The sequence below is a fragment of the Faecalibacterium sp. An121 genome (assembly GCF_002160915.1).
GTDB lineage: Bacteria > Bacillota > Clostridia > Oscillospirales > Ruminococcaceae > Faecalibacterium > Faecalibacterium avium.
This window is the reverse complement of sequence record NZ_NFLM01000020.1, coordinates 1-45,991: the sequence shown is the minus strand read 5'-3', so window position 1 is coordinate 45,991 and position 45,991 is coordinate 1. Positions and strand designations below refer to the sequence as shown.

The 45,991-nt window shown below is 63.9% G+C and carries 48 protein-coding genes; 30 read left to right on the top strand and 18 right to left on the bottom strand.

What is annotated here, in order from left to right; translation table 11 throughout:
• Nucleotides 1-227: 227 nt before the first annotated feature.
• The gene (locus B5E66_RS10455) at nt 228-4,196 is read right to left on the bottom strand and encodes an efflux RND transporter permease subunit (RefSeq protein ID WP_087232591.1); all 3,969 of its coding nucleotides are present in this window, start codon (nt 4,194-4,196) and stop codon (nt 228-230) included.
• 593 nt (nt 4,197-4,789) lie between these two features.
• Here B5E66_RS10455 and B5E66_RS10450 point away from each other — a divergent pair.
• The 6 genes from B5E66_RS10450 (at nt 4,790) to B5E66_RS10425 (ending at nt 9,184) form a co-directional block, all read left to right on the top strand.
• Nucleotides 4,790-5,701 (top strand): PSP1 domain-containing protein, encoded by a 912-nt coding sequence (locus B5E66_RS10450; RefSeq protein ID WP_087232588.1) that lies wholly within the window; start codon nt 4,790-4,792, stop codon nt 5,699-5,701.
• Nucleotides 5,702-6,031: 330 nt separating this feature from the next.
• Nucleotides 6,032-6,202: a DUF362 domain-containing protein gene (locus B5E66_RS10445; RefSeq protein WP_087232585.1), complete on the top strand. Its 171-nt coding sequence runs from the start codon at nt 6,032-6,034 to the stop codon at nt 6,200-6,202.
• A 150-nt stretch (nt 6,203-6,352) separates the two neighbouring features.
• Nucleotides 6,353-7,048 carry a tRNA1(Val) (adenine(37)-N6)-methyltransferase gene (locus tag B5E66_RS10440; protein ID WP_087232582.1) on the top strand — a complete coding sequence of 232 codons (696 nt, stop codon included), beginning with the start codon at nt 6,353-6,355 and terminating at the stop codon, nt 7,046-7,048.
• Between the two features lie 13 nt (nt 7,049-7,061).
• Nucleotides 7,062-7,919 (top strand): 16S rRNA (cytidine(1402)-2'-O)-methyltransferase, encoded by an 858-nt coding sequence (gene rsmI / locus B5E66_RS10435; RefSeq protein WP_087232579.1) that lies wholly within the window; start codon nt 7,062-7,064, stop codon nt 7,917-7,919.
• Between the two features lie 15 nt (nt 7,920-7,934).
• Complete coding sequence (locus B5E66_RS10430; RefSeq protein WP_087232576.1) at nt 7,935-8,423, top strand: metallophosphoesterase family protein; 489 nt, start codon at nt 7,935-7,937, stop codon at nt 8,421-8,423.
• Nucleotides 8,420-9,184: a biotin--[acetyl-CoA-carboxylase] ligase gene (locus B5E66_RS10425; protein WP_087232573.1), complete on the top strand. Its 765-nt coding sequence runs from the start codon at nt 8,420-8,422 to the stop codon at nt 9,182-9,184. Before B5E66_RS10430 ends, B5E66_RS10425 begins: the two co-directional genes overlap by 4 nt.
• Before the next feature lie 114 nt (nt 9,185-9,298).
• On the opposite strand, the gene B5E66_RS10420 is transcribed toward B5E66_RS10425, so the two are convergent.
• Complete coding sequence (locus B5E66_RS10420; protein ID WP_087232570.1) at nt 9,299-10,594, bottom strand: D-alanyl-D-alanine carboxypeptidase family protein; 1,296 nt, start codon at nt 10,592-10,594, stop codon at nt 9,299-9,301.
• A gap of 113 nt (nt 10,595-10,707) precedes the next feature.
• Here B5E66_RS10420 and B5E66_RS10415 point away from each other — a divergent pair, with 113 nt between their 5' ends.
• Nucleotides 10,708-11,244: a gamma carbonic anhydrase family protein gene (locus B5E66_RS10415; protein ID WP_087232567.1), complete on the top strand. Its 537-nt coding sequence runs from the start codon at nt 10,708-10,710 to the stop codon at nt 11,242-11,244.
• 230 nt (nt 11,245-11,474) lie between these two features.
• Here the strand turns inward: B5E66_RS10415 and B5E66_RS10410 are convergent, their stop codons facing one another.
• On the bottom strand, nt 11,475-12,431 hold the full coding sequence (locus tag B5E66_RS10410) for a hypothetical protein (RefSeq protein ID WP_087232564.1): 957 nt from the start codon (nt 12,429-12,431) through the stop codon (nt 11,475-11,477).
• Nucleotides 12,432-12,444: 13 nt separating this feature from the next.
• A complete protein-coding gene (locus B5E66_RS10405; RefSeq protein WP_087232561.1) occupies nt 12,445-13,083 on the bottom strand; it encodes a rhomboid family intramembrane serine protease in 639 nt (212 codons plus the stop codon).
• Nucleotides 13,084-13,693: 610 nt separating this feature from the next.
• Between B5E66_RS10405 and B5E66_RS10400 the strand changes: the two genes are divergently transcribed.
• From B5E66_RS10400 to B5E66_RS10375, 6 genes are all read left to right on the top strand, one after another.
• Entirely contained in the window at nt 13,694-14,446 is a 753-nt protein-coding gene (locus tag B5E66_RS10400) for an ABC transporter ATP-binding protein (protein ID WP_087232558.1), read from the top strand.
• Nucleotides 14,446-15,366 carry a SufB/SufD family protein gene (locus tag B5E66_RS10395; protein WP_087232555.1) on the top strand — a complete coding sequence of 307 codons (921 nt, stop codon included), beginning with the start codon at nt 14,446-14,448 and terminating at the stop codon, nt 15,364-15,366. Before B5E66_RS10400 ends, B5E66_RS10395 begins: the two co-directional genes overlap by 1 nt.
• 227 nt (nt 15,367-15,593) lie before the next feature.
• The gene (locus tag B5E66_RS10390) at nt 15,594-16,097 is read left to right on the top strand and encodes an N-acetyltransferase (protein ID WP_087232552.1); all 504 of its coding nucleotides are present in this window, start codon (nt 15,594-15,596) and stop codon (nt 16,095-16,097) included.
• A gap of 76 nt (nt 16,098-16,173) precedes the next feature.
• Nucleotides 16,174-17,274 (top strand): dipeptide epimerase, encoded by a 1,101-nt coding sequence (locus tag B5E66_RS10385; protein ID WP_087232549.1) that lies wholly within the window; start codon nt 16,174-16,176, stop codon nt 17,272-17,274.
• A gap of 247 nt (nt 17,275-17,521) precedes the next feature.
• Nucleotides 17,522-18,376 carry a transketolase gene (locus tag B5E66_RS10380; protein ID WP_087232546.1) on the top strand — a complete coding sequence of 285 codons (855 nt, stop codon included), beginning with the start codon at nt 17,522-17,524 and terminating at the stop codon, nt 18,374-18,376.
• Between the two features lie 3 nt (nt 18,377-18,379).
• Nucleotides 18,380-19,324 carry a transketolase family protein gene (locus B5E66_RS10375; protein WP_087232543.1) on the top strand — a complete coding sequence of 315 codons (945 nt, stop codon included), beginning with the start codon at nt 18,380-18,382 and terminating at the stop codon, nt 19,322-19,324.
• Nucleotides 19,325-19,385: 61 nt separating this feature from the next.
• Here B5E66_RS10375 and B5E66_RS10370 read toward each other — a convergent pair whose 3' ends face one another.
• The 6 genes from B5E66_RS10370 to B5E66_RS10345 form a co-directional block, all read right to left on the bottom strand.
• Nucleotides 19,386-19,961, bottom strand: a complete 576-nt coding sequence (locus B5E66_RS10370) for a DJ-1 family glyoxalase III (RefSeq protein WP_087232540.1) — start codon at nt 19,959-19,961, stop codon at nt 19,386-19,388.
• A 19-nt stretch (nt 19,962-19,980) separates the two neighbouring features.
• Nucleotides 19,981-20,286, bottom strand: coding sequence for a YerC/YecD family TrpR-related protein (locus tag B5E66_RS10365; RefSeq protein ID WP_087232537.1), 306 nt, complete (start codon nt 20,284-20,286; stop codon nt 19,981-19,983).
• A gap of 111 nt (nt 20,287-20,397) precedes the next feature.
• The gene (locus tag B5E66_RS10360) at nt 20,398-20,889 is read right to left on the bottom strand and encodes a GNAT family N-acetyltransferase (protein WP_087232534.1); all 492 of its coding nucleotides are present in this window, start codon (nt 20,887-20,889) and stop codon (nt 20,398-20,400) included.
• A gap of 28 nt (nt 20,890-20,917) precedes the next feature.
• Complete coding sequence (locus tag B5E66_RS10355) at nt 20,918-21,598, bottom strand: pentapeptide repeat-containing protein (RefSeq protein ID WP_242958156.1); 681 nt, start codon at nt 21,596-21,598, stop codon at nt 20,918-20,920.
• Nucleotides 21,598-22,119, bottom strand: coding sequence for a nitroreductase family protein (locus tag B5E66_RS10350; RefSeq protein WP_087232531.1), 522 nt, complete (start codon nt 22,117-22,119; stop codon nt 21,598-21,600). Before B5E66_RS10350 ends, B5E66_RS10355 begins: the two co-directional genes overlap by 1 nt.
• 157 nt (nt 22,120-22,276) lie before the next feature.
• On the bottom strand, nt 22,277-23,011 hold the full coding sequence (locus tag B5E66_RS10345; RefSeq protein ID WP_087232528.1) for a UTRA domain-containing protein: 735 nt from the start codon (nt 23,009-23,011) through the stop codon (nt 22,277-22,279).
• Nucleotides 23,012-23,439: 428 nt separating this feature from the next.
• Here B5E66_RS10345 and trxA point away from each other — a divergent pair, with 428 nt between their 5' ends.
• The 6 genes from trxA to dnaJ all read left to right on the top strand — a co-directional run bounded on the left by trxA (nt 23,440) and on the right by dnaJ (nt 29,637).
• The gene (gene trxA, locus B5E66_RS10340; RefSeq protein WP_087232525.1) at nt 23,440-23,751 is read left to right on the top strand and encodes a thioredoxin; all 312 of its coding nucleotides are present in this window, start codon (nt 23,440-23,442) and stop codon (nt 23,749-23,751) included.
• A gap of 139 nt (nt 23,752-23,890) precedes the next feature.
• Nucleotides 23,891-24,433, top strand: a complete 543-nt coding sequence (locus B5E66_RS10335) for a stage V sporulation T C-terminal domain-containing protein (protein ID WP_087232522.1) — start codon at nt 23,891-23,893, stop codon at nt 24,431-24,433.
• Between the two features lie 211 nt (nt 24,434-24,644).
• On the top strand, nt 24,645-25,700 hold the full coding sequence (hrcA, locus tag B5E66_RS10330; protein ID WP_242958155.1) for a heat-inducible transcriptional repressor HrcA: 1,056 nt from the start codon (nt 24,645-24,647) through the stop codon (nt 25,698-25,700).
• 12 nt (nt 25,701-25,712) lie between these two features.
• Complete coding sequence (locus B5E66_RS10325) at nt 25,713-26,363, top strand: nucleotide exchange factor GrpE (protein WP_087232519.1); 651 nt, start codon at nt 25,713-25,715, stop codon at nt 26,361-26,363.
• A gap of 98 nt (nt 26,364-26,461) precedes the next feature.
• Complete coding sequence (dnaK, locus tag B5E66_RS10320; RefSeq protein WP_087232516.1) at nt 26,462-28,294, top strand: molecular chaperone DnaK; 1,833 nt, start codon at nt 26,462-26,464, stop codon at nt 28,292-28,294.
• A 173-nt stretch (nt 28,295-28,467) separates the two neighbouring features.
• Nucleotides 28,468-29,637 (top strand): molecular chaperone DnaJ, encoded by a 1,170-nt coding sequence (dnaJ, locus tag B5E66_RS10315; RefSeq protein ID WP_087232513.1) that lies wholly within the window; start codon nt 28,468-28,470, stop codon nt 29,635-29,637.
• Nucleotides 29,638-29,772: 135 nt separating this feature from the next.
• Here the strand turns inward: dnaJ and B5E66_RS10310 are convergent, their stop codons facing one another.
• The 7 genes from B5E66_RS10310 to B5E66_RS10280 form a co-directional block, all read right to left on the bottom strand.
• Nucleotides 29,773-30,123: a hypothetical protein gene (locus B5E66_RS10310; RefSeq protein WP_143406977.1), complete on the bottom strand. Its 351-nt coding sequence runs from the start codon at nt 30,121-30,123 to the stop codon at nt 29,773-29,775.
• Nucleotides 30,124-30,219: 96 nt separating this feature from the next.
• Nucleotides 30,220-30,570, bottom strand: coding sequence for a hypothetical protein (locus tag B5E66_RS10305; RefSeq protein ID WP_143406976.1), 351 nt, complete (start codon nt 30,568-30,570; stop codon nt 30,220-30,222).
• 106 nt (nt 30,571-30,676) lie between these two features.
• Nucleotides 30,677-31,069 carry a hypothetical protein gene (locus tag B5E66_RS10300; RefSeq protein ID WP_087232503.1) on the bottom strand — a complete coding sequence of 131 codons (393 nt, stop codon included), beginning with the start codon at nt 31,067-31,069 and terminating at the stop codon, nt 30,677-30,679.
• Nucleotides 31,070-31,262: 193 nt separating this feature from the next.
• A complete protein-coding gene (locus B5E66_RS10295; RefSeq protein WP_087232500.1) occupies nt 31,263-32,447 on the bottom strand; it encodes a DHHW family protein in 1,185 nt (394 codons plus the stop codon).
• 12 nt (nt 32,448-32,459) lie between these two features.
• The gene (locus B5E66_RS10290) at nt 32,460-33,878 is read right to left on the bottom strand and encodes an MBOAT family O-acyltransferase (protein ID WP_087232497.1); all 1,419 of its coding nucleotides are present in this window, start codon (nt 33,876-33,878) and stop codon (nt 32,460-32,462) included.
• Nucleotides 33,879-33,950: 72 nt separating this feature from the next.
• A complete protein-coding gene (locus tag B5E66_RS10285; protein ID WP_087232493.1) occupies nt 33,951-34,523 on the bottom strand; it encodes a DUF4358 domain-containing protein in 573 nt (190 codons plus the stop codon).
• Between the two features lie 266 nt (nt 34,524-34,789).
• Nucleotides 34,790-35,722 carry a M15 family metallopeptidase gene (locus B5E66_RS10280; RefSeq protein ID WP_242958154.1) on the bottom strand — a complete coding sequence of 311 codons (933 nt, stop codon included), beginning with the start codon at nt 35,720-35,722 and terminating at the stop codon, nt 34,790-34,792.
• Between the two features lie 111 nt (nt 35,723-35,833).
• On the opposite strand from B5E66_RS10280, the gene B5E66_RS10275 reads away from it, so the two are divergent.
• The 4 genes from B5E66_RS10275 to B5E66_RS10260 all read left to right on the top strand — a co-directional run bounded on the left by B5E66_RS10275 (nt 35,834) and on the right by B5E66_RS10260 (nt 38,133).
• Nucleotides 35,834-36,289, top strand: coding sequence for a SpoVA/SpoVAEb family sporulation membrane protein (locus tag B5E66_RS10275; RefSeq protein ID WP_087232490.1), 456 nt, complete (start codon nt 35,834-35,836; stop codon nt 36,287-36,289).
• A gap of 96 nt (nt 36,290-36,385) precedes the next feature.
• Entirely contained in the window at nt 36,386-37,402 is a 1,017-nt protein-coding gene (locus B5E66_RS10270; protein ID WP_087232487.1) for a stage V sporulation protein AD, read from the top strand.
• A 3-nt stretch (nt 37,403-37,405) separates the two neighbouring features.
• Nucleotides 37,406-37,762 carry a stage V sporulation protein AE gene (spoVAE, locus tag B5E66_RS10265; RefSeq protein ID WP_087232484.1) on the top strand — a complete coding sequence of 119 codons (357 nt, stop codon included), beginning with the start codon at nt 37,406-37,408 and terminating at the stop codon, nt 37,760-37,762.
• Nucleotides 37,763-37,827: 65 nt separating this feature from the next.
• Nucleotides 37,828-38,133 carry a hypothetical protein gene (locus B5E66_RS10260; RefSeq protein ID WP_087232481.1) on the top strand — a complete coding sequence of 102 codons (306 nt, stop codon included), beginning with the start codon at nt 37,828-37,830 and terminating at the stop codon, nt 38,131-38,133.
• A 5-nt stretch (nt 38,134-38,138) separates the two neighbouring features.
• Here the strand turns inward: B5E66_RS10260 and rpsT are convergent, their stop codons facing one another.
• Complete coding sequence (gene rpsT, locus B5E66_RS10255; RefSeq protein WP_087232478.1) at nt 38,139-38,399, bottom strand: 30S ribosomal protein S20; 261 nt, start codon at nt 38,397-38,399, stop codon at nt 38,139-38,141.
• Between the two features lie 156 nt (nt 38,400-38,555).
• On the opposite strand from rpsT, the gene gpr reads away from it, so the two are divergent.
• From gpr to B5E66_RS10220, 7 genes are all read left to right on the top strand, one after another.
• Entirely contained in the window at nt 38,556-39,350 is a 795-nt protein-coding gene (gene gpr, locus B5E66_RS10250) for a GPR endopeptidase (RefSeq protein WP_087232475.1), read from the top strand.
• Nucleotides 39,351-39,407: 57 nt separating this feature from the next.
• Nucleotides 39,408-40,529 carry a stage II sporulation protein P gene (gene spoIIP / locus B5E66_RS10245; protein ID WP_087232472.1) on the top strand — a complete coding sequence of 374 codons (1,122 nt, stop codon included), beginning with the start codon at nt 39,408-39,410 and terminating at the stop codon, nt 40,527-40,529.
• Between the two features lie 347 nt (nt 40,530-40,876).
• Nucleotides 40,877-42,265, top strand: a complete 1,389-nt coding sequence (gene asnS, locus B5E66_RS10240) for an asparagine--tRNA ligase (protein WP_087232469.1) — start codon at nt 40,877-40,879, stop codon at nt 42,263-42,265.
• A gap of 90 nt (nt 42,266-42,355) precedes the next feature.
• Complete coding sequence (locus B5E66_RS10235) at nt 42,356-43,408, top strand: A/G-specific adenine glycosylase (protein ID WP_087232466.1); 1,053 nt, start codon at nt 42,356-42,358, stop codon at nt 43,406-43,408.
• Nucleotides 43,409-43,513: 105 nt separating this feature from the next.
• Nucleotides 43,514-43,864 carry a hypothetical protein gene (locus B5E66_RS13425; RefSeq protein WP_242955992.1) on the top strand — a complete coding sequence of 117 codons (351 nt, stop codon included), beginning with the start codon at nt 43,514-43,516 and terminating at the stop codon, nt 43,862-43,864.
• A 136-nt stretch (nt 43,865-44,000) separates the two neighbouring features.
• Entirely contained in the window at nt 44,001-45,317 is a 1,317-nt protein-coding gene (locus B5E66_RS10225) for a murein hydrolase activator EnvC family protein (protein ID WP_242958153.1), read from the top strand.
• Nucleotides 45,318-45,417: 100 nt separating this feature from the next.
• The gene (locus B5E66_RS10220; protein WP_342395003.1) at nt 45,418-45,789 is read left to right on the top strand and encodes a helix-turn-helix transcriptional regulator; all 372 of its coding nucleotides are present in this window, start codon (nt 45,418-45,420) and stop codon (nt 45,787-45,789) included.
• Nucleotides 45,790-45,991: the final 202 nt, after the last annotated feature.

Here is a 45,991-nt window from a genome sequence, read left to right as displayed (position 1 = left end):
GAATTTTTCCTCCTTATGGTGTATAAAAGATAGAGACCCAAAACAGGTTCAAAGGAAGGTCCTTTCCTTTGTGTGCCTATCATAACATACCCCCCCCCGGTGTCAAGACCCAATTTTCAATTTTTCCATTTTTTCTTTATTTTCTTTAGTTTGGAAGTTCTAACTCCGGAGACGAAACAAAAAGCGCACGCTTTCGCGTGCGCTTTTTGTTTCGTGATGGGTCGCTCTTACTGGCCGTCCTTGGGGGCGGGGCCGTCGGCGGGCAGGGGATCGGCCGGGCCGGGCAGGGCCGTCTGCTGGGCCAGGTACTCGGCTGCGTCATCGGGGACGTCGTCGAGGTCTTCCTCGCTGCCGATATCCACCACATGGGGCATCCGCTTGAAGAAGACATCATACATCATAGGCACGATATACAGCGTCATGAAGGTGGCGTAGGTCAGGCCGCCGATGATGACGATCGCCATGCTGCTCATCAGCTGGCTGGCCATATCGTTGCTGAACAGAACCATCATCATGCCCAGGATGGTGGTCAGGGCAGTCATCAGGATGGGACGCATACGGGTCTTGCCGGTGGCCACCAGGGCGGCGCGGCGGTCCATGCCGCCCAGACGCAGCTGGTTGGTGTAGTCCACGAACAAGATACCGTTGTTGACCACGGTGCCCATCAGGACGATGAAGCCCATCAGGCTCATCATGCTCAGCTGCTCGCCCAGGCCCAGCAGACCGATCATGCCGCCGGTGAAAGCCAGAGGGATGGTGAATAGCACGATGAAGGGGGACAGCAGGCTCTGGAACTGGGCCACCATCACCAGGTAGACCAGGGGCAGAGCCAGGGCCAGCCACTGGATCATCTGGCTCATGATATCGTTGACGGTGCTGGTCTCGCCGCTGAGGGAGACGCTGTAACCCTCGGGCAGGGAGCCGGAAGCGCTCCAGTCATCCAGTTTCTGCTGCAGCTGGCGGGCCTGCACGGTGGTGTTGTAGCCTTCCAGCGTCTCGGCCGACACGGTGATGCAGCGGGTCTGGTCCTGCCGCGTGATGGAGTCGGGGGTGGTGCCGTAGGTGATCTCGGCAAACTCCCGCAGGGTGTGCACCTCCGCCACCTGGCTACCGTCTGCGGCATAGTTGGTGGTGTTGAAGGTCATATCCATCAGGTTTTCCACGGTCAGAGGATCGGTGTCATCCACCACCCGGACCGTCATGCTCTCGCCGTTGATGTTGATGGTGGTGGAATCGGTGGACGTGGTCAGCCGGGCCGCGATCTGCTGGTAAGCCTGGGCCACCGTCAGGCCGGCGGCGCGGGCCTTATCCTTGTCGATATGCAGCTCGATGGTCTGGTCGCCCGCACCCAGGCCGGTGGATGCGTTGGCAAAGCCCTCGGTGCTGTTGACCATCTCCACCACGTCGCCTGCCAGGCTCTCCAGGGTATCGAAATCCTGGCCGTAAATGGTGACCGACAGGCCGCTGCCCAGCAGGCTGGTGATCTCGGAAATACCGTCGATGGTGACGGTGCTGGTGCAGTCGTACTGGGTCATGGCCTCTTCCAGGGCCGCGCCCACACGCTCGGCGTCCGAAGCGCCGGCGCCCTCCACCAGCTTGATGTTGTAGGCATAGGTGCCGTAACCGGTGGTCGTGGTGGACAGCAGGTTGCTGATGGTACTGCCCAGCATACCCACATCCACGCCATAAATGGTGGTGTCGGTGGTGACGCCCACCTCAGCCACCTGATCCAGACCCATGGCGGTCTCCAGGATCTGGCCGGCCATCGCATAGGACTCTTCCCGGGTCATGTCGCTGGGGGTGGTCACGCTCATGCTGATCTCGGTGCTGGAAACATCGGGCAGCATCACCATGCCCATCGAGGCCACACGCCACACGCAGAAGACCAGCAGCACCACGACGGCGCCCATGGGGGCCGCCTTGTGATCCAGGCACCACTCCAGGCTGTGGCCGTATTTCTCCTGGATCTTATCGAACCAGGGCCACTTTTTGACCTGAGCCTCCTTCAGGATGGTGGAGGCGGAAGCGGGCACCACCGTGATGGCCACCAGCAGGGAGGCCATCAGGCAGTAGCCAATGGTCAGGCACATGGGCAGCATCAGTTCGCGGGTGATCTGCTTGGTGAACACCACCGGCAAAAAGACGCACACCGAGGTCAGAGTAGAGGAAACGATGGAGGCGAACACCTGCCGTGTACCCTGCACGGCGGCGCGGGGGGCCGCCACGCCCCGGGCACGCAGGCGGTAGATGTTCTCCATGACGACGATGGAGTTATCCACCAGCATACCGATGCCCAGAGACAGGCCCGCCAGGCTCATGATGTTCAGGTCCAGGCCGGTGAAATACATCAGCACCACCGCAAACAGGACCGACAGGGGGATGCTGATGCCCACCACCAAAGTCGGCTTGACATCCTTGAGGAACAGGGCCAGGATCAGGATGGCCAGGATGGCGCCCTGGGCCATACTGGACAGGATGCTGGAGATCAGGACGGTAATGTAGTTGCCCTGGTTGGACAGGACGCTGAAATTCAGCCCCTCATACCGCTGCTCCATGGCATCGAACGCGGCCAGGCAGGCGTCCGACACGGCGTTGGCGCTGGCCGAAGTGCTCTTGTAAATATTCAGGACCACGGCCTGCTCGCCGTTCAGCCGGGTGAAGGAATCGCCGGCGTTGTCCACCACGGCCACATCGGCCACGTCGCTCAGGTAGACGTCGGTCACGCCCTCGATGTGCAGCAGCAAAGCGCCTTCCAGGTCCGCAACACTGCTGTACTCCTCGCCCACCTTCAGCAGCCAGGAATTGTCGTCGGCGTCGTCCACATAGCCGGCCGGCATCGAGAAGTTCTGGGCGTAGATCAGCTGGCTGAGCAGGTCGATGGTCAGCAGGTTGTTCACATCGGCGTTGGCGAAGGCGCTGGCCTTGGCCTGCTCGAACTCCTGCGCATACTGGTCGTACAGCTTCTGGCCTTCGTCCACCTGGCGCTGGGCCTCGGTGATCTGCAGATAGGCCTCCAGCTGGGTCTGGCTCATCTCGGCGTACACCGTCTCGAACTGGTCCAGCAGCTCGGGCAGACGGTTCAGGCTGTCCAGCACGTCCTGCATGGTGGAGTAGACCACGTTCAGGCTCTCCTGGATCTGCAAGGTATCCAGCAGATCCCCGGCGGTGGAGCCGTCGCTGCCGGTCTGCTGATCCAGCCGCTGCTGCAGCTGCTGCAGGGCAATCGTCAGCTGGTCGGTCAGGTCACGGACCTTGGACACCACGTCGATGAGGTCGTCGATATCCCGCAGGCCGGTGGTGCTGATCTCGTCGATGATCTCGTTCAGGCCGTCCCGGACGGTGACCAGGGCCGCCTGGATCTCAGGCTCGTTGACAAAGGCGATCAGGTTGTCGATGGCGTCCATCAGGGTCTGCACCTTGGCGCGGATCTCCTCGCTGGCCTGCGACACCATGCCGGCCACCCGGTCCATCACCCCTGAGGCGAACACATCGCCGAAGGTATCGATGGCCTGCTGCAGCTGGGCCTTGCCGTCCGCCAGCTGCTGGGCGGCCGCATCCAGCTGCTCCTTGGCCAGGGCCAGCTGGGTATCCACCTGCTCCAGAAGCAGGGTGTTGAGTGCATCGATCTTGCTCTCGTTCAGCTGCACCTGGACATACTCGCTCACCAGGCCGGTGGTCGAGATGCTGGACACGCCTTCCTGGCGCTCCAGCTCGGGGATGATGCTCTCCTGCATGAACTTGGTCAGCTCGAAGATATCCGACCCTTCCCGGCCCACGGCCACCGTCATCAGGCTGCTCATGTCCATGCTCAGCTCCAGGATGGAGGGGGTCAGACAGATGTCCGGCAGGCTGTCGGCGTTTTGGTCCAGGGTGTTGGACACCTTGACCAGGGCGCTGTTCATATCGGTATCCGCCGCAAAGCCCAGCTGCACGATGCTGTAGTTTTCGGCGGAGGTCGAAGTGATGCTGGACACGCCCGCCACGGTGCCCAGGGCGCTCTCCAGCACCTGGGACACTTCCTGCTCCACCTTTTCAGGGCTGGCGCCGGGATAGACCGTCACCACCATCAGGTAGGGGGTGCTGATCTCGGGCAGCAGGTCGGTGCGCAGGTTGGTCACCGATACGAATCCCATCAGGAATACGATCAGGACCGAGACCAGCACGGTGAATGGCTTTTTTACACTGTATTTTTCCATGAGTCTTCCCTTTTTGACTGATGATCCGGCGCCGCGGTACCGCAGCGGCGCCGGACAGACTGGCTGTATGCCGGCAGGCGCGGCCAACGCCTCCGCTCTCGGGATGGATCTGCACAGGATCGGGCCGCGCTCCAAAGGTCCGGGCGCGCCCCGGGTCCTGCATTCCCATACATACGCAAAACGCGCCGCCCGCACAGTTTATTGCAGTCCTGTCTAGATTTCGTTTTTTCGTCATTTTGGACGCGGGCAGTTCTTTTCAATTATACACGAACAGGGCGCACTTGCAAGAGCCAAAATGTGATTTTTTTGAGGGCGTTTCCCAAATTTTCCCCCGTCCCGGCCTTTTGGCCGGATTTACAGATGGAAAACTGCAAAAAAATGTGATATACTGTGAAGATGACGGCCGCACCGGGCCGTCCCATGCAGAAGGAGCCCTGCCGCCGGCGTCCCAAAAGGCGGCGCCTTCTGAAAAACGGGGCCATGCCGGGGGCAAAACCCCGGCCATCCCCGCCCAAAGCCCTGCCCTGCGGCAGGCCCGCGCATCCGGGCAGGGCCGGTTTGACCGTTTGATACAACAGTGAGGTATATATTTTATGAAGCAAGCCATCGCCGTCCGTTTTGATGAGAACGGCAAAGAAGAATATTTCGACCCCGCCGGACTGGAGGTCCACGCCGGGGATTATGTCATGGCCGACACGCCCCGCGGCCCGGTCTGCGGCCAGGCGGTCCGGGAGGCTGCTCCCACGCCCGAATACCAGCTGCCCCGGCCCCTGCGCCCCCTGCTGCGGATGGCCGACAGCGTGGACATCCGCCGGATGCACCAGCGCCAGAACGAGGACAAAAAGGCATGGCGGATCTGCCGGGAGTGCATCGACCGCCACGGCCTGGAAATGAAGCTGGTCAAGGTAGAGTATGCCCCCGATCACTCCAAAGTCACCTTCTATTTCACCGCCGACGGCCGGGTGGACTTCCGCGAACTGGTGAAGGACCTGGCCAGCACCTTCCATATGCGGATCGAGCTGCGGCAGATCGGCGTCCGGGACGAGAGCAAGATGATGGGGGGCCTGGGCCTGTGCGGCCAGACCTTCTGCTGCAGCCGCTTTCTGCGGGACTTCCAGCCGGTATCCATCCGGATGGCCAAAGAACAGGGCCTCTCCCTCAACCCCACCAAGATCAGCGGCTGCTGCGGCCGCCTGATGTGCTGCCTGGGGTATGAGCAGTCGGCCTACGAGTATCTCAACAGCATCATGCCCATGGTGGGCAGCACGGTGCGCACCCCCGACGGCACCGGCCTGGTGGTGGAGACCAACCCCATCTCGGGCTACCTGCGGGTGCGGCTGTCCACCGAATCCATCGCCCCCAAATACTACAAGGCCAGCCAGTGCCAGTATATCTCGGGCGGCAAGCGTGCGCCCCGCCGCCCCGACCCCAGCGACGACTACTCGGGCCTGCAGGACCCCGCCCCCGTGGTGGCGGCAGCCGGGGAAGACGACGTGCGCGGCTGACTTTGCCGGGGGAAAAACGGTTAGCTTAGTATAACACGGTTAGCTTAGTATAACCATGTATCGTGATTTTCCACGAAAAACACGCCGTAAACTCCCCGAAAGTTAGCGGATGCTTTTGTGCATTCAGCCAAAATCGCAGGTTTGGTTGTTGCCGGGGCACGGTTAGTCTTGCCTTTTCGGTTTGTCTTTGCTACAATCGGCACAGGAAAAGACGCCGCAGACGGCGTCTCCTAAGAGAGGCTTGGCTGCGGCCGTGCAGGAGCAGACCTCTGGGGGTGGTTTCCCCGTTTTCCAGTTTTGTTAGGCACGGGTCGAAAGGAGAGTTCTACTATGGCACATAAGGTTAGTGACGCATGCATCGGCTGCGGCGCCTGCGAGGGCGCTTGCCCTGTTGGCGCTGTGAAGGTCGAGGACAACGTGGCCGTCGTTGACGCTGCCGCTTGCATCGACTGCGGCGCTTGCGAGGGCGCTTGCCCCACCGGCGCTATCACCGCTGAGTAAGCGATTTCGCCACAAAGCAGACCAAAGCGGCGGGCCCGAAAGGGTCCGCCGTTTTTGCCTGTTGTCCGCACGGCCCACCGGGCCGCTTTCCTTTCGCAGCCCAGCGCCCCCGCCGGGCGCATCTTTTTTTATAGGGGCCCAGGTTTAGCTATGGAATATTCAACCGAAATTTTGTATAATAGGACCAGCATCTACTGCACCCCGGCCCACTGCTTTGGCACCGACGCGCTGCTGCTGGCCCGCTTTGCCCGGCCCGCCCCGGGACAGCGCGCCGCGGACCTGTGCTCCGGCTGTGGCGTAGTGGCCCTGGAATGGCACGACAAAGGCCACCGCGGCCCCTGTCTGGCCCTGGAGCTCCAGCCCGAAGCCAGCGCCCTGCTGGCCCGGGCCGCCGCCGACCAGGGCATCTGCCACATCCGCCCGGTCTGCGCCGACCTGCGCACCTGGACGCCCGATCCCGGGGAGGCGGGCCAGTACCATCTGGCCGCCTGCAACCCGCCCTATTTTGCGGCGGGCCCCGCCAGCCCCGACCCCGCCCGTGCGGCCGCCCGCCACGAGGGCAGCTGCACCCTGGCAGACGTGTGCGCCTGCGCATTCCGGCTGCTGCGGGACGGGGGCAAGCTGACCCTCTGCCACAGGCCCGAGCGTCTGGCCGAGGTGCTGGCCGTGCTGCGCCAGTACCGGCTGGAACCCAAGCGTTTGGCCTTTGTGCGCAGCAGCCCCGGGGCCGCGCCCTGGCTGTTCCTGGTGGAAGGGCAGAAGAATCGCCGCACCGGCCTGAAGCTGGAGCCTGACATCCTGGTCAGCGCCGGGGCCGCACAATATGGACCAGCCCACGAGGGCTGACACTGGAGGTATTATGGCCGGAACGCTGTACATCGTCGCCACCCCCATCGGCAATCTGGAAGATATGACCCCGCGGGCGGCAGCGGCTTTTGGGGCGGCAGACTTTGTCGCCGCTGAGGACACCCGGGTCACCATGCGTCTGCTCAACCATCTGGGGCTGAAAAAGCCGATGGTCAGCTACCACGAGCACGCTCTGAACCGGGGCGAGGGCATCCTGCGCCGGATCGAGGCGGGAGAGAATTGCGCCCTGTGCTCGGATGCGGGGATGCCCTGCATCTCGGACCCCGGGGCGGTCATCGTCCGGGACGCCCTGGCCCGGGGGATCCCCGTCACGCCGGTGCCGGGAGCCTCGGCCTGCGTCACCGCTCTGGCCGTGTCGGGCCAGGACACCTCCCGCTGGGTCTTTGAGGGGTTCCTGCCCGCCGAACGCCGTCTGCGCCGCAAACGGCTGGCCGCCTTGGAAGGGGAGACGCGCACCGTCATCTTTTACGAAGCGCCCCACCGGCTGCGGTCCACCCTGGACGAGCTGGCCGCCGCCTTTGGCGGGGAACGCAGCGTCACCCTCTGCCGGGAGCTGACCAAACTGCACGAGGAGATCTGGAAGACCACCCTGGCCGAGGCCGCCGCCCACTATGCACAGGCCGACCCCCGGGGGGAATATGTTCTGGTAATGGCAGGCGCCCCTGAAGCGGACCCTGCCGATGCCCCCACCCTGGCCGAGGCCGCCGCCCATGCCCTGGCCCTGATGCGGCAGGAGGGGCTGCCCCCCACCGCCGCCGCCAAAGCCGCGGCCCAGGGCACACCCTACGGGAAAAGCGAGATCTACAAGCTGCTGCTGACCCTGCAAGAGCAGGACGGCGGCGGAGAATAAAGGAGAGCCATCCTTATGACGAAACTTTTGATCCTGAGCGACAGCCACGGCAGCGCGGAGGCGGTCCAGCGCATCCTCACCGCAGAGAGCGACGCCGACGCCGTCATCTACCTGGGGGACGGCCTGCACGACCTGGAACGCGCCCTGATCGTCTCCCCCAAGCTGCGGGTCTACTCGGTCGCCGGGAACTGCGATTACGGCGCGCTGGAGCCGCTGGACGGCCTGGCCGCCTTTGACAGCGTGGTAGTATTCTATACCCATGGGCATATGTACGGTGTCAAATACGATTTGGACACACTGGCTGAGACCGCAGCCGCCCGCGGGGCGGAAGTGGCCCTGTTCGGGCATACCCACATCCCTCTGGCCGAGCAGCACGGCACCGTTCTGCTGTTCAACCCCGGTTCCTGCGGGCGGTGTTATGTGGGGCCGGACACCTACGGCATCCTGACCCTGGCCGACGGCAAGGTGATGCGGGCCGAGCACAGGGAGGTGCCCAAGCGGTGAGCCTCAACGAAGTGCGCTGCCTGCCCCAGTGCGGCAGCACCAATCTTTATGCCAAAGAGCATATCGAGGAATTCGGGCCGGTGGGGGCGGTGTACACCACCTGCCAGACCGACGGGCGGGGCCGTCTGGGCCGCCGCTGGGTCAACGCGGCAGGGCAGGCCCTCTATTACACCGCCGTGCTCAAGGTGCCCATGGTCCAGCCCGGGACCCTGCCTCTGCTGGCCAGCCTGGCGGTGCGCAAGCAGCTGGCCCTGCGCTACGGGGTGGAGTGCGCCATCAAGTGGCCCAACGACCTGCTGCTGGGAGGCAAAAAGGTGGTCGGCATCCTCTGTGAGGCGGTCAGTTACGGCACCAACGACCAGGGCCGGGGGTATCTGTGCGGCATCGGCATCAATCTGGCCCAGCCCCAAAGCTATTTTGACCAGGCGGAGCTGCCCTACGGCACCTCCCTGCTGCTGCAGGGGGCCGGGGTGGATCTGGAGACCGACCCTTCCTGGCTGGCCGAGGGCCTGACCGACTTCGGCTTTGACCGGGAGCTGTACACCTTCGGACCCGAGGGCTTCGCCCCCTACCGGGAGGAATACACCGCCGCCTGCGTCAACCTGGGCCGGCAGGTCTCCTTCAACCAGGGCGGGCACGCCGGCACAGGCACCGCCACCGGCATCGACTCCGAGGGCCGGCTCATCGTCCGCACCGACAGCGGGGAGGAGCGGGTCTTTACCGGGGAGGTATCCATCCAGGGCATCTATGGCCATCTGTGAGTTTTTGGAAATACGATCTGTAATATTACGCGCTGTATGTTCCACAGCAGAAAGGCCCGGACGGTCTTATCCCCGTCCGGGCCTTTTCGTTTGGTTTTTCGCGCCTGCCGCCGCTCAGTGCCGCCTTCTCCTGCCGCGCCGGGCAAACAGCCCCGGCCCGCCGCCGGCCAGCACCGTGAACACCGCCAGCACCAGCAGAAGGACCACCAGCGCCGGCAGCAGCTTCAGGGTGGACACCAGGTCGGTGTGGAAGTTGGAGACGTATTTCCGGTGGGTGACCAGATCTACGCTCCCCACCTCATAACCGTCCAGCAGGACGGTGGCGGTGCCCACCACCTGGCCCTCCTCCACGGTGGCCCGGATGCTCTCGGGCAGCTGGAACTCGAAGGTGACCGCGTCGTCGGGATGGCCGTAGCCGTCCACCACGTTGGCCGCATACAGCTCCACCTCGGGGTAGGCGCGGCACTGGGTCAGGGGGACAGTGGCCAGCACGGCGGTGGTATCCACCAGCTGCCGGTCGTTGAAGGTGGCGAACACCCAATCCAGCAGCTCGGCGCACTCCCGGTAGATGTTGTCCAGGTCGGACCCCAGCACCACCAGGCCATAGGTATGGCCCTCCTGCTGGGCAAAGGTGACGAAACACCGGCCCGCCAGGGTGGTGAAGCCGGTCTTCATGCCGCGGATGTAGTCCCTGTAATAGGGCTGGTCGGGGTAGAGCATCAGGTTGGTGGTCTGGATCTCCCGCGATTCGGTGTGGAGGTTGGTGGCGGGCAGGGTATAGGTGACCGACTGGGCTGCCTCCATATACCCGGACTGCGCGTAGCAGGCCGCCGCGATCCTGGCCAGATCCCGGGCGGTGGACACGTTGCCGTAGTCATACAGCCCATGGGGGCAGGTGAAGTTGGTGTCGGTGCAGCCCAGCTCGGCGGCCCGGGCGTTCATCCGGGCCACAAAGGCGGTGATGTCGCCTCCCGCCAGGTCGCTGGCGATGACGCTGGCCGCATCGTTGGCGCTGGCCACCACCAGCCCGTACAAAAGATCCCTGCGGCGGACCGTCTCCCCGATCCGCAGGCCCATGGTGGTGCCGTTGGCGTTGCGGATGTCGGTGAACTCCTGGGTCAGGGAGGTGGGCACGGTGACCTCCCCGTCCAGATCCGCCCCGCTCTCCAGCAGCAAAAGGGCGGTCATCATCTTGGTCAGGCTGGCAATGTAACGGGGCTGGCTGGCATTCTGCTCCAGGATGGTCTTGCCGGTGTCCAGGTCGAACAGATAGACCGATTCATCCTGATAGGTGGTCTGCACCGGCATGGGATAAGCGGCTGCGGCGGGCAGCGCCAGCCACAAGACCAGCACCACCGCGCACACCGCCGCCCCGGCGCGGCGCAGCTTCAGGCGGAAAAGATCGCTCATAACAAACCTCCTTCAAAGCAGAGCGCCTCGGACAGGCCCTGCGCTTTTCGACGATTTATGCTATACTATAAGATACCACAAACAGACTCAAAGAGAAAGGTGGTTTTTCGACTATGTTTGTGACCGTGTGCGGAAAAACGCCCCGGGACCTGGGCGCAGCCTTTGTGGCCGGGACCGCGGTGGTGGCGGGGGACGTCACCCTGGAAGCCGGTTCCACCGTCTGGTACGGGGCCGTGCTGCGCGGGGACGAGGGCAGCATCCTGGTGGGGGAAAACTGCAACGTGCAGGACAACGCGGTGCTGCACTGCGACCCCGGCAGCCATCTCATCCTGGAACGGGACGTGACGGTGGGCCACGGGGCCATCATCCACGGGGCCGAGGTGGGGGCCGGCAGTCTGATCGGGATGCACGCCACCCTGCTGAACGGCTGCAAGGTGGGCAAAGGGTGCATCATCGGGGCGGGGGCCCTGGTGCCGGAGGGCAAAGTGATCCCCGACGGCGCCCTGGCCGTGGGCGCTCCCGCCCGCGTGGTGAAGGATGTCAGCCAGGCGCAGGCCGCCGCCTGCCAATACAACGCTATATCCTATGTGCACCTTGGGGCGCAGCATGCCGCAGCCGTCCCATCGGAAAGCGCGAAAATCAAGGAATGATGCCGGTTTTCGGCGTTTTGAAAAAGCGCCCGCGCCCCCCTTGGGCCTTTTTACAGTTTCTTCACAGGTTTGTAACCATTTTCACGCAAAGACTGGGTATACTACAATCACAAGCCGGCGGGGCCGCAACCGCTGACTTGCACATGATTCCTCCTCACACCCAAAGTAATACCCCACACAGGGCCCCCGTTCCGGCGTACCGCAAGCGCCGGGGCGGGGGTCTTGTGCGTTTACAGGCTTGCCGCAAACACTTGCAGCACGATTTTCACATTGACCTGCCGCTCCAGCTGCCAGATGGCCTGCCCGGCCAGCCGGGCGGTCCCGGCGGCCGCCTGGCCCTGCAAGGGGGAAATCTTACCGCCCCGCAGCCCTGCCGCCGCATAGGCGCACAGATCCCGCAGCAGGACCACGGCCCCCGCCTTGTCCCGCTCGTAGCGGGCCAGCAGGACCGAGGCGGCGTAGTGGTCCCCGGCGGCGGCCGCCCGGGCCAGGGCTTCCGCCTCCTCCAGCTGCCTGCGGCGGGCAGGGTCCTGTGCAGCGGCCAGCACCGACCCGATCCGCCCTTCAAAGAGGTCGGACAGCCGGGCGGCTTCCTTTTTGGGCACCCCCTGTCCGGCGCAGAAGGCGGCGCAGTCCTCTGCCGGCACCGGCGCCAAAGCAAAACTGACGCACCGGCTGCGGATGGTGGGCAGCACCCCCGCCAGAGACTGGGCGGTCAGCACAAAAAGCACCCCCTCGGGGGGCTCCTCCATCACTTTCAGCAGGGCGTTGGCCGACTCGCCGTTCATCTTTTCGGCGTGGTAGAGCAGGACGGCCCGCCCCTCCGCCGACAGGCTGGTGTTGAAGATCTCGCTGCGCATGGCGGTCACCTGGCCCACCAGATACCGTCCGCCGCTGCCCATCCCTTCCACCGAGATGGCCTCCCGCACGATCCCCGTTTCCACCTGGCCGCTGGAGCGGTCGCCGGCTTTGGCCACGGCGCGGCAGCATTCCCCCCGCAGCAGGGCCTCGGCGGCGGGCCCTCCCGCCGGGTAGAGGTAATCCGCGGCGATGCAGCGCGCCGCAAAGCCGGCCCCCAGGCCCTCCTCGCCCACCAGCAGCAGGCTGTGGCTCAGGCGGCGGGCCGCCAGCATCCGGCCCACCTCCTCTTTCAGGGCCTGGTTGCCCTCCAGACGGTCCAGCATCATGGCGCGGCCCTCCTCAGCGGCGGTTCCGGCGCCGCCACTGCTCCCGCCGGTACCACGCACGGATGTTGGACCAGAGCACGGGGCCGAAGAACAAAAAGAACCCCGCCATGGACAGCAGGTAATTCAGCCGGCCCGCCCAGCTGGTGCCGAAAAAGCTGAGCACCCAGATGGCCGCCGCAAAGATCCCAAAATACTTGACCTTGATGGGGATGATATAGAACAGCAGCACCTGCATCTCGGGGTAGAGCAGCGCAAAGGCCAGCAGAAGGGACAGGGACAGACAGTAGGTGTCCGCCCAGCCGGTGGCCAGGCAGGCCAGCACCGCCCCCAGCATCCCCGCCAGGATATAGAGGTTGAAGCGGAAGTCCCCCCACACAGCCTCCAGCGCCGACCCGATGAACCAGGTGAAGTAGGCCCCCAGGGCAAAGCTCAGGATGCCGCCCGAGGAAAAGGGTACGAACAGGAAGGTCACCAGACGCCAGACCTCGCCGGCAAAGAGGGCCGGCCGGGTGAGGGTGAGGAAATAGGTGATATAGCGGTTCACAAACAGTTCCACCGCATAGACGACGATCTGCCCGCCCACTAGGATGGCGATGAGGTTGGGGATACACCAGCGGCCGTATTTCCGCTCGAGCTTTGTCAGCCAGTTCATGTCAAGCCTCCTGTATGCAATCGGATATGCGGCCCTGCGCCGTTTTCCGCAGCAGGGCCAAGACTGGCTTTATTGTATCATGTTTGGGCGGGCCGTTCAACCGGCAGGGGAGTTTTTCACCTTTTCCACCGGGTTTTCCACCCGCTGCGCTGGATGCGGGAGGAATTTTCCGCCGCTTTTCCACACTTTCAACGGAGTTTTCAACACTTTTATTTTCCTGTGGTTTATACATGAGGTAAAGCCATCGGCCTTTTTGCGGCCCGTTTGCCGGTTCTGACTCCCCGGTGCCCCCCGCAGTTTCGTAAGTGTTGCGCCGGCTTTCGACTGTTTTGTTAAACCGCAAAACCCATCTGTTTTGGGGATTTTCCGTTTCGGAATACACCTCTCCCCACTTTTCAACATAGGGGGTCAGGCCGCGTCCTTTTTCGCCGTGTGGAAAACTTTTCCCGGTTTTAACACGGCCCGTTCATTTCCTAGCGAAATTATAGGATTGACACCCCACTGCTTTTCGGGTATAATGCCTTTGCGAGGCATTGCGGCCTTGCGTGCAAACCGACCCAAACAATACCTCTTTGTTTAAAGAGGCTCAGCTTCAACGAGGTGTTATCCAATGCTGGAACTCGAGCATATATCCTTTGATGTCCCGGGGGAACAGGGACAGAAAGAGATCATCCGGGATATCTCCCTTTCCATCCCGGACCGCGCCTTTGTGGCCATCACCGGCCCCAACGGCGGCGGCAAATCCACCCTGGCCAAGCTGATCGCCGGCATCGAGAAGCCCACCGCCGGCCGCATCCTGCTGGACGGGGAGGACATCACCCAAATGAGCATCACCGACCGTGCCAACCGCGGCATCAGCTATGCCTTCCAGCAGCCGGTCCGGTTCAAGGGCATCCAGGTGCTGGACCTGCTGCGGATCGCCGCAGGCAAGGACCGTCCCCTGAGCATCACCGATGCCTGCGCCTACCTGTCCGAGGTGGGCCTGTGCGCCAAAGACTATGTCAACCGCGAGGTGAACGCCAGCCTGTCCGGCGGCGAGCTGAAGCGGATCGAGATCGCCACCGTGCTGGCCCGGGGCCAGAAGCTGTCGGTCTTTGACGAGCCGGAGGCCGGCATCGACCTGTGGAGCTTCCAGAACCTGATCCAGGTGTTCGAGCGGATGCAGCAGAAGAACACAGACGGCTCCATCATCGTCATTTCCCACCAGGAGCGCATCCTCAACATTGCCGACGAGATCATCGTGCTGGCTGCCGGCAAGGTGACCCAGCACGGGCCCCGGGCTGAGATCCTGCCCGGGCTGCTGGGCACCACGTCCGCCGTCAACGCCTGCACCATACTGGAACAGGGAGGGAGAGAGGCATAATGCTAGACAACATCCAAAAGCAGATCCTGGCCGAAGTGGCCGACCTGCACGGCATCCCCGAGGGTGCCTACAACATCCGCTCCAACGGCCAGGCCGTGGCCCGCAACTCCACGGCCCACATCGACATCGTCCCCAAGGCGGACGGCACCGGCATCGACATCCACATCAAGCCGGGCACCAAGCATGAGAGCGTCCACATCCCGGTGGTGCTCAGCGAGAGCGGCCTGAAGGAGACGGTCTACAACGACTTTTTCATCGGGGATGACTGCGACGTGCTGATCGTGGCGGGCTGCGGCATCGACAACTGCGGCAACCAGGATTCGGAGCACGACGGCATCCACCGCTTCCAGGTGGGCAAAAACGCCCATGTGCGCTATGTGGAAAAGCACTACGGCCAGGGGGACGGCATGGGGATGCGGATCCTCAACCCCGTCACCGAAGTGCACCTGGACGAGGGCAGCTCAATGGAGATGGAGATGGTCCAGATCAAGGGCGTGGACTCCACCAACCGCAAGACGGTGGCCGACCTGGCCGCAGGCGCGCGCCTGGTGGTGCGGGAGCGCCTGATGACCCACGGCCGCCAGGTGGCCCTCAGCGGCTACAACGTCACCCTCAACGGCGCCGGGTCCAGCGCCGACGTGGTGTCCCGCTCGGTGGCCAGGGACCGCTCCTACCAGAAGTTCGACGCCCTGATCACCGGCAACGCCCCCTGCTCGGGCCACTCGGAGTGCGACGCCATCATCATGGATCACGCCCGGGTGCTGGCGGTGCCCCAGCTGGACGCCAACGACCTGGACGCCGCCCTCATCCATGAGGCAGCCATCGGCAAGATCGCCGGCGACCAGATCACCAAGCTCCTGACCCTCGGCCTGACCGAGGAGGAAGCCGAGGAGCAGATCATCCAGGGCTTTTTGAAGTGAGCCCTGCCTCCCCTTCACGCCCCCGGCCGGGGCAAAATAAACTGCGATGGTGGGGATGTTTTTCTTTTTTGTCCAACTCCCGACACAAAAAGATGGAATTTTCAGTAAAAATGTAGTATACTGATTTCATGCCAGCCGGGGCACTGCGGCCCCGGTACAGGGAGAGCAAACCATCCTCGGGCGCTGTGCGCTCCCATTGCAAGTTTGACAGAGAAGGTGGAGGATTCATGTTTCGTGGAGCAAACCGGTTTGAACTGGATCAGATCATGGAGGTCTACGCCCGGGCCAGGGCTTTGATGGCCCAGAACGGCAACCCGACCCAGTGGGGGGACAACTATCCTTCACGCCAGCTGATCGAGGAGGACATCCTGTCCAACCGGCTGTTCGTCTGTGTCATCAACGGCGAGCTGGAGGCCGTCTTCGCTTTCATCCTGGGCGAAGACCCTACTTATAAAAAGATCGAGGACGGCCAGTGGCTGGCCAACGGGCCTTATGGCACCCTGCACCGGCTGGCGTCGGCCGGCCATCGCCCCGGCGTGGCCCGGATGGTCATTGAGTGGTGCCTGGAGCACTGTGAGAGCCTGCGGGCCGACACCCACGCCGACAACAAGATCATGCAGCATGTGCTGGAGTCCAACGGCTTCACCCGCTGCGGCATCATCCATGTGGCCGACGGCAGCCCCCGCATCGCTTACCAGAAGCTGGGGGTCCATCAGCTGGCCCACGATTGAACTTACATCCCAAAGGGACGGCGATCGCCGTCCCTTTTCCTGCTTTGCAAGCGTTTGAAACAAAGGAGGCCCTGCTATGAAGATCACGCAGGTACGTCTTGGCAAATTGTCCGTTCCCCTGCGGGTGCCCTTCAAGACCGCGCTGCGCACCGTGGACCACGTAGAGGACATCGTGGTGGAGCTGCACACCGACACCGGCGCCGTGGGCTATGGCGAAGCACCCCCCACCGGCCCCATCACCGGGGACACCGCCGGCGGCATCATCGGAGCCGTGCGGGAGCTGATCGCCCCGGCCATCCTGGGCCGCGAGGTGGATGACCTGGAGTCCGTCACCGCCCTGGTGCAAAACGCCGGGGTGCACAACACCAGCGCCAAGGCCGCTGTGGACATGGCCCTGTGGGACCTGTACGGCCAGCTGCACCGCATCCCGGTGCACAAGCTGCTGGGCTCGTCCCGGCGCAGCCTGGTCACCGATCTCACCATCAGCGTCAACCCGCCCCAGCAGATGGCCCAGGACGCCCTGGACGCCGTGGCCCGGGGCTACGACTGCCTGAAGGTCAAGGTGGGGGCCGACCCGGCCCTGGACACCGCCCGGCTGGCGGCGGTGCGCCAGGCGGTAGGGGACGAAGTCTGCATCCGGATCGACGCCAACCAGGCCTGGACCCCCCGGCAGGCGGTCCGCATCCTGAACGAGATGCAGGACCGGGGCCTGGGCCTCGAACTGGTGGAGCAGCCCGTGCCCGCCCGGGACCTGGAGGGCCTGCAATACGTCACACAGCACAGCTGGGTGCCGGTGATGGCGGACGAGAGCGTCTTTTCACCCGCCGATGCGCTGCGCATCTTCCAGACCCGGGCGGCGGACTACGTCAACATCAAGCTGATGAAATGCGGCGGCCTGACCAACGCCCTGCGCATCGCTGCGGCCGCCGAGATCTGTGGGGTGGAATGCATGATCGGCTGTATGCTGGAGGCCAAGATCGCCGTCAACGCCGCCGTGGAGCTGGCCTGCGCCCGCAGCATCATCACCCGGGTGGATCTGGACGGCCCGGTGCTGTGCAGCACGGACCCGGTGGTGGGCGGCGCCCGCTTTGACGAAAAGCGGATCACCGTTTCGGACGCCCCCGGCATGGGCATCCAGGGCATCCAGCCCGGCTATCTGACCTATCTGGAACCGTGATCCCGCGCCCCGGCGGCCTGCCGGGGCTTTTTGGCGCTCCGAACGCCGTGCATTTTCCACAAAAAAACAACGGCTTCAGCATGAATTTCCCCGCCGCTGTACATTTTGACAAAATCATCTTGACCTTTTAGGGCAGAATAGATAATATTAAGTTGGAATACAGCGTGTCTCCGGCATTCCGGTTTTTTGCCCGCCGCGAGGGCGGGCCCTTCGGGGAGACGAACCAGTGCAAATGGAAGGACGATCTATGACAAACGCAGAAAAACTTGCCCTGCAAAAACACGCCTGCCGCATCCGCATGGGTGTGATCGAAAGCACCCACAGCGCCAAAAGCGGCCATCCCGGCGGCAGCCTGTCCATCGCGGAGGTGCTGTCCTTTTTGTACTTCCGGGAGATGCGGGTAGACCCCGCAAACCCCGCCTGGCCTGAGCGGGACCGGCTGGTCCTTTCCAAGGGCCATGCGGCCCCGGCTCTCTACGCAGCCCTGGCTGAGCGGGGCTTTTTCCCCGCCGAGGAGCTGCTGACCCTGCGCAAGATCGGCAGCCGCCTGCAGGGCCATCCCAACATGAACACCGTCCCCGGCGTGGATATGTCCACCGGCAGCCTGGGCCAGGGCATTTCCTCTGCCTGCGGCATGGCCCTGGGCGCCAAGGTCAAGGGACTGGACCAGGTGCGGGTCTACGCCATCATGGGCGACGGCGAGATCGAGGAAGGCGAGTGCTGGGAAGCCTTCATGTTTGCTTCCCACTACAAGCTGGACAACCTGTGCGTCTTTTTGGACCTGAACCATCTGCAGATCGACGGCCCCATTGAAAAAGTCATGAACAGCGCCCCCCAGGACAAAAAGCTGGAGTCCTTCGGCTTCAAGGTGCTGTCCGTGGACGGCCACGACCTGGACCAGATCGAAGCGGCGGTGGAAGCTTTCCACGCCGAAAAGGGCCGCCCCACCTTCATCATCCTGAACACCACCAAGGGCAAGGGCGTCAGCTATATGGAAAACAACGCCAACTGGCACGGCAAAGGCCCCGGCGATGACGACTACCGCACCGCCATGGACGAGCTGAACGCCGCCATGGCCCGGCTGGAAAAGGAGGAGTGCTGACCTATGGCAGAAGTAAAGAATATCGCGACCCGCGACAGCTATGGCCGCACCCTGCAGGAGCTGTCCGCCCAGCACCCCGACCTGGTGGTGCTGGACGCCGACCTGTCGGTTTCCACCTGCACCGCCATGTTCCAGAAAGTGGCCCCCGAGCGCTTTTTTGAGTGCGGCATCGCCGAGGCCAACATGATCGGTGTGGCCGCCGGCCTGTCCACCATGGGGCTGACCCCCTTTGTGTCCAGCTTTGCCATGTTTGCCGCGGCGCGGGCCTATGAGCAGATCCTCAACTCCATCGCTTACCCCCGGCTGAACGTCAAGATCGGCGCCTCCCACGGCGGCATCTCGGTGGGCGAGGATGGCGCTTCCCACCAGTGCTGCGAGGACTTTGCCCTGATGCGCTCTCTGCCCGGGATGACCGTCATCTGCCCCTCGGACGACGTGGAAGCCTGCGCAGCCGTGCGGGCGGCCTACGCCATGCAGGGCCCGGTGTATCTGCGGTTCGGCCGTCTGGCGGTGCCCGTCTTCCACGACGCGGCCACCTACCACTTTGAGATCGGCAAGGGTGAAAAGGTCACCGACGGCAACGACATCGCCATCATCGCCACCGGCCTGGAGGTCAACGAGGCGCGCATCGCCGCCGGCCACCTGGCCGAGCAGGGCATCGGCGCCCGCGTGATCAACATCCACACCATCAAGCCTCTGGATGAGGAGATCATCCTGGAGGCCGCCCGTGACTGCCGCAGGGTCATCACCTGCGAGGAGCACAGCGTCATCGGCGGCCTGGGCGAAGCGGTCTGCTCGCTGCTGAGCGAAAAGCTGCCCACCCCCGTGCGCCGTGTGGGCATCCAGGACAAGTTCGCCTGCTCCGGCCCCGCATGGGACCTGATCCACGCCTTTGGCCTGGACGCCGCCACCATCGAAAAGACCGCCCACGAAATGCTGGGCTGCTGATAACAGCAAAAAAGAGCCGCTGCCCAAAAGCAGCGGCTCTTTTGCGTGTTGGAACAACAGTTCACTTATGGGAAGCGTACAGCAGGCTGTGCTTGTAGGCGATGGCCTTCTGGATGCGGGCGGCCTCATCGGGGCCTGCCAGCTGGCGCACCAGCTCCAGTCCAAAGGGGATGGCGCCGCCCAGGCCATAGCTGGTGGTGATGGAGCCATCCACCACCACTTCCTGGTTCAGCACGGCGGCGCCTGCCAGCTTGTCCTGGAACGCGGCATGGGCGGTGGCCTTCTTGCCCTCCAGCAGGCCCAGGTCGGCCAGGATGCTGGGGGCGGCGCAGATGGCCGCTACCTTCTTGCCCTGGGCCGCAAAGGCCTTGACGGTGTCGCAGACGGTCTGGTTGGCCGCCAGGTTGGGCGTGCCGGGGATGCCGCCGGGCAGCACCACCAGGTCCACCCCGCTGTAATCCACATCCTCGGCCAGGGCGTCGGCGGTCAGGGTGATGCCGTGGCTGCCGGTCACCTGCAGGCTGCCCGAGGCCGAGGCCACCACGACCTCCACCTTGGCCCGCCGCAGCAGGTCCACCACCAGGAGCGCCTCGCACTCCTCGGTGCCCTGGGCGAAAAATACAACTGCTTTGCTCATTGGGGTTCTCCTCCTGTCTTTACTCCCCGGCATCAGGGGCGGCCGGACGTTCTTCTTCCACGAACTGCCGCAGGACGCTGCCCTGCGCACACAGTACCCGGTTGACCCGGCTGATGATGGCGCTGGACGCGCCGGTCTTTTCCTTGATGTCGGTATAAATGCGTTTGTCTGCAAGCATCTCGGCGATGTCGTAGCGCTGCTCCATGGCGCTCAGCTCGGAATAGCTGCATACGTCCTGGAAAAAGCGGTAGCACTGCTCTGGCGTCTCGAGCTTGAGGATGGCCTGGTACAGGCCCGATTTGCCGGTCGGATGATCTTTTGCCATGATAATGTCCTCACTGGTCAGATGGCGCCCGGGGGGCGCTTCATTGCTTTAGTGTAAGTGTAAACCAAACCGGCCAAAAATGCAATGCTGAATTGCTGAAAAAATGCAAAATCAGAGGAATTTTTCCATCGGGGTCAGATCCATCCGGATGCCGCCATCGTCCACCGTCTCGGGCGCGCCGGGACGGTAGCCCCGCTCCTTGAAAAAGGCGATGACGGGGAGGGCTTTGGTGTGCACATGCAGCCATACCCGGCCCTTGCCGTCGCTGCGGGCCAGACGCTCGCAGGAGGCCAGGATATCCCGGCCCAGGGCCTTGCCCCGGTACTCGGGCAGCAGGTACAGGTGCAGCAGATGCAGGGCGGTGTTCTCCATCTTCCAGGCAAAATAGCCCACGGGCTTGCCGCCCAGCTGCACCACGAAATAGTTGGCCTGGCCGTCGATGTCCTCCTCGATGGCGTCGGCGCTTTGCAGCCGCTGCACCAGGGCATCCAGCTGTTTGGGGGGATAGAATTTCTTGTAGCATTCCTGCCACAGAGCGGCGGCAAGGTCGGCGGTGAGGTGGATATATTTGGCCTTGGCGACCAGCTTGTAATCAGGCTTCATAACGTTCCTTTCAGCGTTTGGTGGGTTTTCAGCGGATGTCCAGTCCCAGCAGCCGGGCGAGGACTGCGGCCTGGATGGGGTCCACGATGGCGCCCCGCAGCTCCCGCAGGGATTCCCCGGCGGTCAGGCCGTCCAAGCGGCAGCTGCGCAGGTCCAGCCCCCGCAGGCTGGCCCCGGTGACGCAGGCCCCCGACAGGTCCACGTCCTCCAAAACCAGCTGTTTCCAGCGCAGCCCGGCCAGATTGGCCCCCGCCAGGCTGGTGCGCAGGAGGCTGGCGTGCTCCAGGACGCCGTCGTCCAGGCGCAGGGCCTCCAGGCGGCTGTCGGTGCAGGACCAGTCCTTCAGGCGGCTGCCCGACAGGTTGGCCCCCAGGGCCTTGACCCCCTGCCAGGCGCAGCGCTGCCAGCTGCCGTCATACCCCTGCGCCCCCGACAGGTCGCAGCAGCGCAGGATGCAGTCGGTCAAGGCGGCCTTGCGCAGGCCCGCCCCGGTCAGGCGGCAGTCCTCCAGCAGGCAGCGGGACAGCGTCAGGCCGTCCAGCTCCTCCCCCGACAGGTCCGCGCCCCGCACCCAGAGCCCGGCGCCCTCATCCTCCGCCCCTGCCAGGGCATACAGGCGGGCCGCCCCCTCGGGACCTTCCAGCAGGACCAGACCCTGGCCGCCGGCGGGCAGGGCAGGGGCTGCGGGCAGTCTGTCTTTCCGGCCCATCACACCCGGACGATGTAGTCCGCCTTGCGGGGGGTCGCCGGCTTGGGCTGGGCGGCGGGGTAGCCCAGGATGCAGAAGCCTACCCCTTCCCAGTCGCCCTGGATGCCCCATGCGGCCAGCAGGTCCTTGCCCTCCTGGGTGTCGAACATCTCCCGGGCCCGGTTGATCCAGCAGCTGCCCAGCCCAAGGCTGGCGGCAGCGTTCATCAGATTGCCCATCACCAGGCTGCCGTCCTGCTGGGCGGTGGGGCGGTGGGCATCGGCGATCACCAGCAGATAGGTGGGCGCCCCATACATGGGGTCGCCGGTGGAGCCCATGACGGCGGCGTTCATGGCAGACAATTTGGCGCGGGTGGCCTCATCCTGGATGACAACGATCCTGGGGCTCTGCAGCCCTTTGGCGGTGGGGGCATAGGTGCCCGCCTCCAGCACGGCGTCCAGTTCCTCCTCCGTGATCTGCTTGGGCAGGTAGGCGCGGCAGCTGCGGCGGTTCTTCAAAGTTTCAAGGGTTTCATTGGTCATGGTACAGGCCCTCCTTTGGTCTTGGAATGCGGGGCAAAACCGCCCCGGCACGTCCAGTATACCGCACAAACGGGCAGAACGCAAATCAAAAAGGAGCCGGGCTGCTCGAGGTGCAGCGGCTCCTTTGCTTTTGAGCCATGATGCCATGGCAAATGGGTCACTCGGCTTTCTTGCCGTGGCGGCTGGCCGTGTCCTGAAAGCGGAAATATTCCGGATGATAATGGGAGACGGTGTATTCAAACAGGATGCCGTCGGCATTGAACGCCTGGTTGGTCAGCACGGCCAGGCAGTCAAAGCCGCCCATATCCAGGTACAGCCGGTCGGCAGGGGTGGTCCGCTCCACCGTGATGGTCCGCTTGCTGGTCATGATCTGGATGCCCAGCTCCTTTTCCAGATAGGCATAGATGGACTGTTCGGCCGCCTCCGGGGTCAGGGTCTTGACCACCGACCGGAGAAAGTAGCTCACATCCAGGATCAAAGCCCGGCCCTCCACCACCCGGACCCGTTCCACATGGTAGACGTCCACTCCAGGCGGGAAGCCGCTGGCCGCAGCCAGGGCGCTGTCGGTCTGGGTCATGGAGAAGTGAACCACCCGCGTCTGGTAATGGGTCCGGCAGCGCGCCGCCGTCTCATGGAAGCTCTCCATGCGGCCCAAGGTGAAGGGGGCCCGGGCTGCGGGGCGGTAGAGCACACGCACCCCCTTGCCCTGGATGGCCTGGACATAGCCCCCCTCGATCAGCCCGGCCAGGGCCCGGCGCACCGTGTTGCGGGAGCAGCCGTACACCGACACCAGGGTGTTCTCGGAGGGCACAAGGGACTGGTAGGGATAGTCCCCCTGCTCAATCTTGTTTTTAAGGTCACGATAGATATCACCGAATTTGGAACGGGGCATAAAGGCCTTCCTCTCTGCCGCCTGCCTGGGCCCCCGGCGGTGCGGTATGGTTTCAAACTGGGACCGGCGGGGTTGTTCAAAAAGCGGATGAGGCGGGAAACGTCCGCTGTTTTTACTGTTACAAGTTTACAGCAAAAACTTGCAAAAATCAACCCGCAAATTTGTGCGGCCTGACAAAAAGTGAGAAAAAATCCCGAAAACTTTATTTTTAGTATTGACTTGTGTGCACAGGTGTGCTATTGTTTAAAGTAGTATGCTTGTATGAACAAGGATACTTTTTCCTCCTGTTTTGACGCCAGGACGCCCGTTTTGTGCGGCTCCCGCCATCGGTGACACAGTTACGGAACGAGCGGGCCCTTTCCGGTTATACTGTAACCGTAAACAAGACGCCGCGCCATACGCGCTGAGATACTGGGAGGTAGAAGGAAATGTCTGTTGTTACCATCAACAAAGAGAATTTTAACACCGAAGTGCTTCAGAGTGACAAGACCGTCCTGCTGGACTTCTGGGCAAGCTGGTGCGGTCCCTGCCGCATGCTTTCCCCCGTCGTGGACCAGGTGGCCGAGGAACGCCCCGACGTCAAAGTCGGCAAGGTGAACGTGGATGAGCAGCCCGAGCTGGCAGCCCAGTTCGGCGTCATGAGCATCCCCGCTTTGCTGGTGTTCAAGAACGGCAAGCTGGTCAACCAGTCGGTGGGCAGCCGGCCCAAAGCGGGCGTCCTGGCTCTGCTGGACGTATAAAAGATACCAAAAGACCTTTGCACCATTTAAAGCGCCCTGCGAAAGCAGGGCGCTTTTCGGTTCTGCCGGGTATAAATCCCCTTTTCTTACAGATACTATCCATCACAGGCCCTATAAAAAGGAAAGTGAGGAAAACAACATGAAAGCAACCGGCATTGTCCGCCGCATCGACGAGCTGGGACGGGTGGTGATCCCCAAGGAGATCCGCCGCACCCAGCGCATCCGCCGGGGAGACCCCCTGGAGATCTTCACCACCGGCGACGGGGAAGTCATCTTTAAAAAGTACTCTCCCATCGGGGAGCTGCACAGCACCGCCAGCCAATACACCGATGTGCTGAACAAGTGCTTTGCCATGACCGCCTTTGTCTCGGACCGGGATCACATCATCGCGGTCAGCGGCACCGGCCGGCGGGAGATCGCGGACCGCAGCGTCAGCCAGCCCCTGGAAAAGCTGATGGAGAGCCGCAAGCCCTATCTGAACGAGGGCAGCCCGGAACAGGCCGTCCTGCCCTGTGAGGGTTCGGATCGGGCCATCCTGTGCGCCTGGCCCATTGTGGCGGCGGGGGACGTCACCGGCGCCGTCGGCCTGCTGACCGAAGACCGCAGCGAAAAGCCCGACGCCGCCCACCAGAAGGCGGTGTCGGTGGCGGCGGCTTTTCTGGCCAAACAGATGGAGGAGTGAACCCGACAGCGTGCCGGGCTGCGGGCCTTTGGGCCTGCGGCCCGTTTTTTGCGCCTTGGGTCAAAAGGCGGAGATTATGACAGAATTGAAAACTTTTTTGCCATCCCCTTGACAGCGCGCCTGTTTTGCATATAATAAACTTAGCACTCAGAGATAAAGAGTGCTAAGGCATCCACAAACAAACGGACACAGGACAGGGAGGCGGGACAGCATGGCAATGGATGAGCGCAAGCAGCGGGTGCTGCGGGCAATCGTATCCCTCTACAGCGTAGAGGGGGAGCCAGTGGGCAGCAGCGTCCTTGCCAACTACTTTGATATGGCGGTATCCAGCGCAACGCTGCGCAATGAAATGGCCGCCCTGACACGGCTCGGCCTGTTGGAGCAGCCCCACACCAGCGCGGGCCGGGTGCCCAGCGCCAAGGGTTACCGCTATTATATCGACCACCTTCTGGATGACAGCCAGCCTCTGGACCGTGTGACCCGGGCCCGGATAGACAGCGTGTTCGCCAGCCTGGACCACGAACCGGACCGTCTGGCGCAGGGCGCCGTCAAGGCGCTGGCCCAGATGAGCGGCTACACCGCGGCGGTCAGCACGCCCTGTGCCGACGACCTGTGCATCGCCCACTTTGAGGTGGTGCAGGTAGGCCGCAGCGCCGCCGCCGTCCTGGCGGTGACCACCGCCGGCTATGTGCGCACCCGGGTGGCCCGGGTGCGGGAGGGTCTGACCCGGGAGAACGCCGCGCAGCTGGCGTCCCTGCTCAACCACAGCCTGACCTTTGTGGCGGCGGTGGACCTGACCCAGCGGAGGCTGGCCGAGCTGTGCAGCCAGATCAGCCCCACCTTGGTGCCGGTGGTCAGCGCAGCGGCCGCCATCCTGGAGGAATCCGCCACGCCCAGGGTCTACCTGGGCGGCGAGCCTTTCCTGCTGGACTGGCCCCAGCTGCAGGGCGGGGTGCAGCAGATCCTCACGCTGCTCAACGACGAGGCCGCAGCGGCCCGGCTGATCACAGCCCCCGCCGAAGGCACCAGCGTCCTGCTGGGGGAGGATATGGACCCCCGGATCCCCGGTCTTTCGGTGGTCAGCTGCCGGTATCTGGCCGGGGGCGGGCTGTTCGGTTCGGTGGCCCTGGTGGGTCCCACCCGGATGCCCTTCAGCAAAGTGATCCCCCTGCTGGAAGCCTTCGCCGACGAGCTGGGCGAGGGGATGGCAGGCAAACGCAAAGAAGCACCACAGGCCGCCGTGCCCCGGCGGACCCGTCATATATAAGGAGGAGCGCAGATGAGCGAAGAAACCAAAAAGGCCCCCGAGGCCGGGGCCCCCGAACAGGCGCCTGACACCGGCGTAAAGGAGGAAGCAGCCCAGCAGGCCGCTTCTCCCGAGACCGGGACAGCCGATCCGGCCGGCGCCCCCAAGGAGGAGCCCAAAGAGGACGCCAAGAAAAAGGACGGATGGTTCAACAAAAAGAGCCGGGAGCTGGAGGGCGTGAAAGCCCAGCTGGCCGCCGCCGAAAAATCCGCCGCCCAGGCCAAGGAACAGCTGCTGCGGATCGCCGCCGAATACGACAACTACCGCAAGCGCACCACCCGGGAGGCCGACCAGAAGTTCAACGACGGCATCTCCTATGCGGTGAACCAGATCATCCCCATCCTGGACACCCTGGAAATGGCCGCCAACGCCCCCTGTGCCGACGAGAACTACAAGAAGGGCGTCACCATGACCCTGGAGAAGGCCGCCAAAGCCTTCCACACCCTGCGGGTGGAGGAGATCGAGGTGCTGGGCAAGCCCTTCGATCCCAACCTGATGAACGCCGTGCAGCAGGTCCCCGCCCAGGAAGGGCAGGAGAGCGGCACGGTGGTCACCGTCTACCAGAAGGGCTACAAGCTGGGGGACAAGATCGTCCGCCATGCCACCGTCGTGGTGGCCGAGTAGTCCGCCCCGTCAAGAGATCTTTCCGTGATACGATCGCGTTTTACGCATAGAAATCAGCAAGACAAACAAGCATGAGCTTTGAGAGAGGAGCCTTTATTATGAGCAAGATCATTGGTATCGACCTTGGTACGACCAACAGCTGCGTCGCCGTGATGGAAGGCGGCGAGCCCGTCGTCATCCCCAACGCCGAAGGCGCCCGCACCACCCCCTCGGTGGTGGGCTTCACCAAGACCGGCGACCGCCTGGTGGGCCAGGTGGCAAAGCGCCAGGCCATCACCAACCCTGAAAACACCGTTTCGTCCATCAAGCGCAAGATGGGCACCAACGAAAAAGTCACCCTGGGCGGCAAGGAGTACACGCCCCAGCAGATCAGCGCCATGATCCTGCAGAAGCTGAAGGCTGACGCTGAGGCTTACCTGGGCGAGACTGTCACCGAGGCCGTCATCACCGTGCCCGCCTACTTCAACGACAGCCAGCGCCAGGCCACCAAGGACGCCGGCACCATCGCGGGCCTGAACGTCCGCCGCATCATCAACGAGCCCACCGCCGCATCCCTGGCCTACGGCATCGACAAGGAAGATGACCAGAAGATCATGGTCTACGACCTGGGCGGCGGCACCTTCGATGTGTCCATCATTGAGATGGGCGACGGCGTCACCGAGGTCCTGGCCACCAACGGCGACACCCACCTGGGCGGTGACGACTTCGACCAGCGCGTCATCGACTGGATGGCAGACGCCTTCCAGAAGGAGAACGGCATCGACCTGCGCAAGGACAAGATGGCCGCACAGCGCCTGAAGGAGGCCGCCGAGAAGGCCAAGATCGAGCTGTCCAGCGCCATGACCACCCAGATCAACCTGCCCTTCATCACCGCGGACGCCACCGGCCCCAAGCACCTGGACATGACCCTGACCCGGGCCAAGTTCAACGAGCTGACCGCCGACCTGGTGGACCGCACCATGACCCCCGTGCGCAAGGCTCTGGCCGACGCCGGCCTGCACGCCTCTGACCTGAAGAAGGTCCTGATGGTGGGCGGCTCCACCCGTATCCCCGCCGTCTACGACGCGGTCAAGAAGGAGCTGAACTGCGAGCCCTTCAAGGGCATCAACCCCGACGAGTGCGTGGCCATCGGCGCTGCTATCCAGGGCGGCGTGCTGCAGGGCGACGTCAAGGGCCTGCTGCTGCTGGACGTCACCCCGCTGAGCCTGGGCATCGAGACCCTGGGCGGCGTGTGCACCAAGATCATCGACCGCAACACCACCATCCCCACCCACAAGAGCCAGGTGTTCTCCACCGCAGCCGACAACCAGCCCTCCGTTGAGATCAACGTGCTGCAGGGCGAGCGTGAGTTTGCCCGCGACAACAAGAGCCTGGGCGTGTTCCACCTGGACGGCATCGCACCGGCTCCCCGCGGCGTGCCTCAGATCGAGGTCACCTTTGATATCGACGCCAACGGCATCGTGAAGGTCAGCGCCAAGGACCTGGGCACCGGCAAGGAGCAGCAGATCACCATCACCGCTTCCACCAATATGTCCAAGGAGGATATCGACAAGGCCGTCAAGGAGGCCGAGCAGTATGCCGCCGAGGACAAGAAGAAGCGCGAGGAGATCGACATCCGCAACGGCGCCGACCAGATGGTCTTCCAGACTGAGAAGATGCTGAAGGAGAACGGCGACAAGCTGCCCGCCGACGTCAAGAGCGAGGCCGAGAGCAAGCTGAGTGACCTGAAGAACGCCCTCCAGTCCGGCAGCATCGACGACATCAAGTCCAAGCAGGACGCTCTGAGCCAGGTGTTCGAGCGGATGTACCAGGCCGCAGCCGCCGCACAGCAGGCCGCAGGCGCAGCCTCCGGCCCCGATACCGGCAGCAATGGCGGCAGCAGCAAGCCCAACGATGACGGCGTCGTGGACGCCGACTTCAAGGAAGTCTAATCAAGCGGATCATGCACTGGCTCTCCGGCCAAACCGGCGGGGGCACAGGCTGAAAGGGGAGCGCCGGTGCCTGCCGGCAGCTGCCCGCAAAAGGCAAAGCCGCTCCGGTTTTCCGGGGCGGCATTTGCCGGTTTTACAGGCCAGCGCGGCTGGCAGGCGAGAGGTGAGTGGAAATGGCACAGGAAAAACGTGATTATTACGAAGTCCTGGGTGTGTCCAAAACGGCCACGGATGAGGAGATCAAAAAGGCCTACCGTAAGCTGGCTTTGAAATACCACCCGGACTACAACCCCGGCGACAAGAGCGCCGAGGAAAAATTCAAGGAGATCAACGAGGCCCACGAGGTCCTCTCCGATCCCGAGAAGCGCAAGCGCTACGACCAGTTCGGCTTTGCCGGGGTAGACCCCAACTATGCGGCCAGCCAGGGCGGCGGGGCAGGCGGTTTCGGCGGCTTTGGCGGGATGGACTTCGGAGACATCTTCGGGGATATCTTCGGGGGGAGCTTCGGCGGCTTTGCGGGCGGCTCCCGCTCCAACCCCAACGCCCCCCGCAAGGGTCAGGACATCCGGGTACGGATCACCCTGACCTTTGACGAGGCGGTGCACGGCTGCAAGAAGAACATCACCATCACCCGGCAGCAGGCCTGCACCGAGTGTGGCGGCACCGGCGCGGCCCCCGGCACCAGCCCCGAGACCTGTCCCGACTGCGGCGGCCGCGGCTACACCATCCAGCAGCAGCGCACCCCCTTCGGCGTGATGCAGAGCCAGCAGCCCTGCCAGCGCTGCGGCGGCAAGGGCAAGCTGATCCGCACCCCCTGCAAGGTGTGCCATGGCAGCGGCAAGGTATCCACCAAAAAGACACTGGAAGTCAGCATCCCCATGGGCATCGACGACGATCAGAGCTTTGCTTTGCGCGGGATGGGCGACGCCGGCTCGAACGGCGGCCCCGCCGGCGATGTGATCGTCATGGTCACCGTCAAGCCCAGCGACCTGTTCCAGCGGGACGGCTACGACGTGTGGGTCACCGTGCCCATCACCTTCAGCCAGGCGGTGCTGGGGGATAAGATCACCGTACCCACCATCGACGGCAAGGTGGAATACACCCTGCCCGAGGGCACCCAGAGCGGCACCACCTTCCGGCTGCGCAGCAAGGGCATCCAGTATCTGAACGGCCGGGGCCGGGGGGATATGTACGTCAAGTGCGACGTGGAGATCCCCAAAAAGCTGAACAAAGCCCAGCGGGACGCCCTGAAGAAGTTCGAGGACCTGATGAAGGACGACAACTACGAAAAGCGCAAGGGCTTTTTCCGCAAGCTGAAGGACATTTTGAACAGCAACAAATAACGCACGCACATAAAGAAACCGGGGGCAGCGCGTCAAACGGCACGCCGCCTCCGGTTTTTTTGCACAAAAAGGGCGGCGGCCCGCCGCAAAAGTCAGGTCGCCGCCCTATTCAGGTCTTGGGTATACCCTCTGTCATCAGACAGTGGCAAATGCCAGGACGTCACCGATCCAGCCAATGGGGGAGAAGACAGCAGTGCTGGTAGCGCAGATGCTGCGGATGCAGTTCACCACAGAAGAAGTGGTGTAGTCCACCCAGGCGTCAACGCCCTTCTCCAGGTCGGTGCCCAGATCGCCGCTCTTGTTGGCAGCATACCAGCCGCGGGCGCCGATCAGCAGATCGAGCCAGTTCCAGTACCAGCCGATGGTGAATGCAGCACCGAGGCCCCATGCAACATAAGTAGCTACAGGAGCGCCGCCGGAGGTGTAGGTCATTTCTTCCTCGTTCATGACGTTGTAATTGGCAGGCATACGAACAGTCATTTCCATAGTAATACTCCTTTGCTTTGATTTTTACCGATTGGAATGCTAAAAGGCGGCCGCCACCAAGGTGGCGGCCGCCCATTTAGACCTTTGGTAAGACCCTTAAACGGTGGCGAAGGCGACCGCAGTGACGACCCAGCCGATGGGGCCGCTCAGGCTGCCGGCGGTAGCCAGCACGCTGCGGACACAGTTCATCACAGAAGAAGTGGTGTAGTTGAGCCAGGTGTCAATGCCCTTCTCCAGATCGGTGCCGATGTTGCCGGTCTTGTTGGCAGCATACCAGCTGCGGGCGCCCAGCAGCTGATCGACCCAGTTGTACAGCAGCAGGCCGCCAACGACCAGAGAGCCAGCCAGCGACACATAATAAGCCGCGGGAGCACCACCGGTGGTGTAGGTCATTTCTTCCTCGTTCATGACATTGTAATTGGCGGGCATACGAACGTTCATTTCCATAATAACACTCCTTTTCTTTGCGAAGGTTAAATTTTATTGTAACGGCACATTCCAGCTTCCAACTGGAGAAGGTCCCAGCAGAAATGCGTCCGTTTGCAAACAGGGATCAGATGATCAGCAGGACGGGGATGCTGATGGGCCACAGGGCCACCACCATGCCGGCGGCTACCAGATCGCGCGCGAAGTAGGACACCGACTTGGACATATCAGCGCCCAGATCGTCAACAGCCCGGCCCAGGATGGTGAAGATGTTGCCGTCCGCGTTGTTGTCCAGCCAGCGGTTGGCCTGCTGGAGGCCCCAGATGTAGCTTGCCCCCAGAACCACGACACCCACCACGCTGGCCACAGTGCCCAGCGTGCCCAGGGTCTTGTTGGTGGCATCCACTGCATCGTCCACCGCGTTGCCCACGTCCTCAAACAGGCTGCCGCCGTTGAGATAGACCATTTCGTCCTCTGCGATGGGAGCGAAATGCTCAGGATAACGGATCTTCTGTTTCATAGGTAAAATCTCCTTTGCTTACAAGGGCCGCGACAGGAAAACCGGCCGCAAAACAGATTCCCTCACGTATCCGGGGTTCACGCTCATTTTACCACATTGTGAGAGAATGCTCAAGAGTTTCCATTCAAAAAGGTTAAAATTTAGGCTTTTTCTATAAGTTACAGCCCGTATCTTTGTGAAAACCGGAAGCCTTTTATCCCTCGATCCCCGCCCGGTAGAGGTAGGGATCGCTCTTGAAACTGTCAAAGCTGTACAGCACCAGGATCTGGTCATACTGGTTTTCCTGGATCAGGGCATCCAGACCGTAATTGTAGTTGCGCAGGTCGATGACATCGATATCCGCATAGTTGGCGGTGAGGAAGGGCACCAGGGAATTGGCGTAGCTGTCCTTGATCACCAGGATGCGGCCCTGGCCTTCCCCTTCCACCCGGCTCAGGCCGTTGTTGCCGTGCAGGAAAGCCGCGTACTTGTCGTAGGCGTCCAGCTTGGCGAGGTCATACAGGCCGGTGGTCTGCCCTTCGCCGGGCATCCCCGGCCCGGTCACCTGGTAGATGGTCAGGGGGGCGTCCAGCTGGTAGTAGGTCAGCACATCGGGCCTGGCGTTCCAGGTGCGGGCCCGGGAATAGAAGGTGCCGTAGAAGTTTTCCACCTCCACGGCGGTGTGGGCCGACCGGTCAAAGGGGACAAGCCCCAGCGTCTGGCACAGCTGATCGTAGGCGTAATAGGCCCCCAGGGTGGTCCAGTGGTGGTCGGTGCGGTAGTAGATATACTCGTCCTTGTGGGCCTCGAGGGCCTCCTGCAGGGGGACAAAGGTCCCGCCGGCCTGCTCCACCGCCGCCCGGATCTGGGCGACGTAGCTCTCCTCCGACAGCAGCGGCGCCCCTGCGGGCACCCGCTCGGGATAGACAGCCGCCGCCGAGGGGGCTACCATGGCGTACACTTTGCCGGGATAGCGGCCCGCCAGGGCGGCCACCGCCGCGATGTTCCGGGGCAGGGTGCGCTCCTCGCTGGAGACAAGGCCGTAGGTACGGTCGAACATCTGTCCGCCGGCCCCCAGCAGCACCCCGCCGCTCTGGGTCTTTTGGAGCAGGGTGGTCTCCACAAAGCTCTGCAGCCCGATCCAGGCGTCGCGGCCGGGGATCTGGTCTTTGGTGTACTGGGAGTAGCTGTTGAAAAAGTCGTTCAGGCCGCGGGCGGTCAGGATCTGCGCGGTGACGGCGGGGCGCTGGGTCAGGGTGGTGTTTTCCAGCTCGCTGATCCGGCGGTCCGGAGTGATGCCGTCCAGCAGGAACACCCCCGCAAAAAAGGCTGTGAACAGGATCAGCACCGGGTAGCGGCCCAGTGCCCGCAGCCCGCCGGGCTTTGCGTGTTTTTCCATAGGGGCGCCTCCTTAAAAGTTGAAGTAGAGGAAGGGGCTGTTGGTGCTGCCCACCACATAGGCGGTGGAGACCACCAGCAAAAGCCCCACCGTTAGCACCCGGGTCCAGCTGCGCTTTTTCAGCTTGTCCCACAGCTTTTCGATCAGGGGGGTGCAGCAGATGAAGGACACCACCAGCAGAACGCCGTAATTGCGCAGGAAATACAGCGGAGACACGCCGCCGCTGGGCACGAACAGCTTGCGGAACAGCAGCCCGAACTGCACGCCGGGGTCGTTGCCCACGAACATGGCCCAGCCCACCACCACAAAGAACAGGGTGTAGATATGGGGCCACACCCGGCCCTTTTGCAGGTGCTTGAGCAGGAACAGTTTTTCCGCCGCCAGAAGCACGAAATAATACAGGCCCCAGCAGATGAAGTTCCAGTTGGCGCCGTGCCAGATGCCGGTGAGCAGCTCCACGATGAACAGGTTGAAGATCTGCCGCCTGAGCCCCTTGCGGTTGCCGCCCAGGGGGATATACACATACTCACGGAACCAGCTGGACAGGGTCATATGCCAGCGGCGCCAGAATTCGGTGATGGAGGCCGAGATATAGGGATAGTTGAAGTTCTGGGGGAACTCGAAGCCCATCATCTTGCCCATGCCAATGGCCATCATGGAATAGCCCGAAAAGTCGAAATACAGCTGGAAGCTGTACGCCAGGATGCCCAGCCACACCAGCGGAGTGGAGGCGTTGGCCAGCCCCACAAAGGTGACCGAGGCGTCGTCGGCCACCCCGATGATATCGGTCCACAAGGCGCCCACCGCATCGGCCAGCAATACCTTTTTGGCCAGGCCGAAGGTGAAGATGGTCATACCCTCCTCGATCTGGGACAGGGAATAGCGGTGCTTGTACACGTGCAGCTGGGCCGCCACGTCCCGGTATTTGACGATGGGGCCGGCGATCAGCTGGGGGAACATGACCACATAGGCGCCGAAATCGATGATGTTCTTTTCCGAGCCGACATCGTGGCGGTAGACGTCGATGGTGTAGGACAGCGTCTGGAAGGTGTAGAAGCTGATGCCCAGCGGCAGCACGCTGATCCCCTCGATGGGGGCAAAGTGAGTGCCCAGCAGGGCATTGACGCTCTCCAGCACAAAATTGGCGTATTTGAAATAGAACAGCATCCCCAGGCTGCCCACCAGAGCCGCCACCAGGAACACCCGCTGCCAGCCCCGCCGGCCCTCGAAATGGGCGATGGCCAGGCCGCACAGGTAGTTGATGAGGATCAGGCTCAGCATCACCGGGAAGAACCGCACTTCGCCCCAGCAGTAGAACACCAGGCTGCAGATAAACAGGACGGTGTTCTTGGCCCTGGCCGGGGCGATATAATAGGCCGCCAGGGTGAAGGGCAGGAAATGGAACAGGAAGATGATCGAACTGAATATCAAGGTGGTGTCTCCTTCTCACAGGCCAGAATCAAAGAAGAGCCCATGCCATGGGATCGGCTCTGGGGCAGACGCTTACTGGGCGTACTGGTCCATGACGCTGTCGACAGCGCCGGAGATATCGCCGGTGGACTCGTTGGACGCAATGACCATCACCACCAGGTTGTCCCGGCCCGAGATGACGGCGTTTTCCACATTGGACTGGGCCTGGCCGAACTCGGCATAGTTGCCGTAGAAGGCCACCTGGTCCTGCTTGTAGGTCTGCAGCTGCTCGCAGATGGCTTCCGACTTGCCTGCGGCGGGCTGGATCACCAGCACCAGGCCCGCGTCGCCGTTGTCGTTGCTGCGCACCCCCTTGTAGGCGGTCACATCCTCCGCGGCCAGGCCGAAGTCGTACTCGATGTTCATGGCCGCGATCTCGAACTGGTTGGAGATGGGGTTTGTCTCCAGCAGCTGGCTGACAATGGCATCCAGGTCCACTGTGCCGTTTTCGGCGGTACGGGCGCCGGAGCCGGCATCAGCCGAGGAGGCGGGCGCCGTGCTCTGGGCGCTGGAAGCAGTGCTGGAAGAAGACCCGCCGCAGCCCGCCAGAAGGGCGGCACACAGGGCAAGGGCGGTCACGGAAAGCAGAAATTTACGTTTCATCATGGCAAGATTCCTTTTCTTTCTCATCAGTCTATCCATTCTGCACCAGGGGGCGCCGCCGCACGCCGCCGGCCGCCGGCAGACCCGGCCTGCGCGCCTTTTCTGGGATACAAGAAAAGGGGACAGTCGGGGGCAACAAGCGCGCAGCATAGCGGATTTTTGGGGGCGCTTCCCACGGCGCGGGATCGCTTTGCAGGCTTTTTGCAAGCCATGCTTATCTTATCATATCGGGCCGCAAAAAGCAATCGGAGCCAAAACTTTCACAGCCCTCACGCAGCCGCTGCCGCCGCCTGCAGCTGGGCGATGTACTCCTCAAAGATCAGGCCGCTGGCCTGGATGCGGGCCGCGTTCTCGGGGCCCACATACCGCCAGTGCCAGGGCTCATAGGTGATCTCGGTGACCGCCTCGGCCTGCTCCCCCTTGGGATACCGCAGGATAAAGCCGTAGTCCACCGCGTGCTCGCACAGCCAGGCAAAGGCCTCGGTATTCTCAAAGCCCTCGTCAAGGGTGGTGTATTCGGGGCAGTTCAGGTCAGCGGCCAGGCCGCAGTTGTGCTCGGAATAGCGGGGCGGATTGACCACATTGGCCGCCATCTGGCGGGCGGTGGCCTCGTCATAGCCCTGGTTGAGATACTGCTGGGTCTTGTTGTTGTAGAGAGTGGTCTGGTATTCCACGCTGCGGTAGCCGCTCTGCATCCAGATGGTGACCCCGTCGGCGGCGGCTGCCGCCTGCATGGCCAGGAACGCGTCGGCCGCCTCGGTCTGGAGGGTGTCGTTGATGGACAGGGACGAGCCGCACTCCTTGGTATCGAAGGTGTAATCCTCGGGCATGGGGGTGTCGTGGTTGACCAGCACCATCCGGGGGTCGGCCAGGATGGCGGCAGCTTCTGCGGCAGCCTGGGCCCGGGCGGCGCTGGAAGCCGCCTGTTCATGCAAAGCAGCCGCAGCGCTGGAGGCCGCAGCGGCGCTGGCGGCGGCCGCCTCATCCCGGGCCTGCTGGGCGCGGGCCGCCTGGATCTGGAAACGGCTGCCCACAAACACGACGCCCCCCGCCACCAGGCCCAGCACGGCCAGGCGGGTCAGCAGGTGGAAGATACGCCGGGCGCGGCGCTGGCGGCGGCGACGGCGCATCTGGGCGGCGTTCATGGGCGGACGGCCGCCGGGGCGATGGCCGCCCTGGGGGCGGCGCGGATCATTGGACATGGGTTGGATAAAGATCCCTTCTTTCTGTAAAGATTGGACAGATGAACGTGTATAGATACGCTCCGCCTGGGCACCTTAATGAACAGAACACCAGGAGCGAGGCGAAACGATATGCATTTGTCAGCGGAAGAATACGCCCGCAGGGTCCGGCAGACGGGACCGCCCTCCCCTCTGGGGCGGGACTGCCTGTGGGCTTTCTGCACGGGAGGCGCCATCTGTGCCCTGGGGGAGCTGGTGCGCCGGCAGTACCTGGCGGCCGGGGCGGACCCCGCCACCGCCGCCACCCTGACCAGCTGCACCCTGATCGCCCTGTCGGCCCTGTGCACCACCCTGGGGTGGTACCAAAAGCTGGCGTCCCGGGCGGGTGCGGGCAGCCTTGTGCCCATCACCGGCTTTGCCAATGCGGTGGTCAGCGCGGCCATCGAGTTTTCCCCCGAGGGACACGTCACCGGCACCGGCACCAAAATGTTCACCATCGCGGGGCCGGTCATCGTCTACGGCACATTGGCCTCGGCGGTATACGGCGCGGGGCTGTGGCTGGGGCAGATGGCGATGGGTCTTGTATAGAGAATACGCCTGCCAGATGGAAAATATTGCAAAAGCCGGGCGAACGGCAGGCCGTTTTTCGGGCCCGGCGCAGAACATGGAAAGGAGTGGATGCGGTTGGCGCTGCGGCAAGGCGACACCCTGCGGTTTGCAAGGCCGCCGGTCATTGCGGCACACGCGGCGGTGGGGGGCAAAAAGGAGAGCCGCGGGCCTCTGGCGGACTGTTTTGACCAGCTGAGCCAGGACAATCTTTTTGGCCAGAAAAACTGGGAGGCCGCCGAGCGGGCCTTGCAGCTGCGGGCGGCCCGGCTCTGCCTGCAAAAAGGGCACGCCGCCGAGGACTCGGTCAGCCTGGTCCTGGCCGGTGACCTGCAGGCCCAGTGCACCGCCTCCAGCTATGCCATGCGGGAACTGGACATCCCCTTTGCGGGGCTGTTCGGGGCCTGCAGCACCATGGCGGAGGCTTTGGGCCTGGGGGCCGCCCTCTGTGCCGGGGACCTCGCCGAGGGGGTGCTGGCCATGGCCTCGGGGCATTTCTGCGCCGCCGAGCGCCAGTTCCGCACCCCGCTGAGTTACGGCGCCGTGCGGGCCCCCACCGCCCAGTGGACCGCCACCGCGGCCGGCTGCTGCCTGCTGCGGCCCCGGGGAACGGGGGTGCAGGTGCGGGCGGTCACCCTGGGGCGGGTGCAGGACTACCAGGTCCGGGACATCAGCAACATGGGGGCCGCCATGGCACCCGCTGCCGCCGCCACCCTGCTGCGCTATCTGCGGGACACCGGCACGGCGCCCGCCGCCCTGGACTGCGTCTACACCGGAGACCTGGGCCGGGTAGGCAGCGCCCTGCTGGCCCAGCTGCTGGAGGCCGAGGGCGTGACGGGGCTGCGCCACCAGGACTGCGGCTGCCTGCTCTATGGCAGCGACCCCCAGGTGCGCAGCGGGGCCTCGGGGCCGGGCTGCTGCGCCAGCGTGCTGTGCGGGCATATCCTGCCCCTGCTGGAGCGGGGCGAGATGGGCCGGGTGGCCTTCATCGCCACCGGGGCCCTGATGAGCCAGACCACCTTTTTGCAGAAAGAGACCATTCCGGCCATCGCCCACCTGGTGGAGCTGGCCGCGCCGGCCCAAAAGGAGGGATAAGCGATGGCATACGTCTGGGCTTTTGTGGTGGGCGGGGCCATCTGTGTCGTGGGACAGCTGCTGCTGGACCTGACCAACCTGACCCCCGCCCGCATCCTCACCGGCTATGTGGTGGCCGGGGTAGCCCTGTCCGCTTTGGGCCTGTACGGCCCGCTGGTGGACTTTGCAGGCAGCGGCGCCAGCGTGCCTTTGCTGGGGTTCGGCCACCTGCTGGCTCAGGGGGTGCAGCAGGCGGTGGCCCGGCAGGGGCTGCTGGGCTGCCTGACCGGCGGGCTGCAGGCGGGAGCCGCCGGCATCACCGCCAGCCTGCTGTGCGGGGTGGTGTGCTCCTTTGTGGGCAAAAGCCACGACCAGAACTGACCGCCCCTTTTCGCCCCTCTTTGCGCCCAGGACATGGTATGCTGGGCCAAAAGGGGGCGTTTTACATGACGATACGAGCTGTATGCCTGGGGGCCGCCGGGATGCTGGGCGCGCTGCCCGGCCTGTTCTGGGCCTGTCAGGGGCTGGCCGCCGCATGGGCGGGCCAGGGGCCTGCCTTTGGGCCGGGAGCCCTTGCGGCGGCCTGGGCGGCCTGTCTGGCGCTGGCACTGGGCTGGGTCTGGCTGCCCCAGGCTCCCCTTGGTCCCGACGGCCTGCTGGAGCCGGTCCCGGGTCCCGTAAAAACAAAAGCCCTCCTGCCGGGTGAATGGCGCGGAGAGCTTTGTTCGTCAAACGTATCGAACCAGTCGTGAACGGCTTAGACGGCCTTGTTGGCGCGCTTGGCCATGCGGCTGATCTTGCGGGACGCGGTGTTTTTCTTCAGCACACCCTTGGCGCGGGCCTTGTCGATCGCGGAAACAGCAGCCAGGACAGTAGCGTCCTTGTCAGCGGCTTTGGCATCGATGGCAGCGTTTGCCTTCTTGACGACTGTTTTCAGGTTGGTCTTAATGGCCTTATTGTGAGCCCGCTCTGCAGCAGACTGGACAACGCGGTCCTTCTGGGATTTGATGTTAGGCATTCGTTCCACCTCCTTGGCTACCTATAACAGCGCACTCTATAATAGCATATTCGCCGTATTTGCGCAAGCTTTTTTTCAAATTTTGTTTGAAAAAATTTCTTTTGCCCACACTTTGGCCAAAGCAGCCGGCCAAAACCGGCCAAAGGAGGCATCGGAATGCGCTATACAGACATGGCAGACGAACTTTTCGGCCCCGGACAGGCCGCCGGGGACCGGACCGGGATACGCCTGGCCACTTTGCGCCAGAACGGGATGCGCCTGACCCGGGTGGAGATCTCCCGGGACGGGCTGGCCCGGCCCCGGGGCCGGTATGTCACCCTGGAGACCCCCAGCCTCAGCCTGCTGGACGAGCGGGACACCGCGGTCATCGAGCTGGCGGCGGAGGAACTGCGGGCCCTGCTGCCCCCCGAAGGCCCGGTGCTGGTGCTGGGGGTGGGCAACCGCCGGGTGACCGCCGACGCGCTGGGGCCCCGGACGGTGCAGCATGTGCTGGTGACCATGGGGGCCAGCCATCCGCTGCCGCTGCGGGGGATCCGGCCGGTGGCGGCGGTGGCCCCGGGGGTATCCCAGTCCGCCGGGCTGAGCCTGCAGGAGCTGGCGCGGGCCCTGGTGGGGGCGGTGCGCCCCACCGCCCTGCTGTGCGTGGACAGCCTGTGCTCCTCCGAGCCCCAGCGTCTGGGCCGCACCATCCAGTTTTCGGATACCGGGCTGGCCCCCGCCGACCCCGGTTCCAGCCGCCATCTGGACGCCGCCGGCCTGGGGGTGCCGGTGGTGGCGGCCGGGGTCCCCACCCTGATGGAGGCCGTCGAGGGCAGGGATCTGGTGGTAGCGCCCCGCGCCCTGGACAGCGTCATCGCCCATGGGGCGGCTTTGCTGGGGGCGGCCATCAACCGGGCCCTGCAGCCCCGCCTCACCGTCAACCAGCTGTGCTGGCTGGCCAGCCAGGCATAAACCGGCTTCCCTGGCGCATATACCTGTCTATATCATGCAAGGCAGGGAGGTGAGGCCATGGGCCCCGCGCAAGAACGTTCCGCCGCCGGCGGGCCAAAGGGTTCCGGGACAGGCCGGGCGGCCGTGGGGGCCGCCGCAGTGATGCTGGCCCTGGCCCTCTGGGGCAGAGGGCTGGCCCTGGTGCTGGCCGGCGCCCTGGTGGGGCCGGTGCCCGCCCTGCGCACCGCCCTGGCCCTGGCCGGAGACCGGCAGGTCCCCGCCTCCAGCGCGGCGGCGGAAAGCGGCCCGGCTCCCGCCGCTTCCAGCCAGACGGACGGCGCCCCCGGCATCCAGTCCTACCTGGTGGAGCTGCAGCCCGACAGCGCCATGCCCTCCGACGCCCAGGGGGTGGTGGAGACGGCCTATGGCCAGGGCAGCGGGGAAAAATACATCGCCTGCGCCGCCGGCACCATCAAGAACAACACCAGCGTCCCCTCCGCCGAGGTGGCCGCCGAGATCCAGAACCCGCTGCCCTTCCAGGTCCAGCTGAACAGCCCCGAACCCCAGGTGCTGATCATGCACACCCACGCCACCGAGTGCTACCGGATGAGCCAGGGGCTGTGGGCCGACCCCGCCGGCGGGGCCCGCACCACCGACCGGGCCTCCAATATGTGCGCGGTGGGCCGGGTGATGGCCGACACCCTCAACGCCGCGGGGATCCACACCCTCCACGACGAGACCCTCAACGACTATCCCAGCTACAACGGCAGCTACGCCAACAGCCGGGCGGTGGTGCAGCAGTACCTGGCTCAATATCCCAGCATCAAGGTGGTGGTGGACGTCCACCGGGACGCCATCGAGAACGCCGAGGGGGCCCGGATGGCCCCGGTGGCCGAGATCCAGGGGCAAAAAGCCGCCCAGGTGATGCTGATCTGCGGGTGCGACAACGGCTCCACCGTGTCTTTGCCCAACTGGAGGCAGAACCTGCGGTTTGCCGCCGCCTGGGAGAGCGCCATGGAGGGGATGTACCCCGGGCTGACCCGTCCGGTGCTGTTCAGCTACCGGTTCTACAACCAGGACCTGACCACCGGCAGCCTGCTGCTGGAAGTCGGCACCCACGGCAACAACCTGAACGAGGCTTTGTACGCCGGGCAGCTGGCCGCCAACGCCCTGGCCGCCGCCCTGACCGGGACCGGTTGACAAACGGACGCAGATATGATATAGTGCCACTATCCGAAAAGCGACGATCGGGAAAAGTACCCCGCCCCACGACGGCACAGAGAGCAGGCGGCGCTGTGAGCCTGCCCGCAGGGAGGGAGAAAGAACACCCGGGAGCTGCAACCTGAACCCCGCCCCGGCGGGCAGTAGGCGCGCCGCCCACCCCAGCGTTAAAAGGGGAGTGCTTCGCCTTTGCGGGCGTGAGCATATGAGACCGGCCGCCGGCCGGTGAATTCAGGTGGCACCGCGGACATTACAAGACAGCTTGTTCGCCCTGGAGTTCTGGGGAGAAAGCTGTCTTTTTATTTTCGTTTGGAGGTATGACCGCAATGGAACGCACCGAGATCGCATCCCTTTACCGCGCCACCCCGGCCGACGGCACCGTCCTGACGGTGTGCGGCTGGGCCAAGAACATCCGCGACAGCAAAAACATCGGCTTCATCGCCCTGTCGGACGGGGGCTGCTTCAAGACCCTGCAGGTGGTCTTTGAGGCCGCCCGGCTGTCCAACTACGAGGAAGTGGCCCACGCCGGCCTGTACACCAGTATGCGGGTGACCGGCCGCCTGGTGCTGACCCCCCAGGCCAAGCAGCCCTTTGAGCTGAACGCCGACACCATCGAGATCCTGGGCCAGTGCCCCTCGGAGGACTATCCCCTGCAAAAGAAGAAGATGAGCATGGAGTATCTGCGCACCATGCCCACCCTGCGCCCCCGCACCAACACCTTCAACGCGGCGTTCCGGGTGCGCAGCGTGGCGGCCTACGCCATCCACCGCTTCTTCCAGGAGAACGGCTTTGTGTACGCCCATTCGCCCATCCTCACCGCCTCCGACTGCGAGGGTGCGGGCGAGATGTTCCGTGTGACCACCCTGGACCTGGACGACCTGCCCAAGACCGAGGACGGCCGCACCGACTACGCCAAGGACTTCTTCGGCCGCCCGGTCAACCTGACCGTGTCGGGCCAGCTGGAGGCCGAGGCCATGGCCATGGCCTTTGGCAAGGTGTACACCTTCGGCCCCACCTTCCGGGCCGAAAAGAGCTTCACCACCCGGCACGCCGCCGAGTTCTGGATGATCGAGCCCGAGATGGCCTTCTGCGACCTGTCCGGCTATATGGACGTGGCCGAGGCCATGACCAAGTATGTCATCCGCTATGTGCTGGACAACTGCCCCGACGAGATGGACTTCTTCAACAAGTTCATCGACAAGGGCCTGATCGAGCGGCTGGAGCTGGTGGCCGGCAGCGAGTTCGGCCGGGTCAGCTACACCGACGCGGTGGAGATCCTGAAAAAGAACAACAAGAAGTTCCAGTACCCCGTGGAGTGGGGCGTGGACATCCAGACCGAGCACGAGCGCTATCTCACCGAGGTGGTGTTCAAAAAGCCCGTTTTTGTCACCGACTACCCCAAGGAGATCAAGAGCTTCTACATGAAGCAGAACCCCGACGGCAGGACGGTGGCCGCAGCCGATATGCTGGTGCCCGGCATCGGCGAGCTGATCGGCGGCAGCCAGCGCGAGGAGGACTACGGCAAGCTGGCCGCCCGGATGGACGAGCTGGGCCTGGACAAAACCGGCTACGACTGGTATCTGGACCTGCGCCGCTTCGGCACCGTGGAGCACGCGGGCTTCGGCCTGGGCTTTGAGCGGATGCTGATGTACCTCACCGGCATCCAGAACATCCGCGACGTTCTGCCCTTCCCCCGCACCGCCTACGGCTTCTGAGCCCCGGCGCCCCTGATCGAACGTCTGCCTGCCGGCAGATCCATCCCTGTCCAGGCCGCCGGCCTGGACGTTTTGTTGTGAGGTCGTATCGTGGAACACATCGCCCCCGCCCTTTTGCAGTGGTTCGGACAGAACCGGCGCACCCTGCCTTTCCGGGAGGACCCCACCCCTTACCATATCTGGGTCAGTGAGATCATGCTCCAGCAGACCCGGGTGGCGGCGGCCCTGCCCTATTACGAGCGGTTCATCCGGGAGCTGCCCGACATCCCCGCCCTGGCCGCCTGCCCGCCCGACCGGCTGGACAAGCTATGGGAGGGCCTGGGCTATTACCGCCGGGTGCACAGCATGCAGCAGGCCGCCCAGGTGGTCTGCCGGGAGTACGGCGGGCAGCTGCCAGCCGACTACGACAAGCTGCTGGCCCTGCCGGGGGTAGGACCCTACACCGCCGGAGCCATCGCCTCCATCGGCTTCGGGCTGGCGGTCCCCGCCGTGGACGGCAACGTGCTGCGGGTGTTCGCCCGGCTGTACAACGATCCTTCTCCCATCACCGACCCCGCCGTCAAAAAGACCTTCACCCGGCGCGTGATGGACCACCAGCCCCCCGACGCCCCCGGGGACTACAACCAGGCCCTGATGGAGCTGGGCGCCCTGGTCTGCCTGCCCGGCGGCGCGCCCCTGTGCGGCAGCTGCCCTCTGGCCGGCCTGTGTCAGGGCCGCCGGGCCGGCACCGCCCGGAGCCTGCCCTGCAAGCCCCAGCCCAAACCCCGCCGGATGGTCCCGGTGACGGTGGCGCTGGTGCGCCGGCAGGATACAGGGGAATGGCTGCTCCAAAAGCGCCCCGCCGGCGGCCTGCTGGCCGGGTTGTGGCAGCCTCCGGCCTTTGAAGGGGAGCGCCTGGACGCCCCCGGCGCAGCCGCAGCCCTGGCCGCCATGGGCGTGCAGACCGACCCGGACAGCGCGCAGCCCCTGCCCGCCTCGCGGCACATTTTCAGCCATGTGGAGTGGCAGATGACCGGCTGGCAGCTCTCCGCGCCGCAGCAGCAGCCCCCCGAAGGCTGCGTCTGGGCCGGCCCCGAACAGCTGCAAACCGGCTACGCCCTGCCCGGCGCCTTCAAAGCGTACCGAAAATTCCTGCTCGGGTGAGGGAAATTTTGTGGATTCCGGTTGTAATTTTGTCCGCCAGCGGGTATAATAGAGATATTCCGGGGGCAGCGGTGCCGCGCCCCCGCGGGTAGGAGGGTGTTGGCCATGTCTCTCGTCTTTCAAACTTCTGTCCATATCTTCTCAGCTATGATCGGGATGCTGAAGATCGCGCTGCACCTTGCCTGCCGGTACAACGAGATGAAAAAGCGCCTTGCGCGTGAAAAGGAGAGTGCTCGACCTATGAAGAAATCCTGTCTGATCGCCGTGATCGCCGCTCTGGCCGCCGTGGCCGGTGCCCTGGCCGCTGTGGCTGTTTACCTGCGCCGCCGTGAAAAAGAGCTGGACGAATACGAGCGTCTGCTCTTTGGGGAGGACGAGGCTGTCCCCGCCGACACCGAAGACGAAGGGGATGCCGGCGACGCCGAGGCTGCCGGCGAGGATGCGGCAGAGGAGTAACCCTGCGCCGGCGGCCGGAGTCCGGGTTTTGTCCCGGGGCACGGCCCGGTAAAAATGGATCCAGGGCGCACCGCGGGGGCCTTTGTGCCTGCCGCCGGTGCGCCTTTGTTTTTTGCAGACAAGGAGGAATCACACCATGCGGATCATCAAACACATCCTGTTGTGGCTGGTGGGTGTGGCGCTGGGGGTGGCTGTGCTGTTGGGTGCGGTGATGGCAGCCAGCTACTCTTTCACCACCGACGGCAGCCGCCCGGACCCCGGCGCCCAATTCGGCTCGGCTGCCCTTGCGGTAAACGGCAGCTGCTGGCGGGTGCCCCTGATCGGCGGGATGCTGGACAAGGCCTTCTACGCTCCCTCCACCCTGTCGGTGCAGAAGCTGGGCGTGCTGTACGAGGCCCATCCCGAAGTCACCCTGCCCGAATGGGCCACCCATGCCACCTTGCGCATCACCGCCGACGGCCTGGGGGACGCCGCCTATTTTGACGGCACGGTGGAGGAGTATGCGGGCTTCCTCTATCCGGCCAACGGGGAATACAAGGCCCAGCTGACGGTCTGGCGGCTGCCGGTCGGGATGACCGATGTGGATTTCGGCCAGCCTGCCGACGGGGCCATCCTGCGCAACAGCGGGCTGGAACGGCCGGCCAGGGCGGCGGGGTATTACCAGTATTCCTTCCGGTTCACCATCCAGGCGTCGGCGGAGCTGGAACTGTCGGCCCAGCGCATCGAGCAGGGCGGGGTAGCCGCTCTGGAAATCAGCGGGATGGTGGGCAGCGGCACCCCCACGGTGGAGACCGACCTGGGGTCGGTCCAGTGCGTCCGCAGCCCGGCGGGATGGCGCTGCTACATACCCGCAGCCTACAACGCCTCGGCGGGCAGCCACGACATTGCCGTCACGGTGAACGGCGAGACATTGACCATCGCCCTTGGGGTCAGCGCCAAAGATTTCGGGGAGGCGGAGGCCCAGCCCGACCCGCCCGCGTCTGCCGCCGCCAATGAGGAGTTCCGCAACGTCATCTGGGCCCAGTACGAGGCTCAGGCCCGGGACAAGCTGTGGCATGGGGCCTTCCTGTGCCCGGTCGAGCTGTATACCGTCCTGCTGGACTACGGCCAGACCCGGGTGATGGACGGCGCGCGGACCACCCAGTCCAACTCCACCCTCCTGTACACCATCCCCGGGGACCCGGTACGGGCTCCCGCCGACGGCGTCGTGGTGGTGGCCCAGAACCTGGCTTTGACCGGCAACACCATCGTCATCGACCACGGCTGCGGGCTGCGCAGCTATCTCTACGGCCTGGCGGACCTCCATGTGGAAAAGGGCCAGTCGGTGGCGCGGGGAGACGCCATCGGCCAGGCAGGGGAGGAGCTGACCATGGATTTCAAGATCGGCAGCAAGAGCATCAGCCCCTGGCCCCTGTTCCAGACCAGCGGAGGGCTGTTCTGGCGGGAATTCTGACCCTGCAACTCCTTTGCAACCCCCTGTTGCGGAATAGTTGGTGGATGCAACCGGCCTTTTCTGCTATGCTGGAACCACCAAATGAAAGGAGCTGATCGTCATGAAACTTGCTGCGATCGAAATCGTCGGAATGTTTTTATCCTTCCTCATCCTGGCTGTCGCCGTGGTGCTGCCGCTCATCCTGCTGGTCCTGTGCATCCGGGCGCTGTGGATCTACATCAAGACCCACACCAAAGCCCAGGAGGTCAAAAAGGAGACCGCCGCCGTCCGCAAGACCCTGGCCGAGACCCTGAAAGATCACCGCACCCGCTGCCGCATGACCCAGGAATTTGTGGCCGAGAGCCTGGGGGTGTCCCGTCAGGCCGTCAGCAAATGGGAGACCGGCGACTCGGACCCCAGCATGTCCAACCTGGTGCTGCTGGCCAAGCTCTACGGCGTGCCCCTGGAAGAACTCCTCCAAAATGTGATCTGAGGATCGGCCCCTGCTTTCCCCCGGGAAGACCGGGGCTTTTTGGATTTTGGGCGCACAAACACAATGCGGGGGCCGGCTTTGCAGCCGGCCCCCGCAGAGGGACCCTATCTTTCGTGACGCAAAAGTTCTTTTGTTTTGGTGCGATCAACAACAGAAGGAATATTGGTTCTATTCCTCTTTGCCGCCACATCGGATGGGTGTT

Bases quoted from the DNA above. Each gene is read 5' to 3' on its own strand.
- B5E66_RS10455 (WP_087232591.1), bottom strand. From the start codon at position 4,196: ATGGAAAAATACAGTGTAAAAAAGCCATTCACCGTGCTGGTCTCGGTC.
- B5E66_RS10450 (WP_087232588.1), top strand. From the start codon at position 4,790: ATGAAGCAAGCCATCGCCGTCCGTTTTGATGAGAACGGCAAAGAAGAA.
- B5E66_RS10445 (WP_087232585.1), top strand. From the start codon at position 6,032: ATGGCACATAAGGTTAGTGACGCATGCATCGGCTGCGGCGCCTGCGAG.
- B5E66_RS10440 (WP_087232582.1), top strand. From the start codon at position 6,353: ATGGAATATTCAACCGAAATTTTGTATAATAGGACCAGCATCTACTGC.
- rsmI (WP_087232579.1), top strand. From the start codon at position 7,062: ATGGCCGGAACGCTGTACATCGTCGCCACCCCCATCGGCAATCTGGAA.
- B5E66_RS10430 (WP_087232576.1), top strand. From the start codon at position 7,935: ATGACGAAACTTTTGATCCTGAGCGACAGCCACGGCAGCGCGGAGGCG.
- B5E66_RS10420 (WP_087232570.1), bottom strand. From the start codon at position 10,594: ATGAGCGATCTTTTCCGCCTGAAGCTGCGCCGCGCCGGGGCGGCGGTG.
- B5E66_RS10415 (WP_087232567.1), top strand. From the start codon at position 10,708: ATGTTTGTGACCGTGTGCGGAAAAACGCCCCGGGACCTGGGCGCAGCC.
- B5E66_RS10410 (WP_087232564.1), bottom strand. From the start codon at position 12,431: ATGATGCTGGACCGTCTGGAGGGCAACCAGGCCCTGAAAGAGGAGGTG.
- B5E66_RS10405 (WP_087232561.1), bottom strand. From the start codon at position 13,083: ATGAACTGGCTGACAAAGCTCGAGCGGAAATACGGCCGCTGGTGTATC.
- B5E66_RS10400 (WP_087232558.1), top strand. From the start codon at position 13,694: ATGCTGGAACTCGAGCATATATCCTTTGATGTCCCGGGGGAACAGGGA.
- B5E66_RS10395 (WP_087232555.1), top strand. From the start codon at position 14,446: ATGCTAGACAACATCCAAAAGCAGATCCTGGCCGAAGTGGCCGACCTG.
- B5E66_RS10390 (WP_087232552.1), top strand. From the start codon at position 15,594: ATGTTTCGTGGAGCAAACCGGTTTGAACTGGATCAGATCATGGAGGTC.
- B5E66_RS10385 (WP_087232549.1), top strand. From the start codon at position 16,174: ATGAAGATCACGCAGGTACGTCTTGGCAAATTGTCCGTTCCCCTGCGG.
- B5E66_RS10380 (WP_087232546.1), top strand. From the start codon at position 17,522: ATGACAAACGCAGAAAAACTTGCCCTGCAAAAACACGCCTGCCGCATC.
- B5E66_RS10375 (WP_087232543.1), top strand. From the start codon at position 18,380: ATGGCAGAAGTAAAGAATATCGCGACCCGCGACAGCTATGGCCGCACC.
- B5E66_RS10370 (WP_087232540.1), bottom strand. From the start codon at position 19,961: ATGAGCAAAGCAGTTGTATTTTTCGCCCAGGGCACCGAGGAGTGCGAG.
- B5E66_RS10365 (WP_087232537.1), bottom strand. From the start codon at position 20,286: ATGGCAAAAGATCATCCGACCGGCAAATCGGGCCTGTACCAGGCCATC.
- B5E66_RS10360 (WP_087232534.1), bottom strand. From the start codon at position 20,889: ATGAAGCCTGATTACAAGCTGGTCGCCAAGGCCAAATATATCCACCTC.
- B5E66_RS10355 (WP_242958156.1), bottom strand. From the start codon at position 21,598: ATGGGCCGGAAAGACAGACTGCCCGCAGCCCCTGCCCTGCCCGCCGGC.
- B5E66_RS10350 (WP_087232531.1), bottom strand. From the start codon at position 22,119: ATGACCAATGAAACCCTTGAAACTTTGAAGAACCGCCGCAGCTGCCGC.
- B5E66_RS10345 (WP_087232528.1), bottom strand. From the start codon at position 23,011: ATGCCCCGTTCCAAATTCGGTGATATCTATCGTGACCTTAAAAACAAG.
- trxA (WP_087232525.1), top strand. From the start codon at position 23,440: ATGTCTGTTGTTACCATCAACAAAGAGAATTTTAACACCGAAGTGCTT.
- B5E66_RS10335 (WP_087232522.1), top strand. From the start codon at position 23,891: ATGAAAGCAACCGGCATTGTCCGCCGCATCGACGAGCTGGGACGGGTG.
- hrcA (WP_242958155.1), top strand. From the start codon at position 24,645: ATGGCAATGGATGAGCGCAAGCAGCGGGTGCTGCGGGCAATCGTATCC.
- B5E66_RS10325 (WP_087232519.1), top strand. From the start codon at position 25,713: ATGAGCGAAGAAACCAAAAAGGCCCCCGAGGCCGGGGCCCCCGAACAG.
- dnaK (WP_087232516.1), top strand. From the start codon at position 26,462: ATGAGCAAGATCATTGGTATCGACCTTGGTACGACCAACAGCTGCGTC.
- dnaJ (WP_087232513.1), top strand. From the start codon at position 28,468: ATGGCACAGGAAAAACGTGATTATTACGAAGTCCTGGGTGTGTCCAAA.
- B5E66_RS10310 (WP_143406977.1), bottom strand. From the start codon at position 30,123: ATGGAAATGACTGTTCGTATGCCTGCCAATTACAACGTCATGAACGAG.
- B5E66_RS10305 (WP_143406976.1), bottom strand. From the start codon at position 30,570: ATGGAAATGAACGTTCGTATGCCCGCCAATTACAATGTCATGAACGAG.
- B5E66_RS10300 (WP_087232503.1), bottom strand. From the start codon at position 31,069: ATGAAACAGAAGATCCGTTATCCTGAGCATTTCGCTCCCATCGCAGAG.
- B5E66_RS10295 (WP_087232500.1), bottom strand. From the start codon at position 32,447: ATGGAAAAACACGCAAAGCCCGGCGGGCTGCGGGCACTGGGCCGCTAC.
- B5E66_RS10285 (WP_087232493.1), bottom strand. From the start codon at position 34,523: ATGATGAAACGTAAATTTCTGCTTTCCGTGACCGCCCTTGCCCTGTGT.
- B5E66_RS10280 (WP_242958154.1), bottom strand. From the start codon at position 35,722: ATGTCCAATGATCCGCGCCGCCCCCAGGGCGGCCATCGCCCCGGCGGC.
- B5E66_RS10275 (WP_087232490.1), top strand. From the start codon at position 35,834: ATGCATTTGTCAGCGGAAGAATACGCCCGCAGGGTCCGGCAGACGGGA.
- spoVAE (WP_087232484.1), top strand. From the start codon at position 37,406: ATGGCATACGTCTGGGCTTTTGTGGTGGGCGGGGCCATCTGTGTCGTG.
- B5E66_RS10260 (WP_087232481.1), top strand. From the start codon at position 37,828: ATGACGATACGAGCTGTATGCCTGGGGGCCGCCGGGATGCTGGGCGCG.
- rpsT (WP_087232478.1), bottom strand. From the start codon at position 38,399: ATGCCTAACATCAAATCCCAGAAGGACCGCGTTGTCCAGTCTGCTGCA.
- gpr (WP_087232475.1), top strand. From the start codon at position 38,556: ATGCGCTATACAGACATGGCAGACGAACTTTTCGGCCCCGGACAGGCC.
- spoIIP (WP_087232472.1), top strand. From the start codon at position 39,408: ATGGGCCCCGCGCAAGAACGTTCCGCCGCCGGCGGGCCAAAGGGTTCC.
- asnS (WP_087232469.1), top strand. From the start codon at position 40,877: ATGGAACGCACCGAGATCGCATCCCTTTACCGCGCCACCCCGGCCGAC.
- B5E66_RS13425 (WP_242955992.1), top strand. From the start codon at position 43,514: ATGTCTCTCGTCTTTCAAACTTCTGTCCATATCTTCTCAGCTATGATC.
- B5E66_RS10225 (WP_242958153.1), top strand. From the start codon at position 44,001: ATGCGGATCATCAAACACATCCTGTTGTGGCTGGTGGGTGTGGCGCTG.
- B5E66_RS10220 (WP_342395003.1), top strand. From the start codon at position 45,418: ATGAAACTTGCTGCGATCGAAATCGTCGGAATGTTTTTATCCTTCCTC.